Source organism: Paenibacillus sp. HGH0039, assembly GCF_000411255.1.
Lineage (GTDB): Bacteria > Bacillota > Bacilli > Paenibacillales > NBRC-103111 > Paenibacillus_F.
The window spans coordinates 824,852-882,522 of sequence record NZ_KE150413.1 but is presented as its reverse complement, the minus strand read 5'-3'; the positions used below and the strand labels follow the sequence as shown (position 1 = coordinate 882,522).

Annotated in this window: 50 protein-coding genes and 1 riboswitch (2 of these 51 running past the window's edge); of the genes, 15 read left to right on the top strand and 35 right to left on the bottom strand. The window is 54.5% G+C overall.

Annotated features, from left to right (window positions below; all coding sequences use genetic code 11):
• The 8 genes from HMPREF1207_RS18295 to HMPREF1207_RS18260 all read left to right on the top strand — a co-directional run.
• Positions 1 to 1,296 carry the 3' portion of a spore germination protein gene (locus HMPREF1207_RS18295; RefSeq protein ID WP_009676081.1) on the top strand. Its footprint begins 369 nt before the window's first position, so only the last 1,296 of its 1,665 coding nucleotides appear in the window; the start codon falls outside the window, past its left edge; its stop codon occupies positions 1,294 to 1,296.
• Positions 1,289 to 2,395, top strand: coding sequence for a GerAB/ArcD/ProY family transporter (locus HMPREF1207_RS18290; RefSeq protein WP_009676159.1), 1,107 nt, complete (start codon positions 1,289 to 1,291; stop codon positions 2,393 to 2,395). Before HMPREF1207_RS18295 ends, HMPREF1207_RS18290 begins: the two co-directional genes overlap by 8 nt.
• Positions 2,376 to 3,608: a Ger(x)C family spore germination protein gene (locus HMPREF1207_RS18285; protein WP_009676130.1), complete on the top strand. Its 1,233-nt coding sequence runs from the start codon at positions 2,376 to 2,378 to the stop codon at positions 3,606 to 3,608. The genes HMPREF1207_RS18290 and HMPREF1207_RS18285 overlap by 20 nt, the downstream gene beginning before the upstream one ends.
• 30 nt (positions 3,609 to 3,638) lie before the next feature.
• The gene (locus HMPREF1207_RS18280) at positions 3,639 to 3,824 is read left to right on the top strand and encodes a CLC_0170 family protein (protein WP_009676224.1); all 186 of its coding nucleotides are present in this window, start codon (positions 3,639 to 3,641) and stop codon (positions 3,822 to 3,824) included.
• Between the two features lie 83 nt (positions 3,825 to 3,907).
• Positions 3,908 to 5,254 carry a YheC/YheD family endospore coat-associated protein gene (locus HMPREF1207_RS18275; RefSeq protein ID WP_009676108.1) on the top strand — a complete coding sequence of 449 codons (1,347 nt, stop codon included), beginning with the start codon at positions 3,908 to 3,910 and terminating at the stop codon, positions 5,252 to 5,254.
• Between the two features lie 219 nt (positions 5,255 to 5,473).
• Positions 5,474 to 5,998, top strand: coding sequence for a C40 family peptidase (locus HMPREF1207_RS18270; RefSeq protein WP_009676065.1), 525 nt, complete (start codon positions 5,474 to 5,476; stop codon positions 5,996 to 5,998).
• 36 nt (positions 5,999 to 6,034) lie between these two features.
• The gene (locus HMPREF1207_RS18265; protein ID WP_009676196.1) at positions 6,035 to 6,802 is read left to right on the top strand and encodes a C40 family peptidase; all 768 of its coding nucleotides are present in this window, start codon (positions 6,035 to 6,037) and stop codon (positions 6,800 to 6,802) included.
• Between the two features lie 215 nt (positions 6,803 to 7,017).
• A complete protein-coding gene (locus tag HMPREF1207_RS18260; protein WP_009676091.1) occupies positions 7,018 to 8,154 on the top strand; it encodes a YheC/YheD family endospore coat-associated protein in 1,137 nt (378 codons plus the stop codon).
• Between the two features lie 144 nt (positions 8,155 to 8,298).
• On the opposite strand, the gene HMPREF1207_RS18255 is transcribed toward HMPREF1207_RS18260, so the two are convergent.
• Positions 8,299 to 9,105, bottom strand: coding sequence for a YheC/YheD family protein (locus HMPREF1207_RS18255; protein WP_009676197.1), 807 nt, complete (start codon positions 9,103 to 9,105; stop codon positions 8,299 to 8,301).
• A 224-nt stretch (positions 9,106 to 9,329) separates the two neighbouring features.
• Between HMPREF1207_RS18255 and HMPREF1207_RS29880 the strand changes: the two genes are divergently transcribed.
• The gene (locus HMPREF1207_RS29880; protein WP_016423864.1) at positions 9,330 to 9,431 is read left to right on the top strand and encodes a hypothetical protein; all 102 of its coding nucleotides are present in this window, start codon (positions 9,330 to 9,332) and stop codon (positions 9,429 to 9,431) included.
• Between the two features lie 108 nt (positions 9,432 to 9,539).
• Here HMPREF1207_RS29880 and HMPREF1207_RS18250 read toward each other — a convergent pair whose 3' ends face one another.
• The 14 genes from HMPREF1207_RS18250 to HMPREF1207_RS18185 form a co-directional block, all read right to left on the bottom strand.
• Positions 9,540 to 10,769 carry a DUF1501 domain-containing protein gene (locus HMPREF1207_RS18250; protein WP_009676117.1) on the bottom strand — a complete coding sequence of 410 codons (1,230 nt, stop codon included), beginning with the start codon at positions 10,767 to 10,769 and terminating at the stop codon, positions 9,540 to 9,542.
• A 16-nt stretch (positions 10,770 to 10,785) separates the two neighbouring features.
• The gene (locus tag HMPREF1207_RS18245; protein ID WP_009676227.1) at positions 10,786 to 12,096 is read right to left on the bottom strand and encodes a DUF1800 domain-containing protein; all 1,311 of its coding nucleotides are present in this window, start codon (positions 12,094 to 12,096) and stop codon (positions 10,786 to 10,788) included.
• Between the two features lie 165 nt (positions 12,097 to 12,261).
• On the bottom strand, positions 12,262 to 13,686 hold the full coding sequence (glnA, locus tag HMPREF1207_RS18240) for a type I glutamate--ammonia ligase (RefSeq protein ID WP_009676164.1): 1,425 nt from the start codon (positions 13,684 to 13,686) through the stop codon (positions 12,262 to 12,264).
• Positions 13,687 to 13,920: 234 nt separating this feature from the next.
• On the bottom strand, positions 13,921 to 14,964 hold the full coding sequence (aroF, locus tag HMPREF1207_RS18235) for a 3-deoxy-7-phosphoheptulonate synthase (RefSeq protein WP_009676080.1): 1,044 nt from the start codon (positions 14,962 to 14,964) through the stop codon (positions 13,921 to 13,923).
• Positions 14,965 to 15,161: 197 nt separating this feature from the next.
• Positions 15,162 to 15,716, bottom strand: coding sequence for a DUF2062 domain-containing protein (locus tag HMPREF1207_RS18230; RefSeq protein WP_009676104.1), 555 nt, complete (start codon positions 15,714 to 15,716; stop codon positions 15,162 to 15,164).
• A 32-nt stretch (positions 15,717 to 15,748) separates the two neighbouring features.
• On the bottom strand, positions 15,749 to 16,702 hold the full coding sequence (locus HMPREF1207_RS18225) for a 4-hydroxy-3-methylbut-2-enyl diphosphate reductase (protein ID WP_009676147.1): 954 nt from the start codon (positions 16,700 to 16,702) through the stop codon (positions 15,749 to 15,751).
• A gap of 45 nt (positions 16,703 to 16,747) precedes the next feature.
• Entirely contained in the window at positions 16,748 to 18,268 is a 1,521-nt protein-coding gene (locus HMPREF1207_RS18220) for a sensor histidine kinase (protein ID WP_009676209.1), read from the bottom strand.
• Entirely contained in the window at positions 18,269 to 18,958 is a 690-nt protein-coding gene (locus tag HMPREF1207_RS18215) for a response regulator transcription factor (protein ID WP_009676185.1), read from the bottom strand. It lies immediately after the preceding gene.
• Positions 18,959 to 19,157: 199 nt separating this feature from the next.
• Positions 19,158 to 20,768: a S1C family serine protease gene (locus HMPREF1207_RS18210; protein WP_009676085.1), complete on the bottom strand. Its 1,611-nt coding sequence runs from the start codon at positions 20,766 to 20,768 to the stop codon at positions 19,158 to 19,160.
• Between the two features lie 229 nt (positions 20,769 to 20,997).
• A complete protein-coding gene (locus tag HMPREF1207_RS18205; protein WP_009676161.1) occupies positions 20,998 to 21,411 on the bottom strand; it encodes a YugN family protein in 414 nt (137 codons plus the stop codon).
• 352 nt (positions 21,412 to 21,763) lie between these two features.
• Positions 21,764 to 22,426: a response regulator gene (locus HMPREF1207_RS18200; protein ID WP_009676170.1), complete on the bottom strand. Its 663-nt coding sequence runs from the start codon at positions 22,424 to 22,426 to the stop codon at positions 21,764 to 21,766.
• Positions 22,423 to 23,460: a HAMP domain-containing sensor histidine kinase gene (locus HMPREF1207_RS18195; RefSeq protein ID WP_009676084.1), complete on the bottom strand. Its 1,038-nt coding sequence runs from the start codon at positions 23,458 to 23,460 to the stop codon at positions 22,423 to 22,425. Before HMPREF1207_RS18195 ends, HMPREF1207_RS18200 begins: the two co-directional genes overlap by 4 nt.
• A gap of 12 nt (positions 23,461 to 23,472) precedes the next feature.
• Positions 23,473 to 24,498, bottom strand: coding sequence for a cell wall-active antibiotics response protein LiaF (gene liaF, locus HMPREF1207_RS18190; RefSeq protein ID WP_009676188.1), 1,026 nt, complete (start codon positions 24,496 to 24,498; stop codon positions 23,473 to 23,475).
• 176 nt (positions 24,499 to 24,674) lie between these two features.
• Positions 24,675 to 25,376: a 3D domain-containing protein gene (locus HMPREF1207_RS18185; protein WP_009676150.1), complete on the bottom strand. Its 702-nt coding sequence runs from the start codon at positions 25,374 to 25,376 to the stop codon at positions 24,675 to 24,677.
• A 214-nt stretch (positions 25,377 to 25,590) separates the two neighbouring features.
• On the opposite strand from HMPREF1207_RS18185, the gene HMPREF1207_RS18180 reads away from it, so the two are divergent.
• Entirely contained in the window at positions 25,591 to 27,087 is a 1,497-nt protein-coding gene (locus HMPREF1207_RS18180; protein ID WP_009676071.1) for a mechanosensitive ion channel, read from the top strand.
• Between the two features lie 106 nt (positions 27,088 to 27,193).
• Here HMPREF1207_RS18180 and HMPREF1207_RS18175 read toward each other — a convergent pair whose 3' ends face one another.
• From HMPREF1207_RS18175 to ytxC, 3 genes are all read right to left on the bottom strand, one after another.
• Positions 27,194 to 28,054 (bottom strand): VOC family protein, encoded by an 861-nt coding sequence (locus HMPREF1207_RS18175; protein ID WP_009676146.1) that lies wholly within the window; start codon positions 28,052 to 28,054, stop codon positions 27,194 to 27,196.
• 229 nt (positions 28,055 to 28,283) lie between these two features.
• On the bottom strand, positions 28,284 to 30,218 hold the full coding sequence (gene thrS, locus HMPREF1207_RS18170) for a threonine--tRNA ligase (RefSeq protein ID WP_009676236.1): 1,935 nt from the start codon (positions 30,216 to 30,218) through the stop codon (positions 28,284 to 28,286).
• A 363-nt stretch (positions 30,219 to 30,581) separates the two neighbouring features.
• On the bottom strand, positions 30,582 to 31,556 hold the full coding sequence (ytxC, locus tag HMPREF1207_RS18165; RefSeq protein WP_009676157.1) for a putative sporulation protein YtxC: 975 nt from the start codon (positions 31,554 to 31,556) through the stop codon (positions 30,582 to 30,584).
• Positions 31,557 to 31,904: 348 nt separating this feature from the next.
• Between ytxC and HMPREF1207_RS18160 the strand changes: the two genes are divergently transcribed.
• Entirely contained in the window at positions 31,905 to 32,606 is a 702-nt protein-coding gene (locus HMPREF1207_RS18160) for a response regulator transcription factor (protein WP_009676132.1), read from the top strand.
• On the top strand, positions 32,596 to 34,434 hold the full coding sequence (locus HMPREF1207_RS18155) for a sensor histidine kinase (protein ID WP_016423863.1): 1,839 nt from the start codon (positions 32,596 to 32,598) through the stop codon (positions 34,432 to 34,434). Before HMPREF1207_RS18160 ends, HMPREF1207_RS18155 begins: the two co-directional genes overlap by 11 nt.
• A 132-nt stretch (positions 34,435 to 34,566) precedes the next feature.
• Here the strand turns inward: HMPREF1207_RS18155 and mqnC are convergent, their stop codons facing one another.
• The 4 genes from mqnC to metA form a co-directional block, all read right to left on the bottom strand.
• Positions 34,567 to 35,700 (bottom strand): cyclic dehypoxanthinyl futalosine synthase, encoded by a 1,134-nt coding sequence (gene mqnC / locus HMPREF1207_RS18150; protein WP_009676122.1) that lies wholly within the window; start codon positions 35,698 to 35,700, stop codon positions 34,567 to 34,569.
• Positions 35,701 to 35,967: 267 nt separating this feature from the next.
• Positions 35,968 to 37,125: a trans-sulfuration enzyme family protein gene (locus tag HMPREF1207_RS18145; RefSeq protein WP_009676217.1), complete on the bottom strand. Its 1,158-nt coding sequence runs from the start codon at positions 37,123 to 37,125 to the stop codon at positions 35,968 to 35,970.
• On the bottom strand, positions 37,122 to 38,291 hold the full coding sequence (locus HMPREF1207_RS18140) for an aminotransferase class I/II-fold pyridoxal phosphate-dependent enzyme (protein WP_009676092.1): 1,170 nt from the start codon (positions 38,289 to 38,291) through the stop codon (positions 37,122 to 37,124). The genes HMPREF1207_RS18145 and HMPREF1207_RS18140 overlap by 4 nt, the downstream gene beginning before the upstream one ends.
• 38 nt (positions 38,292 to 38,329) lie before the next feature.
• Positions 38,330 to 39,274, bottom strand: coding sequence for a homoserine O-acetyltransferase MetA (gene metA / locus HMPREF1207_RS18135; RefSeq protein WP_009676235.1), 945 nt, complete (start codon positions 39,272 to 39,274; stop codon positions 38,330 to 38,332).
• Positions 39,275 to 39,359: 85 nt separating this feature from the next.
• A riboswitch (SAM riboswitch) is annotated at positions 39,360 to 39,489 on the bottom strand.
• A 516-nt stretch (positions 39,490 to 40,005) separates the two neighbouring features.
• Here metA and corA point away from each other — a divergent pair.
• Entirely contained in the window at positions 40,006 to 40,944 is a 939-nt protein-coding gene (corA, locus tag HMPREF1207_RS18130) for a magnesium/cobalt transporter CorA (protein ID WP_016423862.1), read from the top strand.
• A gap of 95 nt (positions 40,945 to 41,039) precedes the next feature.
• Here corA and HMPREF1207_RS18125 read toward each other — a convergent pair whose 3' ends face one another.
• The 3 genes from HMPREF1207_RS18125 to HMPREF1207_RS18115 form a co-directional block, all read right to left on the bottom strand.
• Entirely contained in the window at positions 41,040 to 43,040 is a 2,001-nt protein-coding gene (locus tag HMPREF1207_RS18125; protein WP_009676153.1) for a peptidoglycan D,D-transpeptidase FtsI family protein, read from the bottom strand.
• Positions 43,041 to 43,260: 220 nt separating this feature from the next.
• Positions 43,261 to 44,289 carry an HRDC domain-containing protein gene (locus HMPREF1207_RS18120; protein WP_009676058.1) on the bottom strand — a complete coding sequence of 343 codons (1,029 nt, stop codon included), beginning with the start codon at positions 44,287 to 44,289 and terminating at the stop codon, positions 43,261 to 43,263.
• Positions 44,290 to 44,448: 159 nt separating this feature from the next.
• The gene (locus tag HMPREF1207_RS18115; RefSeq protein ID WP_009676069.1) at positions 44,449 to 45,327 is read right to left on the bottom strand and encodes a protein phosphatase 2C domain-containing protein; all 879 of its coding nucleotides are present in this window, start codon (positions 45,325 to 45,327) and stop codon (positions 44,449 to 44,451) included.
• A 610-nt stretch (positions 45,328 to 45,937) separates the two neighbouring features.
• Between HMPREF1207_RS18115 and HMPREF1207_RS18110 the strand changes: the two genes are divergently transcribed.
• Positions 45,938 to 46,231, top strand: coding sequence for a DUF3055 domain-containing protein (locus tag HMPREF1207_RS18110; RefSeq protein WP_009676133.1), 294 nt, complete (start codon positions 45,938 to 45,940; stop codon positions 46,229 to 46,231).
• Positions 46,232 to 46,304: 73 nt separating this feature from the next.
• A complete protein-coding gene (locus tag HMPREF1207_RS18105) occupies positions 46,305 to 46,568 on the top strand; it encodes a hypothetical protein (protein WP_009676221.1) in 264 nt (87 codons plus the stop codon).
• Positions 46,569 to 46,710: 142 nt separating this feature from the next.
• Here the strand turns inward: HMPREF1207_RS18105 and HMPREF1207_RS18100 are convergent, their stop codons facing one another.
• From HMPREF1207_RS18100 to HMPREF1207_RS18055, 10 genes are all read right to left on the bottom strand, one after another.
• Positions 46,711 to 47,100, bottom strand: a complete 390-nt coding sequence (locus tag HMPREF1207_RS18100) for a DUF350 domain-containing protein (protein ID WP_009676075.1) — start codon at positions 47,098 to 47,100, stop codon at positions 46,711 to 46,713.
• On the bottom strand, positions 47,097 to 47,771 hold the full coding sequence (locus tag HMPREF1207_RS18095) for a hypothetical protein (RefSeq protein WP_009676207.1): 675 nt from the start codon (positions 47,769 to 47,771) through the stop codon (positions 47,097 to 47,099). Before HMPREF1207_RS18095 ends, HMPREF1207_RS18100 begins: the two co-directional genes overlap by 4 nt.
• Positions 47,768 to 48,973: a glutathionylspermidine synthase family protein gene (locus tag HMPREF1207_RS18090; protein WP_009676151.1), complete on the bottom strand. Its 1,206-nt coding sequence runs from the start codon at positions 48,971 to 48,973 to the stop codon at positions 47,768 to 47,770. Before HMPREF1207_RS18090 ends, HMPREF1207_RS18095 begins: the two co-directional genes overlap by 4 nt.
• Complete coding sequence (locus tag HMPREF1207_RS18085) at positions 48,973 to 49,941, bottom strand: hypothetical protein (protein ID WP_009676054.1); 969 nt, start codon at positions 49,939 to 49,941, stop codon at positions 48,973 to 48,975. Before HMPREF1207_RS18085 ends, HMPREF1207_RS18090 begins: the two co-directional genes overlap by 1 nt.
• A 25-nt stretch (positions 49,942 to 49,966) precedes the next feature.
• Entirely contained in the window at positions 49,967 to 50,182 is a 216-nt protein-coding gene (locus tag HMPREF1207_RS18080; RefSeq protein ID WP_009676090.1) for a hypothetical protein, read from the bottom strand.
• Positions 50,183 to 50,548: 366 nt separating this feature from the next.
• Complete coding sequence (locus HMPREF1207_RS18075; protein WP_016423859.1) at positions 50,549 to 51,454, bottom strand: 5'-3' exonuclease; 906 nt, start codon at positions 51,452 to 51,454, stop codon at positions 50,549 to 50,551.
• Between the two features lie 97 nt (positions 51,455 to 51,551).
• The gene (locus HMPREF1207_RS18070) at positions 51,552 to 54,824 is read right to left on the bottom strand and encodes a glycosyltransferase family 39 protein (protein ID WP_009676102.1); all 3,273 of its coding nucleotides are present in this window, start codon (positions 54,822 to 54,824) and stop codon (positions 51,552 to 51,554) included.
• Positions 54,825 to 55,047: 223 nt separating this feature from the next.
• Complete coding sequence (locus HMPREF1207_RS18065) at positions 55,048 to 56,220, bottom strand: DNA sulfur modification protein DndB (RefSeq protein ID WP_009676214.1); 1,173 nt, start codon at positions 56,218 to 56,220, stop codon at positions 55,048 to 55,050.
• Positions 56,220 to 57,356: a DNA sulfur modification protein DndB gene (locus HMPREF1207_RS18060; RefSeq protein ID WP_009676067.1), complete on the bottom strand. Its 1,137-nt coding sequence runs from the start codon at positions 57,354 to 57,356 to the stop codon at positions 56,220 to 56,222. Before HMPREF1207_RS18060 ends, HMPREF1207_RS18065 begins: the two co-directional genes overlap by 1 nt.
• A gap of 97 nt (positions 57,357 to 57,453) precedes the next feature.
• A protein-coding gene (locus HMPREF1207_RS18055; protein WP_009676184.1) for an aminotransferase class I/II-fold pyridoxal phosphate-dependent enzyme crosses the window boundary here: on the bottom strand, positions 57,454 to 57,671 show its final stretch. 976 nt of this gene lie beyond the right edge of the window; only the last 218 of its 1,194 coding nucleotides appear in the window; its start codon lies beyond the right edge, outside the window — the gene reads right to left on this strand; it ends in the stop codon at positions 57,454 to 57,456.

Sequence of the window (57,671 nt, the reverse complement as noted above, 5' to 3'; positions counted from 1 at the left end):
GTGAGCCGGATCACGGAGGAAAAGGCCCCTGACCGGATCATCGACGAATTGACCATGGGGGAAACCGTGCTGCTGGTGGACGGAATCGCGACGGCCTTCCTGGCGGATACACGGAAGATCGAAAAACGCTCGATCGAGCAGCCGCAGACCGAGCAGGTGATCCGCGGTCCCCGGGAAGGTTTCATCGAGCATTTACAGACTAATCTCGCCCTGATCCGGTACCGGCTGCAAACCGCCGATTTCCGTGTACATACGATGCACATCGGGCGCGTGACCAAATCGAAGGTGGCGCTCTGTTACATTCAGGGAATTACCCATCCGGCACTGGTCCATGAAGCCAAGAAGCGCCTGTCCTCCATCGATACGGATTCCATCCTGGATGCCGGGTATATCGAGCAGTTCATCGAGGATCATCCGCTCTCGCCCTTTCCGCAGATTCAGAATACGGAGCGCCCCGACAAGACCGTCGCCGCGCTTGTGGAAGGCAAGTTCGTCATTATGGTCGACGGTTCCCCCTTTGCGCTTATCGCGCCGACTGTGTTCAGCCAATTTTACCAGACCGTAGACGATTACACGGAGCGGTTCCTGATCGGCAGTATGACCCGGTTCATCCGGCTGATTGCGCTGCTTTTTTCCCTGGTGTTCCCCTCGCTTTACGTGGCCGTGATCTCCTTCAATCCGGAAGTGATCCCGACGGACTTTGCCGTGGCGGTAGCCGGCTCCAGAGCGGGGGTTCCTTACCCGGCCATGGTCGAAGTCCTCCTGATGGAAATCTCTATGGAAGTGCTGCGCGAGGCCACCATCCGCCTTCCCCAGCTTATCGGCGGGGCGCTTTCCATCGTGGGCGTCCTGGTCATCGGCCAGGCGGCCGTATCGGCCGGTTTCTCCAGCCCTATTACGGTCGTCATCATCGCCATGACCACCGTCGGCTCTTTCGCTACGCCGGCTTACAACGCCGCCATCGCTCTGCGGATGCTCCGGTTTCCGCTTATCGTGCTTGCCGGCTGCTTCGGGCTGTACGGCATCATGTTCGGGATGATTCTCATTACCAATCATCTGCTCAGCATCCGCTCGTTCGGCGTCCCCTATATGACCCCGGTCACTCCTTTTAACGCGCAGGAATGGAAAGATACGCTGCTGCGCGGACCGATTTGGTGGATGAGCGACAGGCCGGGGCATTTAAAATCGCTTCAGACCAAAAGACGCAAGCATATCGACCGGTATTACCGGTCGCCGTCCAGCTCCTGGGACAAGATTTCCGAAGCCCCGGACCAAGGGGGTGTGCCGGATGAATGACCAGCGCTTAACGAACTGGCAGGCCATGTGCATTCTCATCAGCACGATAGCCGGAGTAGGCGTGCTCCCCCTGCCGAGACTCGCCGTTACCGCAGGCGAAACGGCCGCGCCGCTCGTAACGGCCGGCGGCATCCTGCTGGGCGCCCTGCTTATCATGCTCTGGTCCTTGCTCGGGATGCGGTTTCCGGACCTGTCCCCCGTGGCTTACAGCAAGCTGATACTCGGCAAATGGGCATCCGGCGCGCTGTTAGTTGTCATCGCGCTGTTCTATCTCGTCGCGACGGCCTTTTCTTTCCGGGAATTCAGCGAAGTAACCGGAACTTTCGTTCTGCGGCGCACACCGCTTGAAGTCATCCTGTTTATGATGCTGCTGCTCGTTGTGCTATCCGCACGCAAAGATATTTACTCGTTTACGCTGATCCACGCGTTTTATACTCCCTTCGTGGTAGGTCCTGTCGTGGTTATCATGATGCTCTCGTTTAAGGAAGTGGAACTGCTGAATTTGCAGCCCTTCACGACAAATCCGGACTTCACGTTCTGGATCGGCTCTCTGGGCATCACCACCTTGTTCCGGAACGTGGTGATCTACACGTTTATCGTACCGCGCATGAGAAACCCGCAGAAAGCGCTCAAGGTCGGGTTAACCGGAACGGCGATTTCCGGAGGACTTTATTTGGTGATCGTAATCACCACGGTCGGCGTTTTCGGGGCGGAGGAAATCAAACGGCTCGTCTGGCCCACTTTGGAGCTTGGACGAGCGACGATCGTTCCCGGGGAATTTCTGGAGAGAATGGATGCCATTTTCCTCGTCACATGGATTATTTCGGTCTTTAATTCCCTCCTGAGCGGATACTACCTGATTCTCCTTATTATAAAAGAAGAATTAGGGCTCAAAGATCACCGGATGCTGGCGACCTTCCTGATGCCGTTCATGTTTCTGGCGGCCATGATGCCGCAGAACGTGATCCAGTTGTACAGGCTCAGTACCCACATTCTCCCATGGGGATTGATCGCCATGATCGTGATTCCGTCTGCTCTGCTGCTTATAGCGGGCATACGCGGCAAAGGAGGCGTCGCCCATGCGCCCGACAAGGACTAGGCTGCCGTTTCTGCTTCTGACTGTGCCGCTGCTGTCTTTGCTGCTGGCCGGCTGCTGGGATCAGCAGGAGGTCGAGGACCGGGCTCTCATTCTCGGCATGGCCATAGACCGGGCGGAAAATCCGCCCAATATTCAGAGCAAAGACCGGGTTAATCATCTGGAGCCCAATCCGATTCCGGCCGACAAAATGATCCGCGTGACCGCTTCTATTGCCGTGCCCGGCCGCATTCCGCTCGGCCCCGGCGAAGGCGGAGGAGGCAGCGGCGGACAAGACACGACCAAGCCGGTCTGGATCGTTTCCGTGTTCGGTCATACAGTCAACGACGCCCTGAACAATCTGCAGCAGCAGATTGCCGATCCCAAATTTCTGATCCATCTGCGGGTGGTAGTCGTCAGCGAAGAGGTTGCCTACGATACCCTCGAACACATCAACGATTATTTCCGCCGCGATTCCGAGGTGCGCAGAAGAACATGGCTGCTTATTTCCAAAGGAGAGGCCGCCCGCTTCCTTAACGTGGCCCCTCCCCTGGAAAGAGTCCCGACGCTCTATGTCTTGGCCATGCTCGATAAATCGGTCAAACTCGGCAAGTTCCCCCGCGATTATATCGGGACGTTCTGGAGCACCCAGTCCAAGCAGGGGCAGGAAGGTTATCTTCCTTATGTCGATATTCGCCGGAACGAGAACATCCTGATCGGGGGCATGGCTCTTTTCCGCAACAATAAAATGGTAGGAACTTCCGAACCTCTTGAAATCGGGGCCTTTATGTCCGTAAAAGAGATGAATCCGGGCGGCTATTCCCCACTTGTGGATGTGCCCGGGATAGGCCCGGTCATGGCAACGACTACACTAAGAAAATCGAGAATTCATCTGGAGATGAAGAACGGTTCTCCCCGCTTCAAAGTGATGATCTATCTGGAGCAGGATTTGGAAGAGAAGTACTTGGAAGACACCGTAATCGACGAAAAGGCCATCTCCAAAATCGAAGAAGCGATAAGCAAAGAAGTGAACAAAATCATCCTAAACTTTATCCGTAAAACACAGCGGATGAAATCGGATATCTTCGGCTTCGGGGAGTACATCCGGGCGAAAGAGCACGCATACTGGTCCGCCCGCATCGGTTCGAAAGAAAAATGGGAAACCCGTTATGCCGATCTCCCCGTCGAGGTTCAGACCACGGTCCGCATCAACCGGACCGGCATGCAGTTCAGATAGGAGGCGGTTTTCATCCTAAAAATCGGCTTTTTGCATTATCTCGGAGGTTATTTTGCGGTATCGGGGCTGATGCTCCTCTGGATCGACAAGCGGATTTATGCCATAAGCGGCTGGCGCAAGGAAAAGACGTTTACGCTATGGCTGGGGATCGTGCAGTTGGCGCTTGGCCTCTTGGCGCTGGCCGCTCATTATTTCCTCCGGTATTCCGTCTGGTAAATCCGCGGCATCGTACAGGCACACCAACCCTCCCCTTCTAATAAAATGCTTGCAGGAGATTCGTTTGGAGAAGGGGATTATATATGGCCAAACAGGTTCCGTCCCGCAAAAAGCGGCAAGCATCACCACTTCCGGCGGGACTGCTCCGGGTGGATCCGCATTCCCCCGGGAGCAAAACCCCGCCCCCCGGCGGCTCAACGGGACCGGAGGAAGCAATCTCCGCCTTGGATACCGCCGAAAGCCAGCAGCACCGTTCCGCGGAGACCGGCTGTCTCAACGGGTTGACCGAAGATGAACTTCTTGAGGCACAAATCACTGCGAAAACGGGCCCCTCCAACCCGCTGATCGGCGTACTTGTCAAAACGCTTCAGCCCTCCTCACCGAACCTGTTCGGAGGAATCACGGCTTTTTGCAAAGAGCTGGATGAAGCGAGCAAGGAGCAGGGAGCCCGCGTGTTTTTCTTCTCCGTTGACGGCATAAAGCCGGGAAGCCCGCGAATAAACGGCTGGCACTATGCCTCCGGGAGCTGGAAAAAAGAAACTTTCCCGATGCCTTCCGTTATTTATAACCGGCTCACCTCGCGCATTCTGGAAAACCGGCCGAAGGTCCAGCAATTTTTCCGGGATGCCAAAGCAAACTACGGCGCCAAAGTGTTTAACGAGAAATATTTGAACAAAACGGAAGTGTTTCAAGCTTTAAAAGACGAAGCGGCGTGCAAAAGCTTTCTTCCCGAGTCGTATCTCTTCAAAAACTATGTCATGCTGCAGTCTATGTGCAAAAAGCACGCCACGGTCTTCCTCAAGCCCGTGTTGGGAAGCCTCGGCAAAGGCATTCTGCGTATCTCCGCGCTGGGAGGGGGATCGTACAGCTGTGATATCCCTACGCTGAACGGCACGAGCCGCAAAGTGTACCCGAGTCTGCTGAAGCTGTTCAACGCCCAGGCCGGGAAGCTGAAAACGAGCCGTTACCAGATCCAGCAGGGTCTCCAGCTCGTGCAGGTCGGCGGCCGTCCCGTCGATTTCCGCGCCCTCGTCCAGAAGGACCAGCAGGGAGAATGGGCGATTACCTCCATTGTCGCCCGGATTGCGGGGGCCAATCACTTCGTCTCCAACCTGGCCCGCGGCGGATCGCTCAGCACGGTCAAGGAGGCGCTCGCCCAAACCTCTCTGCCGGCAGCGGATCACAAGAAGATCTCGGCGCAGATCCGTAAAGCGGCCCTTGCCGTAGCGGAAGGCATCCAGACGCATATCCCCGCCCTGTTCGGCGAGCTCGGGGTCGATCTGGCTGTCGATACCGGCGGGCGGGTGTGGCTGCTGGAGATCAATTCGAAGCCGTCGAAGAACGACAATACCGCCCTGGACGGGGGCAGTAAAATCAGGCCGTCCGTCCGCAGGGTCATCCACTACTCCAAGTATTTGGCGAATCATTAATGTAAGCGCAAGAAAACCCGAGATAAACAGAGGATAGCGGAGAGAAAACAGAATGAAAGGCTTCTCATCCGCTCAGTAGTTCCTTTCGGGCTATTTCTAATAGTTTTCTAATTAAACGGCGCAAACCCAGACGAGGTCTGGGTTTGCGCTTTTTTATCCAATTAACCCCATCTTTGTGTGTGCTATACTGAGACACATCACGAGATGGAGGTACAAGACATGAAAAAACAACTAGGAAAGAAACTCATCATCGCAAGTCTGAGCGCCGCAATCGCCCTCTCGGGAGGACTTACTGCTCTTCCTCAGCAATCGCACGCCGCCGTTTCTTCTTCCGCTTTCAAAGCGAAAGCCGATAAGATCATCACACTGGGTAACAAATACCTCGGCAGACCTTACAAATTCGGAGCCAAGACAGGTAACACAAGCTCCTTCGACTGCTCTTCTTTCGTTCAATATGTATATCAGCAGAATGGAATCAAACTTGCCCGCGGCGCACGCGATCAGTCCAAAAACGGAGTCAAGATCAAACGCAGCGAGCTTAAACCGGGAGATCTCGTTTTCTTCTCCACGACCAAAACAATGAAATATTCCGCAAGCTCCGTTAACCGCATCGGTCACGTCGGGATTTATGCCGGCAATAATAAAGTCCTTCACACCTTTGGAAAAGGGGGCGTCACATACAGCAACATGGGTTCCGGCTGGTGGGACAACCATTACGTGACCGCAGTAAGAGTCATCAAGTAACTCACACAATCTTTTTACTAGCGGAGGATTCTTTCTATGAAAAAAATAGCCAAGCTTGTGCTGGGACTAAGTCTTCTTGCAGGAAGCAGTCTTAGCGCCGGGGCCGCCTTTGCAGCGACGGCACCAGCAATAACAACATCATCTACTATTATTACCACAGGCAATCCATATCTGAAACAACTTCCTTATTCCAGCCAAGGAAAAATTTATGGAACCGTGCCTAAAGGCACCAAATTGACTGTGCTCGAAAATACAAACCAGTATTACGTCAAGGTGAACTATAACGGTCAAACCGGCTATATTTCCACCTTGTACTTAAAGGCGGTCGGCGGCGGAACTTTTACGGCTCCGGCTCCTTCTAAACCCGGAACTTCCGGTTCCAGCAGCGCAACCTGGAGCAAACAGGCGGACAGCATTCTCTCGTTCGCCAAGTCTCTTCAAGGTAAGGTGCAATACGCTTACGCCAAGAACGATACGAATAAGCTCATTTTCGACTGCTCTTCGTTCACGAAGTATGTCTTCAATAAGGAAGGTATCCACCTGCCTTGGGGCGCACGTGCCCAATACAAGCTGGGAACGCCTGTCAGCAAGAGCGAGCTGCGCAAAGGCGATCTCGTCTTCTTCTCCACTACGGCTACAGCTAAGAACAAGGATACCGTCAACAAAATCGGCCATGTGGGTATCTACATCGGGAATAACAAATTCATCCATAACGTAAACCCAAAGGATGATGTCGTAATCGGTGATCTCAACAACACTTGGCAGAAAAATCACTATGTCGCATCGGCCCGCATTCTCAAATAATGCGTCACGGCCTTCTAAACCGGGAGCTTGGCTCCCGGTTTTTTTTGCGTATGCGGACTTCCAATCCCTACTCGTACATTCATTGTATGTCAAAAGGTTCCGGACCGTTCCCCCGCCGGGGAAGGATAGGCGCCGCGCCCCCCGTTTCAAACTCACAAACCGCTCCCGCCGACCATATGATAATACAGTTTAACAAGAAGGGACTGGGAATCGTAATGGCAAAGCCCGTAATCGGCATCCTCACCTGGCGGGAGGGGCACTCCTTCAAGGAACCCGGCTATTTTCGCTCGCTGGTGAGGGAAGGCCAGAAGTTAGACGCCACCGTATTTATCTTCTCTCACAAAGATGCGTTCCCGGATAAAAAACAGGTCCGCGGCTATGTACCGGTCGGAAACGGAAGCTGGTCCAGCCGTATCTTCCCCTGGCCGGACGTCGTCATCGACCGGTGCCGAACGGCACAGGAAGGCTACAGCGAATTCCGCAAACAAAAGCATTTTGTGTACGCCAATCATACGTTTACGAACAAAATGAGCGCGACCCGGCTTTTTTCGAACGAGGAAGCACTCAAGAAATGGATTCCGGCTACCGTCGATTATAACGCCGAAAACCTCGTGCGCATGTTCAAAAATCACCAGATTGTTTACATCAAACCCGGAAACGGAACCGGCGGCAAAAGCATCGTGAAGATTTCACGGGTGAAGGGCGGCTACAAACTGCTCGGGCGGACGAAAGGGTACGCGAAACGCAACGTCCTCTTCCGCAACATCACCTCGCTCACGAACTGGCTCAACCAGTGGGTCCGCCAGGAGAGGATACGCAAGGGCAGCTTTATGATCCAGCAGGGACTGGATCTGGATCTTCTGCCTGGCCACGTCTCCGACATGCGGCTGCTCATCCAGAAAAACGACAAGGGCAAGTGGGAAGTTACCGGCGAAGGCATGCGCATAGGCGCCATCAACAATCCCACTTCGAACCTGCACGGAGGCGGCCGCGCGTCCTCCACGGAAGCCGTGCTTCACAAACGTTTCACGCCCGAGAAGACACGCGAGATCATCGCCGAGTGCCACGATCTGGCCCATGGGGTCGTCACCGTCATCGAGAAGCATTTCGGCAGAATGCTGGAATACGGGCTCGATATCGGAATCGATAAGCAGGGCAGCGTGTGGCTGATCGAAGTAAATCCGAAGCCGGGGCGCGAACTGTTCAAGAAGATGGGCCGCAAAGATCTGTACCAGCAATCCATTCGCCGGCCGCTGCAGTACGCGATCCATTTGTACGAACAAGCGCAGAAGCATGAACAGAAACAAGAGCAGAAGCAGGAACAGAAGCAGGAGCAGGAGCAGGAAAAATAACAGGCGGCCGCCTCGTCACCGGATCGCAAATCCGACGGGGCGTTCCTTCATAAGCGGTCTTGCGGCTAAAGCGTAAAAAAGGGTGCAGGAGATTCTCCTGCACCCTTTTTATGCGTTTTTTCCGAACGGCTCCGGTCCTGGTGTCTATACCCTGGTAAGAGGCTGGGATTTAAGACTATTGTCGACGCTCCTTCTGCGGAGGGTGATCCGGTTTGCTTTTTTGTACTTCCATATTTTCCGGTAGATGCTCTTGTCGTCCAGTTTTTTGAAAATAGACGCGTCCGGCTTGGTGTTCACTTCGAGTATCCAGGGCTTCAGCTCGCTGTCCAGCGCGATATCCACGCCGATCGCCGTTACTTTGGGATAGCCGGTCTCCATATATTCGGCGATTTCATGGCCAAGCCGGTTCAGCTTTGCCACGTAATCCGGCACTTGTTCCTTTTTCAGATACTCTTTCAAAAGCTTCGAAATTTCCGTCGGGGTTCCGCCGCGGTGATAATTGGTCACAATCTTATCCGGGTGCGCTACACGGCCGATAATACCGGTGTTTTCCCAATCGCCCCGCAAATTTTTCTGTACCATGATCCGGATGTCGAAAGGCCGGCCCTTGCTCGTCAGAAGATGAATGCCCCGCTGAACGAGATGCTTCGTGTCCCCGAAATGCTTGGACATGGTGCGGTACAGCTCATCGTACGTTTCGAATTTCTTTTTCGTCTCATTGATCTGATACCGGTACCGGCCCTTAGAGCTGTATTCGACCTTGAAAATGCCCCGCCCGCCCGTCCCGTTGTTAGGCTTGACGTACACCATCCGGTACCGTTTAAGAAAGTCGTACAGATGATCTTTCGTTGCCTGCGCCGTATCCGGCTGAAACTTTTTCAGCTCCGAGTGCCGATTCAGAAATTGGGTTTTACCCAGTTTGGTATTGGGCAGAACGTTTTGTGAATCCATGGCCAGCCTCCCGTTTTCTCCATATGCAAGTTGACGTAAGCGAAATCCGGCAAGTAAACCGGCGATTTTGTTAGATCTATTCATCTGATTTCTATCATACGGCCGCAGAAGCCAAAACGTGCGAATTCCGGGCCGCCCGCATACTTGGGCACTGCCCACCCAGACCCTGCGGTTTCGCGGTGCATACGATATCACGTACTCCATTAAGAAGGAGGTCATGCGAAATGTCAGGAGTTGGCGGATACGGCGGCGGTTTTACAAGCACAGGTGCCATTCTGGTTCTGTTCATTCTGCTGGTTATCATCAGCAGATCGTTCCTGTACTAATTCAGCTCAAACCGGCTGAAGCTTGAACGACAAGAAAGACCGTTCCCCCTTGGGGGAACGGTCTTTCTTTCATTGCGTTGTGCCGGGCAGGCACATGCAGAAAGCAGTCTAAACGAACGAGAGCTTCTCGTACAAGCGCCCGACCGCACTGCGGGCGTCTCCGTTCAGCCAGTTCTCCACGACGGTATAATACACCGATCTGAAGTCGAGCTCCGCCTTCAAGTCTCCCTTATCCAGCTTCGTGAGGCTCGGATAGGCCCCGTAAAGCCCGCCGCTCACTCCGCCTCCCAGCAGAAAAACCGGTCCCGCGGTACCGTGATCCGTCCCGCCGCTGCCGTTCTCCTTCATTCTCCGGCCGAATTCGGAGAACGCCATGACCATGACCTGATCCTGAAGGCCGTGAGCTTCCAGGTCGCGGTAGAACGCGCCGAGCCCCCCGTCCAGAGTGGACAGCATAGCCGCATGGTGCGCCTTCTCGTTGGCATGGTCGTCGAACGGACCCAACTGCGTGTAGAAGACCCGGGTGCCGGAGCCGGATGCCATGAGCTGCGCGGCAAGCTGCAAATCCTTGGCGAACGAGGTGTCCGGATAAGGCGCGCCTGCCGCATATCCCGGCCGCAGAGAGCCGATCGCTTCCACGCTGCGGTAAGCTTCAATCCCGCTGGAGCAGGCAACCCGCAAGGGAGCCGCCTGCTTGTTCAGGTTGTACATATCCAGGAAAGCCTTGTTCAGACGGCCGCGGTCCGGATCGGGGGGCTTGCTGGTAAAGATCTTATAGGAATCCAGCGCGGACACAACGGGAAGCGAAATGGAGTCGTGACGGAGAGCACGCGTCTCCGTCTTCCCGAGCTGGACGGCCCGGAGCGGATTCGCCGTATCCAGGGACGAAAAAGCGTAGCGCCCCAGCCAGCCGTCGCTGATCCGCTTCTCCGGCTCCCCGGTATGCCAGATTTCCATGGAACGGAAATGGGAATGGTCGGGCTTCGGGTAGCCCACACCTTGGACAATCGCGACCTTTCCGCGCTGGTACAGCCCGTGAAGCTGCGTGAGACTCGGGTGCAGGCCAAGCTGGCCGTTGATATCCAGCACCTCATGCTGCTGGAGACGAAGACGCGGCCTGGCGTCGTGATACGCTCCGATTCCGTACGGAATCAACGTATTGAGGCCGTCGTTGCCGCCGGAAAGCTGGACCACGACAAGAACCCGGTCTTTCGCCCCCGCAGGTGGTCCGGGTTTGAGCATATTTTTACTGTCCGCATAAAGCAGGGGACCGCCAAAGCCGATGGCCGCGATGAGAGCCGTCCCCTTGATCAGAAAATCTCTTCTCGTTAAATTCATATCCGTAATCCTCCGCTCACTTCATCTGCGCTTCCGGGCTGATGAGCAGAAGCTGCAACAGGCTCCGTTTGCCGACGGCCGGTTTTTTCGAGCTCACGATTGTTTCCGCCGCATACTGCGTCAGCACATTCATCGTGTTCTTGCCGAGCGGAGCCAGCCCTACGCCGCGTCTGCACCCCTCCACATAAGCTTCCGGGCCGGCCTGCACCCCCTGCGGAGCCAAAGACTGGAGCTGGTCTTCCGTGACGCGTTTGGCCACCTTCTCGGCGAACTGGTAGCGTGCGATCAGGCGGCTTGTCGCCAGCCAGGAAGCCCCGCCCTTCCAGCCGGAGACATCCGGCGGCGCGTACAGCTCCATACCCATGAGCCCCATACTCGCACGGAACACCGCCGTTAGGGGGAGTCCCAGGGTCCGCATCGTGCCCGCCACGTACTCCGCCGGATTTTTAACAAGAGACAGCCGGTAGGCTTCCTCGTAAAATTCGTCGGAAGCAAACAAATCGTACAGCACGTCCCCGATCGTCGGCATCTTCGCGATATTGCGGGCGACCCGGTCTATCCAGGCGTCGGGAGGGTTTTCCGCGGCAAAATATTGGAGCAGTTTCGTCGCCAGAAACTTCGGGAGCGCCGCCTGCTTGAAAACGACGCGCACCACATCGGCGGAATCGAAATATCCGGCTTCGCCCAGAAAAACCTTATGTCCGGCATCGTGCCTCGCTTCCTGATACTGGACGATATCGGTTTTCCGGTTATAGCTCCATCCCGTCAAGGATCTTGCCGCTTCCTTCACATCCTGTTCGGTATAGTTGCCGATGCCGAGTGTGAACAGCTCCATCATCTCGCGGGCGTAATTCTCGTTGGGACTCCCCTTCTGATTCGTATAAGAATCAAGATACAGCATCATGGCCGGGTCTTGGCCGATTTCTTCGGTCAGCTTGCGGAAGCTGCCCAGAGCGTGCTGCCGGAACAGGTCGTTCTGCCGCACCATGAGCTTGATATCGCTCACTTTATATTGGGACGAAGCAAAATGACCGTGCCAGAATAACGTCATTTTCTCCACCAGCGGAGTCGGCGAAGCAACCATCCGGTACAGCCAGTACGTTTGCTGATCGCCCACTCCCGTGACAATCAGCGGCTTGTCGTCGGCCTTTACCTCCGAGAACGCAAGGGCGGAAGCGGCTCCGTCGGCCAGAGGCTGGCCCGAGGTAAGCCTGCGGACCGTCTCTTCCCGGCCTAACTTCAGACATCTATCCACTTCTCCCGGCGTAGCGGAAAAAGAAGCTCTCCCCAGCAGATGGAGGACTTCCTTTTCGGTCCAGGGTTTCATGTTGTACACCACCTAATTCTTTTACTTCCTACTTACTATACAACCAAAATATGACATCGGATTTAGGAACATGCTAAGAGAATGTTAGGAAAACAAAAACTCCCGAAACATTTGGGAAATGTCCGGGAGTTTTGCCTGCTTTGAGGGAGGAGAAAAGAGGGTTGATTAGCAGCCGAAGTACAGGGAGTACTCGTGCGGGTGGATGCGGATCGCAACATCTTTCGCTTCGCCGCGTTTGATGTCGACATAGTTGTTGATGAAATCTTGCGTGAACACGTCGCCTTCCAGCAGGAAGTCGTGATCGGCTTGCAGAGCGTCGAGAGCTTCGTCCAGTGTACCCGGCACGCTGCGGATTTCGGACTTGTCTTCGTCGGACAGTTCGTAGATATTTTTATCCAGCGGGCCGTAGCCGAGCGCACGCGGATCGATTTTCTTCTTGATGCCGTCCAGACCGGCCATCAGCATAGCCGCGAAAGCCAGGTAAGGGTTAGCCGTGGAATCCGGCGTACGGAATTCGATGCGGCAGCCTTTCGGCGTTACGGCCGCAACCGGAATACGGACCGCCGCGGAACGGTTTCCTTTGGAGAACACCAGGTTAACCGGTGCTTCGTAACCCGGAACGAGACGTTTGAACGAGTTCGTGGACGGGTTCGTCAGAGCGATCAGAGCCGGTGCGTGGTACAGGATACCGCCGATGTAGTGCAAAGCCATTTCGCTCAGGCTGGCGTAGCCGTTTTTGTCGTAGAACAGAGGCGTGTCGCCGTCGAAAATACTTTGGTGAACGTGCATACCCGATCCGTTATCGCCAAAGAGCGGCTTCGGCATGAAGGTTGCGACTTTTCCGTACTGTCTCGCCGTGTTGTGAACGATATATTTGTATTTCATGAGATTGTCGGCCGTTTTGGTCAGCGTATCGAAACGGAAGTTGATTTCCGCTTGACCGGCTGTCGCCACTTCGTGGTGATGACGCTCGATGCGAAGACCCGCTTCTTGAAGCAGACGGCACATTTCACTGCGGATGTCCTGCTGGGTATCGACCGGCTGAACCGGCACGTAGCCGCCTTTAACGCCGATTTTGAAGCCCAGGTTGCCGCCTTCTTCTTTGCGTCCGGTGTTCCATGCGCCTTCTTCGGAATCAACGGTGTAGTAAGAGGTATTCATGCCGCTTTCGTAACGGACATCGTCGAAAATGAAAAACTCGGACTCGGGAGCAAAGTTCGCCGTCGTGCCTACGCCGGCTGTTTGCAGGAATTCTTCCGCCTTCTGTGCGATGCTGCGCGGATCGCGCTCGTAACGCTCGCCGTCCGGCGTGTGGATGTTACACATCACAATCAGTGTCGGGTGAGCCGTGAAAGGATCGACATAAACCGACTCCGTATCAGGCATCATGACCATATCCGACTCTTCAATGCCGCGGAAACCATGAATGGAGGAACCGTCAAAGGCAACTCCGTTCTCGAAAGTTTCTTCCTCGACTTCGCAAGCCGGGAGAGAAATGTGGTGCGCCTTACCTAAAAGATCCACAAAACGAAAATCGATCCACTCAATGTTTTTTTCCTTGATGATGTTCAAAACGTCCTGTACTGACATGTGTAAACCCTCCTAATTCCGTACATTCACAATGCTTTCCCTGTGTAATGTTCCAGTTTTCATTCGATCTTTTTTCATATTATATAGCGGCCGAAGAAATGTCGTCAATACTCATGTCAGGTATTTTTTTAAAGAATGTTAGGTAATGTTACATGAAAAACAAAAAAACCGGATTTCTCCGGTTTTTAAGCTGTTTCTGAGGAAATATCGGGGATTTTCGGACAACCTGTCGGATTAGACAAGTACGGGGGTTTTGGCGGTATCGAATCTTTTGCCGCAAAGCGGAGCCAGCTTCTCCAGATCTTGAAGCAGCTTGGCGAACTGGTCCGGGAACAGGGACTGGACCCCGTCTCCGGTCATCGAATTGTCCGGATCCGTATGCATTTCGATGATCAGGCCGTTCGCTCCGGCGGCCACGGAAGCCTTCGTCATCGGCTCGACCAGCTCGCGGCGTCCCGTTCCGTGACTCGGATCGGAGATGACCGGCAGATGGCTCAAGCTCTGAAGCACCGGAATCGCCGACAGATCGAGCGTGTTGCGGGTATAAGTCTCGAATGTTCGGATTCCGCGTTCGCAGAGCATCACATTCGGGTTGCCTCCCGCAAGGATGTATTCCGCCGCATTAAGGAATTCGTCGTACGTCGAGCTGAAGCCGCGCTTGAGCAGCACCGGCGTCTGGATCGAGCCCAGCTTGCGCAGCAGATCGAAGTTCTGCATGTTGCGGGTGCCCACCTGCAGAATGTCGGCGTATTCCGCGCAGACATCCACGTACTCCGGCGTCATAACCTCCGTAATCGTCAGAAGACCGTGCTTGCGTCCGGCTTCCGCCATCATGACGAGTCCTTCCACGCCGACGCCCTGGAAGCTGTAAGGGCCCGTACGCGGTTTGAAGGCGCCGCCCCGGAGCACTTGACCGCCCGCCGCCTTGACCAGGCGGGCGATTTCGTCGATCTGCTCGGGAGTCTCGACGGCGCAGGGGCCGCCCATGACCACGAGCTGATCGCCGCCGATCTCCACATCCTTGATGCGGATAACCGTATCCGCCGGATGGAAGTCACGGCTTGCCAGCTTGTAGGACTTCGAGATTTTGACCACCTGCTCGACTCCCTTCAGCTGGCGCAGCTGCTCGGCCAGTACCGGATCGGCCTGACCGATGATGCCGATAACCGTACGGTCTTCTCCGTGCGATACGTGTGCTTTTACTTCATGCTTCTCGATGATGTGTACGATTTCCTGAATACGCGCTTCTTCAACCTTATTTGAAAGAATGACGATCATTCCGCTCACGCTCCTGAATGTAGAGTAATGGGTTACCTTCTCGCTTCAACGCTTGTTTGCTTTTAAGCTTTTAAGCTTTTTAGCTTCTACGCTTTTATCCATTAAAGTAACTCGCTAAAATAATAATAACAGGCTTGACGATTATCCGTCAAGCCTGCATCTGTCTGTTTATCTTGTTAAGCCGCGAGACCTGTGCGTCAATCCGCATCACCCGGAAGTCCGGAAGCCATAGCGTGCTGATGTTCCTTGCGCAGTCTGCGCCTGTCCTTGCGCCGGCTGGCATGGAGCCTCAGCAGAAGCATGATTGGGAAGTACATGATCAGGCCGAGAACGCCCCCGACGATCATTCCGCCTACGATCAGCTCCAGGCTTCCTTTCAGGACATTCGCAAGAAAAGCAGGAACGTGGTGAATCAGGTACTCCTTGAAGCCCGGAGGAACGACAAGGGAACCTACCGGTTTGTTAAACAGGATCGCCATCGGCACGTAAATGATTTTACCGAACACGAACCCGATCAGCGCACCCGCAAAATTGCCCCGCAGCAGCCACACGAGGGGAAAAATAAGAAAAAAAGCCAGCCCGACCGTCGGAAGAGTGAACATCTCGACGGCCAGTCCGATGGAAAATCCGGTGGCGACCATCGAAGGCCCGCCCTTGGCGCGAAGCAGCAGAAGATATTTGTATTTAAACCAGCGACCCGTCTGTTTAAGATCAAACTTTTTCTTTCGGAGTGCCCCTTCACTATACTGCATGGTGCCTCATCCTATCCTGTAAATTAGGCCGGTTATTCGGCGGCAGCCTTTGTTTTGGCCATCGGGATCAATTTCTTCATATTCACGGTCCGTGTAACGCCCCATGTAGCCGGATCAGCTGGATCGAACTGCTCCAGATAAGCGATCGCTTCCTTCGTAATCGGAGTCGGCGTGGAAGCGCCGGAAGTGACGCCGACCGTACGGACGCCCATCAGCCAACTCTTGTCGATTTCGGAAACGTCCGAAACCCGATATGCTTTGACGCCGGAGATTTCTTCCGACACCTGGGCCAGCCGGTTCGAATTGTTGCTTTTGGGATCGCCGACCACGATGACCAGATCCGTCTCCTTGGCCTGCTCCGCAACCGCTTCCTGGCGGACCTGCGTCGCCAGACAAATCTCGTTATGAATTTCAGCCGTCGGGAAACTCTCCAGCAGCTTCTTCATAATATGCTTGATGTCCCACTGGCTCATCGTCGTCTGATTCGTGATCAGAATTTTGGCCGAAGCGATATGGAGCTCCTCCGCGTCCGCCAGCGTCTCGATCAGATGAACGTGCTCGGGAGCGATACCGACGGCGCCTTCCGGCTCGGGATGGCCTTTCTTACCGATATAAATAATCTCGTATCCTTCCGCCGTTTTCTCGCGGATCAGATCGTGTGTTTTCGTTACATCCGGACAAGTTGCGTCAACAACCGTCAAGCCTTTCTCGCGTGCCTTGCGGCGGACTTCCGGCGAAACGCCGTGTGCCGTAAAAATAACGGTACCGCCCGTCACCTGCTCCAGAATTTCGAGCCGGTTGGGACCGTCCAGCGTGATAACCCCCTCGTCTTCGAAGAAACGGGTTACGTGCGAGTTATGAACAATCATACCGAGTATATAAATCGGCCGCGGCAGATCCAGATTCTTGGCGGTTTGCATTGCAAGCGCCATTGCATCCACCACGCCGTAACAATAGCCCCTTGGGGAAATTTTGACGACTTTCAACGAAAGCACCACCTTTTTTGTCGTTCGTACCTTCATTATAGCCGATCAGGAGACGGGAAGAAAGACAACGGGCAGCCAAATGATAAAGGTCGAGCCCTCTCCCTCGCGGGTTTTTACCTCAATGGAGCCCTTATGTTCGTCGATAATCCATTTCGCGATCGACAAGCCGAGTCCCGTGCCCGCCGTCCTTCCCCTGGAAACGTCCGCCCGGTAAAACCTGTCGAAAATATGCGGAACCTCTTCCTTGTCCATCCCGATCCCCGTATCCGCAATACGCAGACCGATCTGATCCCCCGAGCGGAGCGCATCCAGCCGGACGCTGCCCTGCTCGGTGTATTTGAAGGCATTTTCGATAAAAATGAACAAAAGCTGCTGGACATAGTCTTTGTTGCCGACCACGACCACATCCGTCAGCGGGTCCAGATCTCCCACTTCCCACTGCACCTGGCGTGGCAGAAACTGAGCGCGCCGGGCGACTTCCTCGACCAGCGGCCTCAGCTCAAGAGGCTGACGCTGCATCTCGAAGCCGGCATCCGCCCGCGCCAGCGACAGCATGTCGTTAACGAGCCGGCTCATCCGGTGAGCTTCTCCGGCGATATCCTGCATCGCCTCGATAGACATCTCCATCTGCTCTTTGTCCTGGCCGCCGGCCTGCCCGCTTGTCAGCGTGCGGCTCCACATCTTCTCGAGCAGCTCCACGTTGCCGCGAATCGTCGTCAGCGGCGTCCTCAGCTCGTGGGAAGCATCCGAGACGAACCGGCGCTGGGCGCGGTAAGCTTCCTCCAGCTCGCTGTACACGAGCTGGAGCCGGCCGAGCATGCCGTTGATCGTGACGGTGAGCCGCCCGATCTCGTCTTCGGGCCCGTCGTACAGAATCCGCTTGTCGAGGTCCGTGCCCTTCTCGATCTGCTGCGTAGCCACGATGACCTGCTCAATCGGCCGCAGGGCCTTCCTCGCCAGAAACCAGCCGAGCGTTCCGGCGATCAGCACCGTCAGCATGGCGAGAATCGCCAGCGTATACTGGAGCAGGTTGAAGAAGTTCTCGTAGTAGTTGATGGTCGCTCCGACCTGAAGCACGCCCCGGGTCAGCTTATTCCCGGTTACCGGATCGGTGATGTCGAACCCCCGGCTGACCAGAATAATCGGATAGGACTTGTCCATCACCTTCAAGTTCAGCCGCTCGACCACAAGCGAATCTTTGCCCCGCAGCTTCTGCGCCGCATTGTTTGTAATGGGCAGCGTCAGCTCCAGATTTTTAAGAACGGAAGACCGGTCGTGAATAACGGGGCCTTCCTTATCGTTCAAACTGGCAAGCTGAAGGAGCGTGTTTTCCGAAAACATATCCACGTTGTCCAGCTCCAGCTTGATCGGAACCCTTCCCCGGATCGAGGGGGCGGCAAGCGGCTTGATCCGCTCGTACGTCTCCGTCCAAGTGCGGCCCAGTTGTTTTTCCAGATCGTTATAGATGTAAAAGGAAAGAAATAAATAGAGGCCGAAGCCGAACAGCAGCAGCGTAACCGACAAAATGCCGGAATACCACAGCGTCAGCCGGAGGCGGATAGACATCTAGTTCTCTCCTCTCAGCACATAACCGGCCCCGCGCACGGTTTGAATAATGCGCTTATGGCCGTACTCCTCCGTTTTTTGCCGGAGCAGGGCAATGTACACTTCCAGCACATTCGATTCCCCGCTGTAATCGTAGCCCCATATTTTTTCCATGATGATGTCCCGGGAGAGAACCCGCTTCGGATTCTGCATAAACAGGTGCAGCAGGTCGAATTCCTTCGTCGTAAGCTCGATAAGCTGGCTCTCGCGGAACACCTCGCGCGTATCCATATCCAGCGTGACGTTGTCGTAGTGCAGCCGGTTCGTCGGCTGCTCGGCGCGTTCGTTCCGTCTGCGCAGCAGCACCCGCACGCGGGCCAGCAGCTCTTCCAGCGCGAATGGCTTGATGAGATAGTCGTCCGCTCCGAGATCAAGCCCCTTCACCCGGTCGGTGACTTCGTCTTTGGCTGTCAGCATGAGAATCGGCACGCCGCTTCCGCTTTCGCGGATTCGCCGGCAGACCTCCCACCCGTCCACGACCGGCATCATCACGTCCAGGATGACCAGATGGGGCTCCTGCTCGAGCATTTTTTTCAAGCCGTCGTTGCCGTTGTTGGCCGTTACGATCGTATAGCCCTCGAAGGCGAGGCTGCGCCGCAGCATGGACGTAATTTTCTCGTCGTCATCTATTACCAATATCGTTTCACGCATGAATGTTTTCACCCTTCTGTAGATGGATTCGGGCTGCAGGCAGCCTCGCGGGACGCTTTTACCCTCTATTGTATCAAATTCGGCGTTGGAGCAAAATCTCGGACGCTTTCTGCCCTTGAAGCACGACTAGCTGCCGAAAAAAAAGCAGAGAACGGCATCGCTGCCGTTCTCTGCTCCGCATGGCGCGGCAGTCCGACCGTTACTTCTTCTCGGTCGTATCCGCTGCGTTTTTGTCTCCGACGGTGACGTTGATTTCGACACGTTTGCCGTCACGCATCACGCCGATTTTGGCTTTGTCCCCCACTTTCAGGGCCTGGATCTTGGTCGTCACGTCCTGTGAATTCGTCACTTTCTGATCGTTCACGTCGACGATGACGTCATAGGGGCGCATGCCTGCCTGGAAGGCCGGGCTCTTGCGCGTAACCTCGGCTACAATTGCGCCTTCGGCGTTCGGCAGCTTCAGCTCGCTGACCCATTCTTTATCCACGTTCTGAAGGCTCACGCCGATGTACGGAGCTTTTTCCTTCGGAATCGTCACGTTGTTCTTCAGGTTATCCAGAACAGTCGAGAAGGTGCTTTCCGAAATAGCGAACCCGATCCCCTGCGCCTGCGAGCTTACGGCCGTGTTGATCCCGATCACTTCGCCGTTCATATTGAGCAGCGGGCCGCCGGAGTTCCCGGGGTTAATGGACGCGTCCGTCTGCAGCAGATGCTTGTAGTTGCGCGTGCCCTGCTCATCCTGAATCGTGATCGGACGCTCCTTGGCGCTGAGCACCCCGACCGTTACCGTATGGTCGAATCCGTACGGGTTGCCGATCGCGACCACCCAGTCTCCTACGTTCAGGCTGTCCGCTTTACCGATCGGCAGAATCGGGAAGTCCTTGTCGCCTTCGATTTTCATCGCGGCCAGGTCAAGGTCGTAACTGTTGCCCAGAAGCTTGGCGACGAACGGCTTGTCGTAGCCCTGAACGGTGACGCGGATTTCATCGGCTCCGTCGATTACATGCTCATTCGTCAGAATGTAGCCGCTTTTCTCGAAGATAAAGCCGGTTCCGCTGCCTGCCAGTTGAAGGGCGCCGTCGCTTTTGCCCGAACCGCTGTCCTGCTTCCCGGAGTCTCCCTGGTCGCCGAAGAAGAACCGGTAAAAAGGATCGTTCATCTGGTTCTTCTGGGAGCTGCTTTTCGTCTTGACGTAAGATTCGATCTTAACGGTTGCCGGACTTGCCTGGGCGAAAATCTGGGCGATGTTGTCCGGACGGGCCGAGTCCAGCGAAACTTTGCTTGCGCTGCCCGCCGCTACCGTCTGAGAAGAATTAGGCTGCGCGCCCGGCAGGGTCATCGGCTGTTTGCCGGTGAACAGGTTCGTTTTGTCCGCCGCAAACATGAGCGTGCTCACGACGACCGCACCGGCCAGGAAAGCGGCAAATCCGCTGCGGAGGGACGAGCGCTTCTTGGCGGGTCCGCTGCCGTTCCAGCCTCCGCCCGGCTTAGAGGCGCCGTCTCTGCTGAAGGAGAAGGACCTTACCGGCTTCGGAGGCGTCACTTCCACAGGCGCCGAACCTTCGCGGTTCGAGTAGGCGGTCGTGTCCGATTCGGTGTGGTGCGTTTCCTCGGTCATGCCCGTCTTGTGGGGACCGTAAGAGTAGTAGTAGGAAGGTTTCTCCTGCGCCGCCGCTTCTTCGCGCCCGGAGTCGTATCCGGATTCGTAGCTGGCCTCCCGTCTTTCCAGTTCACGCTCGCGATCACGGTCGCGGTTCAAATCCGAATCGTTGCTGCGGTCAGGGCCGAATTCTTTTTTATAATCATCCATGGCAATTCCTCCATTTATAAAAGTTAGGAAAAAGAGTATAAAAAACGAAGGACGGTTGACATGAAGGCTTTTTTGTAATTCGTGTTGTTCACCGTCTCTGTACTTTTATAATGGACTTCCTTCCTTAAGCAAACCTTAAAATTCAATAAAATGGAGGTAAAAAAGCCGGCTCACCGGCCGGCATCGTGTCGATCTGGGTCCTTTTAACTAAAAACATGGAGGGGAACGCTCAGTGCAGCCATTTCCGTTCGACATCCCGCAGAAGTTTCTCCGCTTTACCGATCCACTCGGTTTCGATCTCGGCGTCCGGATCGAGCGGGGTCTGAAACTGGTTCACCAACGCGGAAACCGTCATCATATGGGCTTCGGGATCGTTGCCTTCATTATAAACGTGCTTCAGCACGTAAGGCGCCCCGATTTTCACCATCGCGTCGGTTTCGTCCGTATCGCCGTCCAGAGTCCCTTCCGTCACTTCAAAAGGGATACGCAGCCACACTTTGTGCGCCTCATCCAGATAACGGTCGAACGAACCGTGATCGTACTCCCAGTTCCCGCCTAATGTAAACTCGAACGTGTGCAAATAGTCCCGGACATTGTCGAACGCTTCTACCGTTTCCTGGAGTGAGGAATTCAAAGCTTTCACAAGGCAACCTCCTCTTCATCGCGCCGTTTAAAATGAACCCGCGCAGCAATAGGTTGCGTATTTCTGCCTTCTTTTATGAGCGGCTGGAAAAAGCGGAGGGGTGCAGGCATCGCAGTCCGGCCCGGACAGGAGAGCGGGGCCGCTGCCCGGGGGACGGGCAAGACGGCTGGCCTCGCATTACGATCGAGACAGGTATGGAGGCTGACCTTGCAGTACGGCCGGGACAGACAAGGAGGCTGGGCCGCAGCCCGGCGGGCCGGCGGCCGCATAGTCCCCTCGGCCCGCCGGAAATCCTGCCGGGACAAGGCAAAACACCGGAACCGTCTCCGGTCCGGCTGTGCAGAAGTCCGCGTTAAGCCCCGGTACCGGCCCAGCCCTTGCGGTGAGCATAAATAGCCAGCTGGGTGCGGTCGTCCAGTTCACACTTCATGAGCAGGTTGCTCACGTGTGTCTTCATGGTCTTGATGCTGATATGCAGCGCCTCGGCGATTTCCTTGTTCGATTTGCCGTCCGAAATGAGGGAAAGTACCTCGCGCTCACGCGCCGTCAGCCCCTCGTCTTCCGTCTGCGCCGACCGCTGCCTAAGCCCGCGGGTCAGCGCCAGAGAGACCTCGGGGTTAAGAACTGGCATGCCGGCGGCGGCTCCCTTGACCGCATGGGCGAGCTGCTCCGAGGAGATGGTTTTGAGCACATAAGAGATTGCGCCCGCTTCAACCGCTTGGACGACCTTGTCTTCTTCCAGGAAACTGGTCAGCATAATGATTTTAATAGAAGGAAAACGCTGCGTAATTTCCCGGGTCGCCTCAATTCCGTTCATAACCGGCATGGTCAGATCCATGAGAATCACATCGGGAATACGTTCAGCGTCCAGCGCTTCGAGTTTGCGCAGCGCTTCTTCCCCGTTCGACGCTTCCTCCACGACGCTGAGCTCCTCATCGAGCATAATATACGTGCGCAGACCGACCCTCACCATATCGTGGTCGTCCACAACCATCACTTTTATTTGTTCTTTCACAACGAAGCTTCCCCTTTCGGCTCTTTCACAAATTTCGGTATCCGTACACGGACTGTCGTCCCGCTGCCCGATCCGCTGAGGACCTCGGCATCTCCGCCCAGCTTCTGCGCGCGTTCGCGCATCGTGGACAAGCCGTGGGAGGCGGACGATATCGCGCTCCGCTCGAAGCCTTTTCCGTTGTCCGCCAGTTGGAGCACATATTGGCGCCCGGAGTCATGCAGCTGCAGCTCGATTTCCGTAGCGGAAGCATGCTTGACGACGTTGGCCATCCCCTCCTGGATGATCAGGAACAGCTGATGCTCGATCGCCTCGGAAATCGGCTGTTCCGTCTCTACATCCAGGCGGCCTTGAAGCTCATGAGCCCGGCAGTATTCCGGGAACCATTTCTCCAGCGCCTGCTCCAGCGTGCTGCCGTCCAGCTCGATCGGCCGCAGCTGGGAAATGAGCCCCCGCATCTGCTTCTGGGCATGGTGCGACATCTGGATCAGCTGCTCCATCAGCTGGCTGGCGACGTCGGGATTGTGTCCGATCACCTTCGGCAGAGAGGATGCCGACATGTGAATCGCGAAGAGCTCCTGGCTGACGGTATCGTGCAGATCCCGGGCCAGCCTCCGGCGCTCCTCGACTACCGCAGTCTCGACGGAGCCGCGCTCCATCACGGAGCGTTCCTCGCCCATTTCCTGCAGCAGCCGCGTCCGCTCTTCAAGCGCCCCCGCCATCTCGTTGAACGATTTGTAGACGGGATGGAAAGAATCGATGGGATCGATCTGTATCCGATCCTTCAAGTTGCCTTTCGCCAGCTGAAGCATGGCGATGTGCAGCACATCCACCTTGCGCTGGAAGGAGCGGGAGGCCACGAAACCGACCGCCTGCCCCAACAGCACGGCAAAAACGGCCAGGCCGAACTTCCACCCGCCGCCTGCCGTTTCCCAAGGCATATAGAGCTGCGAAAAGCCCAGGATGCCGAGGGTCAGAAGGCTGGAGGCCAGGAAATACAGCATGAGCTGCCATTTCATGCTCCACAGCTTTACCATGCGTCCGGCCTCCTAACCCATCTTCTTCACGACGATATCTCCGATGAACATCGATACGTGAAGATTGATTTTTTTGGCGCCTTCCTGGTAATAAGGCGTCCGGTAGTTCATCGAGCGCATGATTCCATCCTCGCGCCGCTCCAGCACATTCATATCGCCGATAAAAGATGAGGTGGTGACGCTGATCTCCACGTCGAGATCGTTCGGGATGAATACCTTCACATCTCCGATAAATGCCGAGATGTTGATCCGCGTCTCTCCCATCGGGATACTCGCTTTTGTCAGATCCAGCGAGGTGTCGCCGATAAAGTGTGAGATGTTAAGAGGCGTCAATTCCCAGTAATCCTGTCCCAAGTACACATCCCCGATAAAACCCGACTTATTCTGGGGAGGGGCGTAGGAGTTCACATAGTGGTAATCCGGCCCGGGTCGATAAGAACCTCCCCCCGGAGGCGGAGGCGGTGCATAACCCGATTCCCCGCTTCCCTCACCGGCTTCCGGATAAACGCCGTCGTTCTTCCAGTCGGATCTCCTGGCGCGTCTTGCCTCGCGTCTGGAGATTTTCTCCTGCCATTTACGCGCTTTTTCTTCCCATTTGTCCTCCAGTTTACGTTCCCACTCGCTTCCCCAATGCCCGTGTCCGTCCCCGTGCCGATGCCCTTCCGGGCTTCCGCCGTATTCCGAATCGTGACGGTGGGAGCTTTTCCGGCCGAAAATCATTTTGATTCCGAAAATGATCAGCACGACCGGGATGAGAAACTGAAACATTTCTCCAAGCGAGTAAGGAGCCCATCCGAGATTACGGAGCTGGAAGATGCCTCCGATCAGAACCAGGATAAGCCCCCAGGCCCCGTCCTGCCTTCTCCTGTTAAAGAGCACGCTCATTAGTCCCGCGTATATCAGAAACAGCGGCCAAAAGGTCGAAATGAGCTCTCCGATGCTCAAGGTGATAAAACCGAGCTGTTTCAGAAAAAAAAGCAGGCCGAGCGCAATCAGGATAAAGCCTCCCGCCAATCTTCCCCATATAGAACCGTTCATGACTTATTCCCCCGTTGAATTTCGTTTTCCTGAATTAAGTGTACCTCTGTCCATCTTTTCTGAAAAGAGACAAAGGGTTGATTCCTTACTCGGTCCCGAGACCGAGAAAAAGCGCCTGCGGAAATCGCAGACGCTTCTTGTGCGGTACTTACTTCTTGCGCGGTATATGTGAATGTTTAGGCTTCAGGTGTATCGACAGGATTGTTTTTGAAAATTTCCTGTACGAGCTGGTTCCAGATCATCTGGGTCACTTTGCCTGTACCTTCTTTGACGACAAAGACATTGACTGTTTTCTTGCCCCATTCTTTGTAGATCTGGTCTTTCGTTTCATAATAAAGGTCAATTTTTTTGCCTTTAATGGCCCCGCCCGTATCGGCTACGATTCCGTATCCGTAACCCGGTATATAAAGGACCGTTCCGATCGGGAACACTCTCGGGTCCGCCGCGATCGTCGACAGGGAATGCTCGTCCCGTTTGACCTTAATGCCGGATTTGGTGATGCCGTAATCCGGATGCCCCGGATTTTTGCCGGTCGATTCGATACCCGAGTAATAGCCGGTCGCTACCACTTCTACCGCCTTGTACCGGGATAGATCCTGACTGGAATCGGGCATCAGCTTGTAGCTGACTTTGCGTGACTGACCGGAAGCCGCTTGAGCATCGGCGGTTCCGTTCTGTGACTGGGCCGGCTTCTCGGGTGCTTCGGATGTTTGGCGGGATGTCAATCCCGAAATCGCGGGAGCGATTTTTTTCTCGAGTGCCGCTGTATCTGTTAATCCTGTCAGACTTGTTTGATCTTGACCGCACAAGACAAGAGCGATGTTCAACATCATAACCATACTGAACCATTTGGTCGGATTGCTTGAATCAGGCAACATTTGTTCGATACCTCCCCCTACTATAAGAGTTTGTCCAATTTTAAAAGAGTTTAAACATTCTCCAATCTTTGCAAAGTAAGGTTTTCCCTGGAAGACGAATTTTATGCACGCCATAATTCCTAGTTTTTTACAGGGTTTAACTTGCGGGGGGCCGGGTAAATAGGGTGGGAAATAAACTCCCATCACAACCTAATAAAGAAAGGCGGATGATCGAATGGACGTAAGGAATTGGGGCGAATGGAACTTTCTCATGATGAATGGAAATTCCATTTGGAGGCTCATTGGGGCCGTTCTTGTTCTGATCATTGGTTTATGGATAGCAGGCGCTGCTTCGAAAGCCGTCTATAAAGGACTTCTAAAGGCGAACGTGGATGCCCGCGGAAGAAAATTTTTCCCGCCGGACAGCTCCGTCAGCCGGATTGTGTCCAAGGTAGTCAAGTATTTCATCATTCTCGTAACACTTCTCGTCGTGCTTGAACTTCTGAATTTCACGAATGTGCTGAATCCGTTCGTCGGTTTCATCGCCATCATCACTTCTTACATACCTCACCTGCTGGCTGCGGCGCTGCTTGCGGCAGTCGCTCATATTCTCGGCTCAATGCTGAAAAGTGTGGTTTCCGGATTCTTCGGTTCTCATACGATTAAAAGCAAAATGCCGAATCTGGTGCATTACCGCGAAGTGGCCGGCAACATCGCCTATGCCATCGTGATCCTGCTCTTCGCGCCGAGCATTCTGTCCTCGCTTCAGATTCCGGCCATTTCCGTGCCGATCAGCGCGGTCATCAATATGGTCATCGGCTATCTGCCTTTGCTCGCAGGTGCGATTCTGCTTATCGTGTTGGGTCATTATGTGGCCAAGTTCGTGGCCAAGCTGGCTTCCACCCTCACGTCCTCGCTGAATCTTCAGCGCTGGATCGGAGCAGGCATGAACGTATCCCAATTCGTTTACAGCATCGTGTACTTCCTGATTCTGTTCCCGATCGCGGTACAAGCGCTTAACCTGCTGCAAATCGAATCCATCCAGGTTCCGGCTCAAGGCATTCTGAATCTCGTTATGGCCTGGATTCCGAAAATTCTCATTGCGGCGTTCCTGCTCTACATCGGCTACATTCTGGCCAAAATCGTCCGCAATCTCATCATTACGCTGCTTTCGCCGATGGATATCGACAGCAAGCTGAACAGCCTGATGCCGATGTTCCGCCGCAAAGCCGCCGATGCCGGTGCCGAAATGGGCGTGCCGGGCGGCGTAAATCCGGCCGCATCCGTTTCCGCTCTGCCTATCACGAAATGGATCGCGACTCTGATCGCCGTCTTCGTATTCGGCTTCTTCCTCGTCGAATCCACGAACGTGCTGGATCTGGAATTCATCTCCGCCACATTCGCCGCTCTGATGGTGATGCTGCCGAAATTTATTCTGATCGTCATCATCGTTCTGATCGGCATTATCCTGGCCGGCTTCGCAGAGCGCATGATTCGTCCGGGCAACCCGCTCAAAGGGTTCGTCCAGCCGGTTATCATCGTTCTGGCCGTCGTCATCGGTCTGACGGAAATCGGACTGGGTTCGGTCATTATCACGTCCGGTTACATGGTCGTCATGGTCGCTCTAGGCGCCGCCTTTATTATCTCCGTCGGTATCGGCAGCATTCCGGCCGTCAAACGCTTCTGGGATAAGAAACAGAACAGCAAGGACCACGATAACATCTCGATGTAAGACGCAAAAAAAGCAAAAATCACCCTTCCGGATCGTTCCGGCAGGGTGATTTTTTTGTTGCCTGTTCATAGGTCGGCGGGCCGGATGCCCGCAGATTCAGCTCCCGCTAATCCCGTACCGTCAGCAGCACGCCGATTCCCGAAGGATCGGTCACGAGCCATCCGTCTTCCCGGGATATGGCGTCCACGCTTCCTTCCCGGAGGCGTGCCAGAACCCGCTCCAGCTCGCCGTTATCGGGAAGCACGACGGTAAACCAGCGGATTCCGGCGGCATTGGCGGGTGCGGGCAGCGCCCCTGCGCCTGCCCACGTGTTCAGCCCGATGTGGTGGTGATAGCCTCCGGCCGCCACGAAGAGAGCCGCCGGTCCGAAGCGGAGCGTGATCTCAAAGCCGAGCAGGCCGCAGTAGAACGCCTCCGCCGCCCGCAAATCGCTCACATGGAAATGAACGTGACCGATTTGAGTTCCCGCAGGCATTCCGCCCCACGGCTCCTCACCGGCAAGCTCCAGCAGGCTTTCCCAGTCCACCGGATCGGTCGCCATCACGTAATGGCCGTTCGCGTCCTTCCGCCACGTCTCCCGGGGGCGATCGGCATAAATTTCAATGCCGTTGCCGTCCGGATCGTCCAGATAGAGCGCTTCGCTCACGAGATGATCCCCCTGGCCGACCTCAATCCCGCTGCGGATCAGGCTGCGCAGCGCAAACCCCAGCTCTTTGCGGCCGGGCAGCAGAATGGCGAAGTGATACAGACCCGCATAGCCTCGTTTCGGTGCTTTAGCGGCGCCGGGTATCTCTTCCAGAATAACGAGAGGCTTCTTGCCGTCCGCCGTCAGTTCGGCGAAAGTTCCGTCCCGTTTCAGCAGTTTAAGTCCGATCACGTCCTGGTAAAACGGAAGAGACCGGGCCAGACTGCCGACTTTAAGATGCACATATCCGATTTCAGTTCGGGGGTCGATAACAGGCGTCATAACAGTCACCCTTCTTTCAATAGTAGTTAGAAAACACAGCGAACGAGACAAAATATATTTAGTTACTTTTTGTAAGTAATTATAGTTTAATTACTCGACAATGTCCAATGACAAAAAAACAGGGAGCGCCTCTATTGAGGTTCCCCCTGTTTTTGCGGTTTTATAGACGCTGTTTTCAGAAAACCGGCCTGCGGCCGTATGGCTCCATAGCGCTATAGCAGCCGCCTGCTTATCTGGACTTGTTCGCGACATCCTCTTGAATGAGGCCGACCACATGCGCCAGGCTGTGAACGCCCAGGTCACCTTCGCCGCGTTTGCGGACGGACAAAGTGCCGGAGTTCATTTCGTTCTCACCTACAACGAGCATGTACGGCGTCTTCTCCAGCTGCGCTTCGCGGATCTTGTAGCCGAGCTTCTCGTTGCGGTTGTCCGCTTCCGCGCGGATTCCGGCCGCAAGCAGCTTCTCCGTCACGTCATTGGCATACGCCTCGTATGACGGCGATACCGGAATGACTTTGGCCTGTACCGGCATCAGCCAGGTCGGCAGGGCTCCGGCGTAGTTTTCCAGCAGGAAAGCCGTCATCCGTTCCATCGTGGAAATAATGCCGCGGTGAATAACGACCGGACGGTGCTTCTGGCCGTCTTCGCCGATGTATTCAAGCTCGAAACGCTCCGGCAGCAGGAAGTCCAGCTGAACGGTGGAGAGCGTTTCTTCTTTCTTCAACGCCGTGCGGATTTGAACGTCGAGCTTCGGACCGTAGAAGGCCGCTTCCCCTTCCGCTTCGTAGAACGGCAGGTTCATTTCTTCTACAACCTCGCGGAGCATGCGCTGGGACATTTCCCACATCTCGTCGTTCGGGAAATATTTCTCCGTATCCTTCGGATCCCGGTAAGACAGACGGAAACGGTAATCCTTGATGCCGAAATCCTCGTACACATGACGGATCAGGTTGATGACGCGGGCGAATTCTTCCTTGATCTGATCGGGACGGCAGAAAATATGCGCGTCGTTCAGCGTCATCGCGCGTACGCGGTGCAGCCCAGTCAGAGCGCCGGACATCTCGTAGCGGTGCATCGTGCCGAGCTCCGCAATGCGGACCGGCAGCTCGCGGTAGCTGCGCATGTCGCTCTTGTACACCATCATGTGATGCGGGCAGTTCATCGGACGGAGAACGAGCTCCTCGTTATCCATAACCATTTTCGGGAACATGTCCTCGTGGTAGTGATCCCAGTGGCCGCTTGTTTTGTACAGCTCCACGTTAGCCAGGACCGGCGTGTAGACGTGCTGATAGCCCAGGCGCTCTTCCAGATCGACAATGTAGCGCTCCATAATGCGGCGTACTTTGGCTCCGGCAGGAAGCCAGATCGGCAGTCCTTGGCCGACTTCCTTGGAGAACGTGAACATTTTCAGCTCACGTCCCAGCTTGCGGTGGTCGCGCTTCTTCGCTTCTTCAAGCAGATGGAGATGCTCGTCCAATTCCGCTTTCTTAGGGAATGCCGTGCCGTAGATACGCTGAAGCATTTTGTTTTTGGAATCCCCGCGCCAGTAAGCGCCGGCAACGCTCAGCAGCTTGAAGGCCTTGATTTTGCCGGTGGAAGGCAGATGCGGTCCGCGGCAGAGGTCGAAAAACTCGCCCTGATCGTAAATGGTCAGCACGGAGTCTTCCGGCAGGTCGCGGATCAGCTCCAGCTTAAGCGGATCGCCGAGCTCTTCGAAAATCGCGATCGCTTCTTCGCGGCTGACCACACGGCGGACGATCGGCAGGTTTTCCTGAACGATCTTGGCCATTTCTTTCTCGATCTTCGTCAGATCTTCCGGCGTCAGCGGATTTTCGATATCGATATCGTAGTAGAATCCGTCTTCGATGACAGGTCCGATGCCGAGCTTCACGGCCCGCTCCCCATACAAGCGTTTGATTGCCTGGGCCATCAAGTGGGCGGTGCTGTGGCGCAGCACTTCGACTCCTTCTTCGGAATCAAGCGTGACGATTTTAAGTTCCGCATCCTCTTCGATTGGAGCGTTCAAATCGACCTGGCGGCCGTTCACTACGCCGATCACCGCATTTTTTCTGAGGCCCGTGGAAATGGATTCCGCTACCTGCTCAACCGTTGTACCCGGGGCGTATTCTTTCACGGAACCGTCCGGAAAAGTTAGTTTAATCATGATTCGTCAGCTCCTTAGCTCTATAAATTTCAAAAAAAGAGCGCAAAAAAGCACACACATCCCGAAAGGGACGAGTGCGCTCGACTCGTGGTTCCACCCTCATTCGATTCATCGCTTAGATTTAAGCGGACGAATCCTCATTCAGCATCCGGTAACGGGAATGAATCGGCCAAGCTTACTTCCGGACCGGACGTCCTGCGTCCGCTCTTGTTCGGTTTCCGCTTTGCGGCTCTCGAAGGGGTAAACATGCCGTACATCTGCAGGGGATTTCAGCCGGGGCCCCATTCTCTGGCAGCAGTGTTACAAGCTGTTCGTATCTTCGGTCAAAGCCTTTGATTCCCTCATTATAAGCCTGCCGCGGAATCAGGTCAAGGGGGACGGAGACCCGCTGTCCGAGTTTCCCGCCAGCTTCGTGCGGCATATTCCGCAGTAGGAGCAGATAGTGGCGCGGGACTCGAAAATCTGCATAATCGTGCGGATAACGGGCAGATCCGGTTCCCGCGTGTGAATATAAATCGTCGCCGGCGATACCGAAATCAGCGTCGAGACGATCATATCTTCGAAGCTGATATCCTTCTCGATCATTTCCAGTGTAAAGGACGCTTCCATCTTACTGGTGTCGATCGGCTGCATATGTTCATCCAGAATCGTAAATTCGGCGCCTTCCTTATGTATCAAATGAGCTGCTGCCGTCTTCGTTTCCTGGATATAGACGAAATACTGGAGCAGAGAAATAAATTCCTGATACTGCTGGTCCATTACATATTCGTCGATGGCGTACTCGACGACCTCTTTCAGCTCGTCCATGTATTCCTGCAGCCGGAACGTAATGAAACCGGGCAAGTTTACGCGCTGCCCTTCCTGCAGCAGGGCTTTCAAAGGCTCGCTGATCTTGCCCGCCCGGAGCTTCATGCCGTCGATTGGCCCCCAGTCCAGGTAATCGTCCAGGCCGTATTCGCCCGCGGCGCTTTCTCCCTCTTCCTCTCCGTTCAGGAATTGGCGGCAGTAACGGCCGATTTTAGCCGCTTCTTCAGGATCTTTATAATGAAAGGTATTCACCAGCAGCTTCCGGATCAGCCTCTCTTCTTCGCCCTCCACGATTTGTTCGGCGGCGGCCGCAGCCGCGGCTTCGATAACGGATTCGGGCTTCGGCTGATGCTTTTTACCGCCTATCGTTCCCTCTATCCGCAGCATCGTGCACTGTTCCAACGTGTCACGGACGACCCGGACCGGGTTTCCTTCCTGATTCAGAAGCGCTAGGCGGCTTTCTATCCGGCTTTGCAGCGCAGAAATATCAAATACGGCGGAATTGTTGAATACAAACTGTACGAAAGACATGGGCTCACTCCTTCCTGACGCTGAATTCCTTCTAAAAGTATATGGTCGGCCGGAGGCGGATATACAACCAACTCTTGACATGTCCAATGGCCGTTCAATTCGGGAAAATAAGGCCGATCTTAAACATTCCTTAAGAAATTCAGCGCGGTTTTGTTAAGAACAATCTCTTATAATCATCCCTATGAAAGCTTGTTGATGGAGGTGCCGCTCCCCGAATAACGGAATTGCCAACCCCTTCTTCCTGTGCTAACGTCACAATAGCTTGTTTTATACGAATGGAATAAAGGGAAAGCAGGGTCCGGTTACGCGGCGGCATCCGTTTTCCGGCATATAAAGGAGCGCAAGGTTATGGGAAAAGAGACGATTCTGGTCGTGGACAATGAAAAAGAGATCGTGGAACTCATCCGTATTTATTTAACCAACGAGGGGTATGAAACGGTTTCCGCCGGGGACGGCCTGGAAGCCTTGGATGTGCTGAAAAGCCGGGAGGTCGATCTGATTATCCTCGACATTATGATGCCTCGTATGGATGGTGTCCAGGCGTGTCTGGAAATCCGGAAGGAGAAAAACATGCCCATCCTGATGCTCTCCGCAAAAAGCGAGGATATGGACAAAATTCTCGGATTAACCGCCGGGGCGGACGATTATTTAACGAAACCGTTTAATCCGCTCGAGCTGATGGCACGGGTGAAATCCCAACTGCGTCGGTATAAAAGATTAAACGCCCCCATGCCATCCGAAACGCTTTCAAACCGTATCGAACTGGACGATCTGATCATTGATACGGCTACGCACGAAGTGCATGTGGAGGGGCGGCCGGTCAAACTGACTCCCCGGGAATTTTCAATCCTGGAGCTGCTGGGGCGCAACCGGGGAATCGTGTTCAGTACGGAGCGCATTTATGAAACGGTCTGGAACACCCCGTACTTCGAATCGGATAACACCGTGATGGTGCATATCCGCAAAATCCGGGAAAAAGTGGAGACCAACCCGAGGCAGCCGAAATACATCAAAACCGTTTGGGGGGTGGGGTACAAAATTGAAACCTAATCGAAGCCGGATGTTCGGGAAGATATGGGGACTGCTGGTGCGCGGCATCGTTCGTCCCGTTATTTTGTGCAAGCAGAATGTAATGCGCAGTATACGAATGCAGCTTATTCTGGCGTTCGCTCTATGTATTGGGGTCGCGGCCGCGGCCGGGGGCCTGGTGTCCGAGCTTACTAAATCTTGGCGGACGGCAAGCAGCATCTCGTATATTCAGGACAAAGAGATTACGGAGAACCAGGTTCACCGCCTTGTGGAACGCCTCGAACAGATTCAAAAGTACGGCGGAGATGCCGACAAGTATCCTGCCGCTAAAAAGGAGTCGGTCCTGAAGGAGCCGCCGGTCTCCGATCCGGAAGTTCAAGACCCGAAGGAGACCGGAGGTACCGGTACGGGTATCGGCTCCGGACCGGATCATCAGGCGGACTCCGGAAGTTCTGCCGCTTCCGCCGTGCCGAAATCGGCTGCCCCGTCTCCTATGCCGGAACCCGCCGTCCCGGATGGAACGGGTACGAACGGCAAAACGGCTCCGGAGCCTGCCGGTCCAGGCGCAGCGGGAGCGGACAAAAAAACGTCGACACCGGGCAAGGCCGACGAGCAGCCGGCGCCCTCCTTTTTTTCGGTAAATCCGGCGGATATTCAGTCTCTTCTGGACGATGAAGCCGACAGGCCCGGAAGAAAATCGCTCTATCTTATCGACGCGGCCGGCAAGGTACTGTACCGAACAAAAGGAAGCGGAGAAAGCCGGTTCGATATCCCGCAGCTGATCGGCAGCGCCATGGATTCGGGAGGAACATTCCGGGAGAGTCGCGAAAACCGCGAGTTCACGTTCATGTACCCGATTACCCTGAACGGGACCCAGTCGTATCTCGTAGCCAAGGCGATTCCGGAAGCTCAGATCTCTTATTACGAGCAGGATACCTCTCTTCCCCTGATCGCCGGGCTCGCTACCTTTCTGGGACTCTTCTATTGGATCACCCGGCGAAAAATGCAGATTATCGAAGAAATGGCGCAGGGTCTTGTTCAAATGTCCCAAGGTAATCTCGCCCACCGGGTTCCCGAAAGAAGCCGTGACGAGCTCGGCGTGCTCGCCGGACATATGAACTCCATGGCTTTCGATCTTCAGCATTCTCTGGAAGAAGAGCGCAAATCCCAGCGGCTGAAAAACGAATTGATCACCAATGTTTCCCACGATCTCCGCACGCCGCTTACGCTCATCATCGGTTACCTCCGGCTTTTGAAGGACAAGGATTATAGAGACGAGGAGCAAGCGGCGAATTATATGCAAATCGCTTACGGGCGTGCGGAAAAACTTAAAATTCTTATTGACGAGCTGTTCGAATTCAGCCGGATGACGAACGAGGGCGTGCCGCTCGCCAAAAAATCGGTCTGCGTAAACGACCTGATCTACCAGCTTTCGGAGGAATATATCACGATCGCGGAACAGAACGGCCTCACCCTCCGCCTCGTTCTCCCGCCTTTGCGGCTGTTCGTCTCCATGGACCCGGATCAGATGATCCGCGTCTTCGAAAACCTGCTTACGAATGCGGTCAAATACAGCCCCAAACCGAGCACCATCGAGGTGATCGTCCAGGAAGAAGGCCACGACGTCAAAGTGACGGTGATCAACGAAAGTGATCTTTCGGAAACAGCGGAGCTTGATCGCCTGTTTGACCGGTTTTACCGGATGGATGCCGCACGATCCTCGGATACAGGCGGCTCCGGGCTAGGCCTTGCCATCGCCCGCAGCATCGTCGAAGCTCATGACGGCCGCATTTGGGCGGAGAGCCGCGGCAAATCGATCATGTTCCATGTGAAACTTCGCCGGTATTAAGTACCGCCTATTTCTAAAGGATCGACTGCATGGCCAGACTCCACTGACACAAAAAGAAACCCGGAAGACCGTTGTAGACGGCTTCCGGGTTTCTTTCCTTTTTTGAAAAAGGGAGATCTATGTTAGATCCAATTAGTTCTGCATAATGAAATCTTTTTCAACAACCGAGTTCTCGTCGTACACACGGAGAATCTCATACTTCGTATTGCGCTGGGCAGGAATCTTGCCTGCGGCACGGATCATTTCCAGCGTGGAGGAAATGTTCACTTTATGGGTAGTCCCCGCAGCCGAAACGACATTCTCTTCGATCATGGTGCTTCCGAAGTCATTGCAGCCGTAATGCAGCGACTGGCGGCCGATTTCGGGGCCCATCGTTACCCAGGAAGACTGGAAGTTCGGAATATTGTCGAGCATAATGCGGGATATGGCCAGCATTTTCAGATATTCTTCCGGCTTCGTTTTCTCTACGCGCAAATTCGTGTTGTCCGGCTGTACCGGCCACAGGATGAAGGCCAGGAAGCCCAGCGAATCGTAGCCGTTCTGGATGCACTTATCCTGCGCTTCTCTCACGCGGAGCAGGTGCATGGCGCGCTCTTCCATCGTCTCGCCGAAACCGTAAACCATCGTCGCCGATGTATTCATGCCCAGACGGTGAGCCGTTTCCATGGCATCCATCCAGTCGCGCCAGGAGCCTTTTTTCTTGGAAATTTTCATACGGATGCGGTCGTCCAAAATTTCCGCGCCTCCGCCAGGCAGAGAGTCCAGTCCTGCGTCGCGCAGCTGACGGATCACTTCTTCCAGCGACAGGCCGTCCGACACATCTTTCATCTTCCAGATTTCCGCCGGAGAGAAAGAATGCATCGTAATATCGAAGCGCTGCTTGATTTCGCGCAGCAGATCCGTATAGTAGCTGAACGGCAAATCCGGATTCGTGCCGCCCTGCATCAGAATCTCGGTTCCGCCTACATCCAGCGTCTCCTGGATTTTGCGGAAAATATCTTCATTGGTAAGTACGTATCCTTCCGTAGAACCGGGAGCTCTATAGAATGCACAAAATCTGCAATAAACGTCACAAACGTTCGTGTAGTTGATGTTGCGGCCTACTACAAACGTGGTGATCGGTTCAGGATGGTGCTTCAGCATAATTTGGTTAGCGACATGACCCATTTTCTCGATCTGGTCGGATTCGAGCAGTGTGACACACTCCTCCAGATCAATTCGTCCGCCTGCAAGGGATTTATCCAGAATGCGGTCGATCGGATTCATGGCATTCACTCCTTTCTGACTTCCGCACACGAATTTAGGTATGAATTCGCGGCTCACGATATACTATGTGAAAAAAGTTACATGTATAAAAAAACATTATCACCATTGTAACATAACGCCCCAAATCCGGCTACGGGAAAAATAGGCCTTTCGGTTATCTTTCATACTTGATTTCGGTAAAAAAGAAGAAGCAAGCGAAGCGGCATCCGTTCATCCGAACGGAATATACCACTTGCGCTTGCTTCCTTCGAGCCCTCAGACAGCCGCTTATCCCTGCAGATGAGATAAAGCCGCGTCCAGGTCCGCAATGATATCGTCGATGTCTTCCAGACCGACGGAATAACGCACGAGCCCGTCCGTAATTCCCCGCTCCAGCCGCACCTCGCGCGACATCGCGGCATGGGACATCATCGCCGGATAGGACAAGATGCTCTCGACCGCGCCCAGAGAGACGGCGACCAGCGGGATCTTGACCTCGCTTAGAAGCTTCCTGGCGCGCTCCCCCCCGTTCACGTCGAACGAGACGACGGCGCCGTAGCCGCTCGACTGCTTCTCGTGAATCTCGCGGCCCGGATGGTCCGGCAGCCCCGGATAGTACACGGCCCCGACCGCCGGATGACTGTCCAGCCATTCGGCCAGGCGGCGGGCGTTCTGCTCGGAGCCTTCCATGCGCACCTTGAGCGTCTTCATGCCGCGCATAAGCAGCCAGCTGTCCTGCGGGCCGAGCACGTTGCCTAGGCCGTTCTGGATCTGCTTCATGCGGCGGCCGAGACTCTCGTTAGCCACCACGGCCAGGCCGGCCAGCACGTCGCTGTGACCGCTCAGGAACTTCGTGGCGCTGTGCAGCACAATGTCGACACCTTGCTCGATGGGACGCTGATAGTACGGCGTCATAAAAGAGTTGTCGAGCATCGTGAGCAGCCCGTTTTCTTTCGCCCACGCGCAGATGACCGCGATATCCGTAATCTTCAGCGTCGGATTGGACGGCGTCTCCAGGAAGACCGCCTTCGTGTTCGGCTTCAGCGCCGCCTTGACCTTCTCCGGATCCGTCATATCGACGAACGTCGTCTCGATATTCATCCGGGTCAGAATCGCGGTAAGCAGCCTATACGTTCCGCCGTACACATCCTCCGTACAAATTACATGGTCGCCGCTCGACAGCAGGAAGAAGGCCGATGAAATGGCCGCCATTCCGGAAGCGAACGCGAATCCCCGCGCTCCCCCTTCCAGCAGAGCGATATAGTCTTCCAGCGCCTGACGGGTCGGATTGCCCGAGCGGGAATAATCGAACTCCGGCGGATTATCCAGCGAGAAATGGTGAAAGGTAGATGCCTGATAGATCGGTACGCTGGAAGCGCCCGTCGTTTTATCGATTTCTCCACCGAAGTGGATGATTTTCGTTCCTAGTTTTTTGTCGGTACTCACGCCTGATTGTCCCCTTCCACCTCAGCCTGTGCCTGTTCCAGAGCCTGCGCCAGGTCGGTAATAAGATCGTCCACATGTTCGATGCCGACCGAAAAACGCAGCAGCCGGTCGTCGACGCCTACTTTTTCCCGGATTTCCAGCGGAATATCGGCGTGCGTCTGAACGGCCGGGTACGTCATAAGCGACTCCACTCCGCCCAGGCTTTCCGCGAACGCAATAAGCTTAACGTGCCTCAGAATCGGCTCCACTAAACGCGCATCCGTTACTTTAAAGGAGAAAATTCCCGTGTTGCCGGACGACTGCCTGTTCTGGATCGCATATCCCGGATGGGATTCGAGCGCCGGATAGTATACATCCGTTACAAGCGGATGCCACTGCAGATAGCGGGCGATCGTCGTTGCGTTATGTTCATGCCGCTCCATGCGCAGAGCGAGCGTTTTCATCCCTCTCATGAGCAGCCAGCTGTCCTGCGGGCCGAGCACGGCGCCGATGGAATTGTGCAGGAACGCCATTTGTTCCGAAAGCTCCTGCCCCTTGGTCACGATCAGTCCGGCCAGCACATCATTGTGGCCGCCCAAATATTTGCTCGCGCTGTGGATGACGATATCCGCGCCAAGCTCGATGGGACGCTGCAGATAAGGAGTGAGCAGCGTATTGTCCACGATGGAGAGAAGCTGTTTACTCTTGGCCCAGCCGCAGACGAGCTTCAAGTCCGTGACCATCATGAGCGGATTTGTCGGCGTTTCGATCAGAATCCCTTTCGTGTTCGGACGATAGGCTTCTTCCAGCGCTTCGACGTCATTGGTATCCACATAGGAAGCGCTCACGCCGAAGCGGGACATGATCTGCTCCAGCAGGCGGTATGTACCGCCGTAAAGGTCCAGAGATACAATCAGATGGTCCCCCTGGCTGAACAGCGTGAAAATGGTCTGCAGCGCCGCCATGCCGGAGGAACAGGCAAAACCGGCGTCTCCGGATTCCAGATCGGCAATCGCGTCCTCCAGCACACTGCGGGTCGGGCTTTTCGTACGGGCATAATCGAATCCGGTACTTTCTCCAAGACGCGGATGGCGGAATGCCGTTGACTGGTATACGGGGAAGCTCACCGCTCCGGTCACAGGTTCGGAAACCGAACCGATTTGGGCCAATCGACTTTCGATGTTCATGCGTGGAATCTCTCCTTTAAGGTATCATTCGTTCTATACTATAGACAGGCACTAAGCGCGCTGAGTTCACGACCCGCATTAAGATCATACGGCGTTTCCTGGTAAACGTAATAGTTCAGCCAGTTGGAGAACAGGAGATTCGCATGCGCTCTCCACGTGATCATCGGCTTCTTGCTCGGATCATCGTTCGGATAATAATTTTTCGGGATCTCCACGTCCATGCCTTTATTGACGTCACGGTCGTACTCCCATTTCAGTGTCAGCGGATCATACTCGGAATGTCCCGTTACGAAAATTTGCTTGCCGTCCTTCGTCGCCACGATATAGATGCCGGCTTCTTCCGATTCCGATAAAATCACGAGCCGTTCATCCTTCTCGATGTCTTCACGGCGCACTTCCGTATGTCTCGACTGGGGAACGAAGAAAAACTCGTCGAACCCGCGGAGCAGCTTCACGTTCTCTTCCGCAATCATGTGCGGGAAAACACCGAACACTTTTTTGTCCACCGTGTATTTCGGCACGTCGAAATGATGATAAAGTCCGGCCTGGGAAGCCCAGCATATATGAAGCGTCGAGGTTACGTTGTCTACGCTCCAGTCCATGATGTTCTTCAGCTCATCCCAGTAATGAACATCCTCGAAATCCATTTGCTCAACGGGCGCGCCGGTAATGATCATTCCGTCGAACCTTTCGTCCTTGATATCTTCAAACGTTTTATAAAACATCTCCAGGTGCTCGGGAGAAGTGTTTTTGGAGGTGTGGGTTTTAGGATGCAGCAGGACAAATTCGACCTGAAGAGCCGTATTGGACAGGAGGCGCAGCAGTTGGGTTTCCGTCGTTTCCTTTGTCGGCATCAGATTCAGAATCGCAATCCGCAGAGGGCGGATATCTTGATGGTAGGCAACCGTCTCATCCATCGCAAAAATATTTTCTTGGTTCAGCACTTCTTTAGCCGGAAGATTATCAGGTATTTTAATCGGCATCGGTCATTCCTCCTCGAAAGAAATTAAAACAGGCCTCTCTCAAAAAGTTGAGAAAGGCCTGTTCATCCCTATGCAACATGCTCCTCTCTCATCTCCCAGAAGCCGCTATTCATACGGCTCCCGCAAGAATTAGCACCGTGCATTGCCCCTCGGGGGTTACAATGTCGGTTGCCGGGTATCATCGGGCCAGTCCCTCCACCTACTCTTGATAAGAAAGTTTATTCAGTTATCTCCTATCTTAATGGTTACCGGGCAAATGTCAAGTGCTTTTTGAAAAGTTGCACATAATAAACTTGCTAAGAAAAAAACCGATGTCTTTCACAACGTTCGCAGCTATTGGCGTATGTATGGCGCCGCATGACGGCTGCCTCTTTGGCGCAGGCCGCATTCCGTATGAACCCTCCGAGCTGTTTGTCCGACCGTTTGCCCGCACCTCAAACCCTTCTCCCGCATAGGATAAAAAATCCCCAGACTACGGGAATTGGCAGGAGAAAAGTACCAGAGTTTGATGCTTGAATCGTGGAAAATGTAGGTATATACTAGACAAGTATATTCGACACGGAATGATAAAGGGGGGAACATACGGATGGACGGGGACCGACCGAGAAGTAGACGCTTTACCCGGTACGATCAAAATCGAATAGCAGCGAACCGGGGCCGGCACTCCAGCGTCCGTAGTTTCCCTACGGACCGGAGTGCTGTGCGCCGTTTCGCATAAAGAGGTGAAACGGATGAAAACACGCCTGGTACACAAGGGCGCTTTTACGCTGGTTGAAGACATTCACGAAGCGCTGACACCACCCGAATCCGGTTTTTACTGGATCGATGCGGATGTGGACGATCTGGAGCAGTTGCAGCCGCTCTTCCATCTTCACGATCTGGCCGTAGAGGATTGTCTCAGCGAAGAAGAACAGCGGCCCAAAATCGAAATTTACGACACGCACTATTTTATTGTAATCAACAGCATCCGGTTTGATGATGAAGAAATCTTTCTTCGCGCACTCAATATTTTTCTGGGCAGGCATTTCATCATTACCGTTACGAGACAGAAAATCCAGGAGCTCCGTGCCATCAAACCCTTTCTTTGGGATGAAGAAGTTAACAGCCCGGACCGCTTCCTGTATCATCTGGTTGACCTTGTCGTTGACAACTACGTTATTGTCGGAGACCGGATCGAAGATAAGATCGAGAAGCTTGAAGAAGATATCCTGATGCACACGAAAAAATCCCATTTGAACGAGATCGTCGGTCTCCGCGGGGAAATTTTGTGGCTGAAAAAAATGCTTGTGCCGCAGCGCGACGTTGTGGCGACATTAAACCGCAAAGAACTGAAGCTGATCGATAATCAGCTGCAAAAATATTTCGGCGACATTCACGAAAATGCCGTCAAAATCGTCGACACCTTCGATACGCTCCGCGATCTCATGGGCAACTTACGAGAAGCTTATCAGTCCAGCGTAGCGAACCGCGCGAACGAAATCATGCGTATTTTTACCGCACTGACCACGATCTTTATGCCACTGACCTTTATCACCGGTATTTTCGGAATGAACTTCACCGATATTCTCGGGCTGCTGACTGTTCCTTATGCGGATTTATTCATTTTCGGATTTATGGGTGTACTCGGGCTGTGCATGTTCCTACTCTTCCGTAAAAAAGGGTGGATTTGACTATGCAGAATGACGACGTCGACCTAACAAAGCATCGGCTTCCATTGTTCTTGACCAAGAACGAAATGGAAGCCGATGCTATTTTTGTGCCGTTATTATTTTTTGGGTGTGCTGAGGCCGCCGACATACTGGTCGTAGGCTTCGTAAATCTTGGCCGCGATCGGTGACGCCCCGTAACGGCCGTAACCGCCTTCCGGCACGACAACGGCAATGGCCAGCTTAGGATTTTGAGCGGGCGCGAAAGAAATGAACACCGCGTTATCGACAGTTCCGCCAGAAACCTGCTGCGTCGAAGTACCGGTTTTGCGGGCTACCGGATATGGCAGTTTGTCGATGCCTTCCGCTCCGCTTTTCATCCCGTTAATGACCGTATCCCAGTAGGTTTTGGGAAGATCGACTTGATTCAGAATCTCCGGTTCGTAGCCTTTGACGACTTTGCCGTCGGAATCGAGAATTTCTTCCACGAACTGCGGTTTCACCCGCTTACCTCGGCTACCAAGAGTAGCAGCAAACTGGGTAAGTTGAAGTGTGGTATACTTGCCGTTCTGACCCCAGGATGCAAAAACCATCGCCGATTGATAACTGCTCGTTTTGGCGGCCGCATCGATTTCCGACATACCATCATACTCCCATGGGAGGCCGCTTCCTGTTGTTACTCCAAGTCCAAATTCAGCCAATTGTTTTTCCCAAGCTTCGCCCGATTTGCGCTGGTATTTGTTATAAAACGGAATTCCGATTTTTGCAGACATATATGTGTTAGATGAAACTTCTATCGCTCTTGTGGGGGAAATCATACCTGTATAATGATTATCCGAGTTACGCACCGTACTGTTATCCTTCCCGTAAACAAAAGGAGCGTTATCATTGTAATAACTTCCAGGGGTGATTAACCCTTCTTTTAAACCTATCAAAATACTGAGCGGCTTAATGGTCGATCCCAAATATAGAATTGAAGAAGGGTGACGCTTCTGCTGGTCATCCGGAAAGTTCGGCGGTGAGTTGCGAATAGTACCGTTGTTGACGAAGTATTTAACTTGCGGATAAATTTTCGGATCCATTCCACCCGTCCACAAATTCGTATCGTAGTCCGGCATGGAGGCCATAGCGACCACTTTGCCCGTATCGACTTCCATCGCTACCGCGTAACCGGAACGGGCGTACGGTGCGGCATACCTAGCATAAGCGGAAGGAGGGTTATGCAGCCATTTCAGCTGATCCATGATCGCCTGCTGAGCGGCGAGCTGCACGTTGGTATCGATCGTCAGCCGGAGATTCTTTCCTTTCTCCGGTTTTTCCAAAGTCCCGTTGCCGACAATTTTACCGGCCGCGTTGACCGGATAACTCTTCTTGCCCGGCATTCCGCGAAGTTCGTCCTGATACATCATTTCAAGCCCGTCAAAGCCAACCGTTTCTCGCAGCAAATAGCCTTGATCCTGCCTGCTCTTATAAAAATTAAGATTCGCGGTATCATCGTATTTTTTCAAGTAGCCTACGAGCTGGGCAGCTATTTTCCGCTGATCATACATGCGGATGCTTTCCTCGACAACCTCCACGCCGTGAAGCTCATCCCGGTGGGAGAGAAGGTAAGCAACCTCTTCCTTGTTTAAATTGGCTTTTATTCTTCTCGGCTCCGAATAAGGCGTTTTAGGTTTGATCTTCTGCTTGTTGATGTCAAAATCCAGATCCATCGCCTTCATGATATTTTCCATAGTCATCTTCGGCAGATTCTTGTCACCGAGATCACCCAGAATTTTCTCGAGTTTCTTGGCTGTCTCAATAATCGGATCTTGATTCTTGGTGCCGCCTTCGACACGGAAATACAGCGATTCCGTGGAATTGGAAGTGGCAATAGGCACGCCGTCTTTGCTCAGTATATTGCCGCGTATGGGGGGAATGGCGGTATCCGTATTCATCCCATTCGTTTTTGCTATCTGAAGTTCAGGGCCTTTAACGAATTGAAGGTAGGAAAGTTTAACGATAAGCACACAAAACAGGGCGAAAGTAGCGAAGAAAAAAATATTGATCCGAAGTGTAAAATGAATGCGTTTGTCCGCTTCTCTTTTGGCGGGGTCCTGCTCGGTATAAGGCGATTTCATAAGCCAGCCCTCTCTCACAATCTATACGTTCAAGTGTAGCAAAACCACCCTTTATTTACAATTGAACGGAGCCTCCAGACTGGTTACAAAAAGGTTAAGATTTAAGGAGAGGACCCCCGGACCTCGAGCCGGCATCCGCTGTTCTTTCTCTAATACAATGGACTTTCCGAAAAACAGGTCAGAGCGGCCTGTTTTTCGTTGTCTGTTTGCCGTATCACCGCTACCCGGCTTTTTGCCCGCTGTCCCGTTCCTTCGCCGCTTCCTCTTTCCGCTTCCGTGTTTTGAATCTCAGCAGCCGCAGCCATTCATAGACGCCGTCGGCCGTCTGGGCATCAGGCAGCTGCTCCCCGTACAAGCCCTGGAGGATGGGCTTCAGATAGCGGTCGCCCATCTCGGCGAACAGGCGCTCCGCCTCGGCCAGCTGCTCGGAAGGCACTTTGGCAAGCTCGCTCTCGATGCCCGCGAGTACATCGTAGCCATCTCGCTCCAGCTCTTCGAGCAAGGCAACCAGCTCTCGGGAAGTAAACGAGAGCTCGGTCCGGAGCTGCGCCAGACTCCCGCCGCTTGCCATCGCTTCCAGAAGTCTGCGCTTGCCCGACTGTCTCGCAGCCTCCTTCTGTACCCGGCGTTCCATCTGTCCGTTCATCCAGGCTTCAAACTGCGAACGGTCTGTCGCGGCCGCGACCCAATCCAGCGGAAAATCCGTCTGGCGCTGCTTGTCTCTCGTGATCCGCAGGACATCGCCTCCGTATTTGGAAGCCCGGTTTTGTCCGAAGCCTGGAATGTGAAGCAATTCTTCCAACGATTGCGGGCAAAAAGCGGCGATCATCTGCAGCATCCGGTTGGACGCCAGAATAAACGGCGAGCGGCCTTCTTTGAAAGATTGTTCGCGTCTCCACGCTCTCAGCTCTTCATAGAGGGTCTCATCGGCATGAACCTCACCGTAGTATTGAAGAAGCTGCGTCATCTCCGCTTTGGCGGACATACCCGCCTGCTCTTCCCCGATTCCCCGGAGCAGAGGCTTAAAACCTTCCGCCAGCTTTAGTTGAAGCCCTTTCTTAATGGCACTGACAAGTTCCTCCCAAGAAATGCCTTCATACCAGATATCCTGGATCGGCTTGCCGTTGTCGTTCACTTCATTCCACATGGCCTGCCAGACTCCCGTCTTTTCCCCCGCAAAAAATTGAGCCTGCTTAACCTTCCCTTCTTCCACTTGTTTCTCCAAAGTCGTTAAATAAATGACGTTCATACCTTTCCTCCTCTATTTTGATTGTGAATAAGGCCCGGAAGCGCAAAAAGCACCTCTCCTTATGCGTAATAAAACGCAAGTGGAGAGGTGCTTCCTCTGTGCACTGAGCTATATCCCATATCCTACCATAGATGAACTGATTTTACAAGAATCTCTCTTTCAACGAACAGTCTTGCTATCCGATCGGCTTTCTTTGGAAAAGGAAAGTAAAATCCCGGTCTTATCGTCCGAACGTTTAAAACGCTGCACGCTGCGGCATTCCGGATCGTCCTCCTCAAATGCCTCCAGCCCGTCCACATAAGCTTCCAGCCCGGCCCTGATTACCGCACGGACCCACTCCTCCGCGCTGCGCCGATGCTCATCCCGCCACGGATAAATCCCGTCCGTGACGAGCAGCAGATGCGCCAGCCCCGAGCGGGCGATATTCCCGCTCTCCAGGTGCCGGGCCAGCGCGTCATCGCCGTTGATGACGCTGTAGCCGCCGGGGCGGTTGGCGCGCCTGCGGTTCGCCCGCAGCGCTTCCGTCACTTCCGGCGGCTGGACCCTGCGCTCCCACTCGCCGGGATATTCCCGGCGCCAGAGCGCCAGTGCGCGTTCGTCGTGGGGCTCCACGGAGTCCCGCGTCACCGCGCGCACCACGCCGTCTTCGTAGACGGCGTAAACCATGCAGTTGCCTGATTGCACCCAGGCGACGCGGTCCTCGTCCACGCGCACAACGGCGTGGACGGCGCCCCACCGGCTGCCGGTGTCTTCGGAGCGCCCCTGCAGGCGCTCCATTTCCCCGTGCAGCCGTGCGTTGGCCTCGAGCGTGGTGCGCTCGAGATCGGCCCCGCCGGCGTCCGCAAAGCAGGACGCCACGAGCGCGGACGCGATACGGCCGGCGGTCCGGCCCAGCGCGTCCCGATACGGCGTCAGGCCCGAGACGCCGTCGATCACGCCGAACAAGCCTTCTTCGGGCGCCAGAAGCAGCGCATCCTCGTTGCACACGCCTTGTCCCTGCCGGATAACACTCTCCACTTTGAATAAATGCGGCGACATACTGTTCCCTCTTTTCCAAACAACAAACTTTAGGATCGGTCCAATCCTCGAAGCCTGGACCTTTGTCGGGGTCTCGCCTCGTACCGGAGTCCGTTACGCCAAACCGTTGTCCGGTATAGAATTGGTTTATAAACAAGATCGCTTTAGTGACTCATCCCCTTACACAAAAAAAGGAGGCAGCCCGCCATGACCAAAGCCGCACAAGACCGCCGCGTTCAGAAAAGCGTACGTATCGTTCTTTCCATCCTTCTTCTGGGCTCCAAATCCGCCCATTTTCCCGAGAAACGATAGAGATACACCTGAGTTTTAGTTTTAAAACACTCTGCCATTCATATCTAACAACGAAACTTCCCGGTACGGGTATATAGTGCGCCCCCGCCGTCCGATTTTGCGGCCAGCTCGAATCTGTCCCGCTTGTTCCATTCCGCTTTTCGAAAATATACCGCTCGCCCTTATCATACCGCAAACGCTTGAACCCGGCAAAATTCTTTCCTTCAGACAACATTGAAAAACGAAATTATCTTTTTTCCCGTTTTCGTAACCCCTCTTGGACGCCGCGCCCCACTTCCGATATAATCGGGAGTATTAACCGGTAAATGGAGTGAACGTGATGTCCGAATTAGATTTTTTATATGACCATACCGAAGATACCTCAACCCGCTTTGTCTGCTTTGTTGGCTCGTCCCTGCACCGCTTCGATCTGGCGGTCACGAATACGAACCGTTTTTACGGCAAAAAAATGATCACCGACCTGCAATCCGGCAAAACCGCCATCATCGGTCCGGACGATTTGAATGAAGAAGGCTATCTCGAACACGTATATAAAATCTCCGAGGAAGAGGCCGAAGAGCTTCGCTCTTTCCTTTTCCAGATCGTGGGCACTGTCAATTTCACGGATATTTGAAGCCTCCGGGGGAGAAAATGGGAAAAGACCACCGGCAGCGCTTAATCAGGCCGCCTGATCAGGAGGATTTCCCATGGGTGATGAATTTTTAAAAGAAGAAAGCCGGGGCGCCGATCTGTCTACCGTCGAGTCCCAGCGAAACGATACGATCCCCGAAGAATTTCCGGAGGGTCCGTACGGCTCGTCCGTTCTAAGCGAATCGCTCGGCAAAAGCACTCCGTGGCGGGATGACCAGCGTCCAACGAACCGGTTCCGCTACGAAAACCGTGAGCTTCATTACGATATCGAGCGGGATTATCCCGGCGACGATCAGTCGGAAGAAACGCCCGGACCTTAAGACGCTCGCACCTTACGAGCTCCCAGCGCGCGGTGCGGCTTGGCATGACGGTTGTCAATCGCGCTCCGATCAAAGCAAAAATCCCCGCACCGGGCCTCCAAGGCTTCCGGTTGCGGGGATTGTTTTTTTCGAGCGAATCATCTTAAATAATCAGGCTGCTCATGGAAAACGCGACGCCGACATAGATCGCGAACAGCATGATGCCTACCGCCACATTGCCGTCCTTAAGCTGCTCGGACAGTTTAATCCCTGGCGTCAGCAAGTCGAAAACGAAGTAGGTGAGAAGCAGGCAGACGTAACCGATCGCAAACCACATGGCCATATGAAAGATCGAGGAGTTCGTGTAAGCCGCAACGCCCAGAATAATGGCCGTTCCGAAAAATTTCCCGCCCAGGGCCAAGGCCACCGCCTTATTGCCTTTGCGGAGTTCCTCCATGTCGTTAAACGGCGTAATCCAGTTAAAAATGACCATGCCGATAATCTGTAAAGCCACGATAACGATAAAGCTGACTAAAATATTCAAGGCGATCATTCCGCCCACCCCCTGAACTTGGACATGGCTAAATCATAATTCGAGAAATCGTGCACTTCTTCGAGGACGATTTTCACGCGTTTCTTGTCTTTAATCGCCGTATAGCGCTCATCGGAAATCGGCTGTTTCACCTTATGTCCCGATGGCATGGAAACGACGGCGAAGTCCCGGTGTTTATCCCCGTACTGCGTCTTGTAGACGCCGATGAGATCGACCTCGGTCTGAATTTCCGTTTTGAGCTGGCTCATGTCGGCCTTTGCTTCGCTTTCGGTTTTAAATGTTTTCAGAGGGGTCCATCCCGAAAGCTTGACATCGTTCTTCCCGTCGGCTCCGGTTTTCATTTCGGCGGTCATAAAGCTCATGACCCAAACCGAGTCTCCCGTAGCGAAATTACCGTCGTTCGGAAGCATGTCGTTGTTCGGCAGCAGCGTCATGTCGCCCCCGATCAGATCTCCTACTTTGGCCTGCTCGACTTTATAATCCCACGGAACTACGCTCGATTCGGTTGTAGCCCCGCCGGATGCGGTGGCACCGCCCGCGCTTTTCTTGTCGGAGCATGCGCCGATTAATCCGAAAACGAGGAGAAGGACAAGCGCCGAGAAAATCCCGATCGCGAGACGGCTCCGTTTTTTTCCCGTCCCGTATCTCCTGTTCATCGCAGGTCTGCTCATTTCTGTTCAACTCCTATCGCCACAAAATGACTCGCATTGCCGGTAATCAAACCTCCGGCACGGCCCAGCAGGCCGCACGGCTGTCCGTTGATGACAAACATTCCGGTAAGCAGCCGGTATTCTCCACGGGTGAGTGAGATTTGAGGCAAATCCGCCCGGGCCTGATACACGTTCGTGAAAAGAGTGCTTGTATCGAAGCCGTCCTCATCCTGGATATCGATTTCGCCCGAAGCGCCGTACATCCGCACGGAGCCTCCTTCACGGCCGAACATCGACTTGGACACGTAACTGCTTTCCAAAACCGGCTGATTGTAAGTCGGCAGCATATAACGCTCAATGGTCCGGTGCTCTTCCGGCGTAAACAGAGGGGCCATCATCTCATGCAGGCCCCAAATGACGGCCTGCAGCCCCTTGGATTGCAAAATTATCGCGTGTAGAGGATTAAACAGCCGTAAATGGCCGTTCTCAATGGAGTACGCGAGAGCTTCCCCTCCGTCGTCCACACCCATCCACTCTTTCGGATAGAGGGCGAACATGCTCCGGATTTCCCGGTTCTCCCCGTCTTTGAGAATGCCTTCGTCCACCCACAGTTCCAGACAATCCACCGGACGAACTTCAAGTCCGCTGTGACGGATCAGCATATCTATGGTGCCCGAATCTTCCAGATGTTTGCCGTAATCTATGCATGCGGCAGCCTCCGGCATCTCTTCCGACCAGGCGTGGCGGACGAGATCCGGCATTGCCGTATTGGGGCTGTGACCACCGTACCGGCTGCACATCCACGGAGTGACAACGGATGCCTCCACGTAACCGGTCGGGGTATCGGCATTCAGCTCCAGAAGCTTGATATCCCCTTCCTGGGATATGCTGAAATCAAAGCGCGCATAGCGGCTGAGAAGTCCTTTCGGTCCAGGTTCCAGTCCATCCAGGCCGTCCCAAAGCACCTCCGGGATGCTCAGCATATCGTACAAATCCCGCCGGCCGATAACAAACCGGGCCCCTTTATCGAAAATGTCCCACAAGAGCCTCGACGCTTGGTTCAGCTCCTCGTAAACATCGCGGTCCATAAGCACAAGCTGGTCGATCCAGTATTGCTCCTGTTCCAGATCGGCCCATGTAAAACCCATCCGGCCCAGCTCGGCTACATAAGCCTTGCGGTCCTTATGCGGCTGCCCGAGTACCCTGAATGTACGGCTGCCCATCAGCTTCCGCTGGAAGAGCTGCCCGACGAGCTGAATCCGCCCGACTTGCCGCCGATGCTGCCGGACGACGAGGACGAGGATTTGCTCGATGAACCGGAGGATACGGAGCCGGAAGAGCTAGAAGATCCCGATTTCGTGCTTGTAGAGCCGCTGCCGGAAGATCCCGTGCTCGACGAGCTTTTGGTCGAAGAAGATCCTGTAGTGGACGAGCTCTTGCTTGAGTTGTTCCGGGAATTGATCGTCGATTTGCTGTTAAAAGCACCTGTTGTATTCGAAGTCTTCGGCTTAACCGTCGAATTCGCCGTTTGTTTGTTCTGAAACTTCGTCGAATCGTACGTCGGCACCGAGTATGGCTTCTTCGTGCGGTAATCGTAAGACGGACGTGAGCTGGACCAGCCGCTCGACGAGTAAGAGCCGCCGCTGTTAAAGATCAGATGATACAGCATCAGGTCGGTCCAGTCCAGGCCGTGGTTGTACACGACCGGAGCGGCTGTGCCGACTCCCGCCCCCGTTCCGCCCGTACCTACGCCCGCGGAAGGGGTAGGAGTCGGGGTCGCTCCCGGTTTATCCAGCTGCTCCGGGAGCGGAATGCTCCAGTCCGCGCTCGGATCGAAATAGGTTTTGACATCCTCGTTGGACCATTCGATGATTTGCGGCTCGGCCGCTTTGCTCTCGGCGTAAACCGCCGGAACCAGCAGCAGGTTGGCCGCCAGCACGACGCCGAGCGACGTGTTCAGCACGCGAAGCGGCTTCGGGGTGCGCGTTCTGCGGGAGGCACGAGCTTCCGCCGCTTTAGCCTCCTCAGCCGCACGTGCGGCAAGCACCGCTTCGGGAGAGTCCGGTTCGGGCGCTCCGGCCGTATCCGCTGCAACCGCTTCCGCTGCGCATTCCCCCGCCACCGCTTCAAGAGTTTCAGCCGCTTCCGTATCGTTAAGCCCACCTGCGTTGTTGTTCAGATTGTCGTTCATTGCAAGTCCCTCCAATTCTGACTTCTTACTCGATTGCTTTATTAATGGGCAGTACCAGTACTTCCAGCTTCTGATTTTCTACGTCGAGCCTTCCTTCGATCATTTCATACTCTTTTCCGCCCACTAACAGAAAATTGGCATGTTCCATCATTGCCAGCATCGTCGTATTCCATGTGCGTTCGTCAATCGTCTTCAATTCGCCGTTTTCCAATTTTTCGATGATCAGTACGTTAGCTTCCATCGTTTTCATCCTTTCAAAATGCGGTTAGGAAATTATCATGCTATTTCTAACGTTTGAACGGCAATTTTGTTTCATTTTTTTCCGAAATGCTGTAAACAGTTCATTCCCTAACATACCAAAAACATGAAATGGTGGGAACCCTTTTGTGACATTTTAATGAGAAGAAAGGCGTAATTAACAATCAAAAAGCGATCCGCCGGCCGGAGCCGAACGAATCGCCTTTGAATTCCATAAGGGCCGGCAAGCCGGACTGCGTCCTATACCGGTCCGTATTAAATGTTATCCGATAAAAAAGGGCGTATCGGTCGGACCAAGAACCTGCCGGACTGCAGGCTCTATAGCGTTACACTTTCCCTTTCATTTCCCCTACAAAAAAGCCGGCTGGCCGACCAGCTTGGCCAATCCCTTGAACTCCAGTTCCTCGAACTTCGTGAGCACCCGCTCGTGATCGATGGCCCAGCAGCACTCCTCCAGCGCGCAGGCGACCGGAACCTTGAGGAAAATCGTCGCCAGCTCCCTGGATAAATGAAGCATATCGAGCTGCGCCTCGATCTTCGCCCGCACGCCTTTCGGAAGCTCGGACAGATTCTCGAGAATCCCTTCGATGGTGCCGTACTGCTGAATAAGCTTCAGCGCCGTTTTCTCTCCGATGCCTTTTACGCCCGGATAGTTGTCGCTGGTGTCGCCCATCAGCCCTTTCAGATCAATGATCTGGGCCGCTGACAGATTCCGCTCCTCCAGCAGCAGGTCCGGCGTGTAAACGGCGTAGTTGCCGTGGCCTTTTTTCATAATAACGACGCTTACGCTGTCGTCCACGAGCTGAAGCAGATCATGGTCCCCGGTCAGGATGAACACATCCGCCGAATCTTTGTACGCATGTGCCAGCGTTCCGATGCAGTCGTCCGCTTCATAGCCGCTCATCCCCACATTCGGCACTCCGAAGCTGTCCACCACTTCTTTGACGAGGTCAAATTGGGGAATCAGGTCTTCGGGCGCTGCGGCCCGGTTAGCCTTGTAATCCGTGAACTGCTCGGAACGGAACGTTTTGGCGCCCATGTCCCAGCATACGATGACGTGCGTCGGCGAAAAGGTCTGGACGGCGTCCCAGAAATACCGCACGAAGCCGTACACGGCATTCGTCGGCACTCCCGCGCTCGTCCGTTTAATATATCCGGTCACAGCCGATGCGTAGTAAGCCCGGAACAGCAGGGCCATTCCGTCTACCAGCAGGACTGAAGGTCTGGTCTGTGTCACAAATATCTCTCCCATCATGGGCCGAACCCTGATTCTTCCCCTCTATTATATCACACGGGGGCAAGCCTTCCTTTACAAGAAACGGATGATAGGGTGAACAATTGTTTCCATGTCTTCAGAAAAAGCTCCAGCCCGGCAGCCAGCGCAGCCATCCGGTGTACGAATCATCCACGACAAGACCCGAAAGCAGCGGATAAAAGACGGCGAACAGCACGGCTGCGCCGGCCATATACACGTAAATCCACCGTTTCAGCTTCGGCCTGGTCTCAATAAGATGCCGGAGGAAGAAGGTAATCATCAGAATCATAAACGGAACCATAGCGAAATAATGGTAAATAAATGTCAGCCTCGGCACAAGCATCCAGGGCAGATACTGGGATGCGTACGCAATCAGCAAGAACCGCAGCGGCTTATTTTTCGTTTTAACGGCGGCCCACAGGGCAAGCAGGACGCAGATAAGCCCAGGCCACCAGACGAGCGGATTCCCGAAGGATACGATGCTCGACATGCTGCCCGGCGGAACGAACTCGCCTTTGTAGTACCAGATCGGCCTGAGCATCAGGGGCCATTCCCACCAGCTTGAAGAGAACGGATGGGTCGCGACCAACCCGCTGTGATAACTGTACATATGCTGCTGGTACGTGACCACATCGGCAAGTCCGTGACCGGGACCCGGCACCAGCATAAACGGAATATAGGACGCCGCATAAATGGCGGCCGGAATAAGTACATAGAAGACCACGCAGAAAAGCAGAGTGTACACCGTATTCCGCGGGAATTTACGAACGATATGCCGCCACCGTTCCCGGTCCTCGTCGCTGCTCTCCGCGGTATGGAACCGCTCGAATACGCCCGGAATGCGCGGCTGTCCGGTTTCACCGGAAACGGCGGATACGCCCGACGCATCGGCTGCTCCCGCCGGTCCTCTCCCGCTCCAAACCGTATCCGGCCCCTCCGCCGTGGATGCCTCACGGCTCCACTCGGCAAGACTGCGGCGCGCCTGCCTGTACTCGCCGAACCGCTCCCAGAGCGACAGGGCGAGCAGTACGGCAAGACCGGCCCCGCCGTAGATCACAATCCACTTGGAGGCGGCGCCGATGCCAAACGTGACGCCCGCAAGTCCGAGCGGAAGCAGCGTTTTGCGAAGCGGTACGTCATAGAAGCTCAGCGTCGTATAGCGGTACATGAAGGCAAACATCAGCATGATAAAAAATACGCCGTACACGTCGATGGTCGAAATCCGCGTTTGGGCAAAGTGCATAAAATCGACGGCGAACAGGAACGTCGCCATCGCCGCATACTCCGTCCGGCCGAATAAGCGCTTCGCCATCACATACATGAGCGGCAGCATCGCGACGCCGAACAGCGTGCCGACAATGCGCCAGCCGAACGGGTTCATTCCGAACAGGGCGATACCCGCCGAGATCAGAATTTTGCCCAGAGGCGGATGCGTGCTCTCGTAAGGCTCGATCCGGTGCAGATGCTCGTAAGCCGTCCGGGCGTGATAGATCTCGTCGAAATAAGTGCCGTCTTTATAACCGGGAGCGGGCGGTACAATCGCCTGCTCATCGAATACTTTCCGGTGTTCCCCGGAATTTTGCGTATCGTCTCCCGGCAGAACGCTGACCGGCAGAGGCGTGTCGGACGTTCCGTCGAAGAAGGCCGCCTCATGCAGGGCGAATCCGGTAGCGAGCGGCGTGATCTTCACATACCGGGCATCCCGTTCCGTCTTCACGACATTCCAGGTAAATACCTTGGTATAATCCGATTTCACGTCGATCGGCTCATTCCAAGTGACGCCGTCCAAGGAGAATTCAAACCGGAATTCACCTTCTCCGGCGCCGGCAAAATCTTGGATGCGCGTCAGATGCTTCGTCGCGCCGAGATCGGCGACGACGGCCTCCGTCTGACTCGCAGGCTTCCAGAACGTCTGGGGCGCGTCGAACGACCCCAGGTTGACCAGCGCGATCACCGCGTAGACCACGGTGATTCCGCCCATCAGCCAGCCGTCCTTCTTCGTCAGAAGCGGCTGTCTGGCGGCCACGGCTCCGTCCCGGTCCCACACGACGGAACCACGGTTCATTACGCCGCCGAAGAGGCCTTTCCCGGCGTCGGCGCTGCCTTGGGGCCGGGCGTCCGTTCCGGCGGATTTCTGCGCCCATGTGCGCGCAGCCTGCCACGCCATCACGAATAGAATCACGTTCAGCAGGGACACCAGGAGGAGAACCGGATCGTGTTTGGGGATGTGGAATACCCCCTTCGCGCTTTTCCAGAGCACATAGCCCACATTCGCGAAATGCGTCACGGAAAAACCGGCGAACAGCACAAGCAGCCTGCGGTCCTTCGACCGCAAATATGCGGCCAGCAGCAGGAGCAGCCCGTAGAATAAATACCGTTCGTGCATTTTGGTCATCAGCATAAACGCGCTTGCGGCGAACAGGAACCCCGCGTACAAGCCCGCGCCCTTCCTGCCCATGTTTTTGGCAAAGAAAACCAGAACGAACAGGAGCGACAGCGCAAACAACAGCGTGCCCCAAGCCCCGTAGGTCAAAGAGAAGAGGCGGCCGTCAACAGACTCGAAATTGCCGCCGAGCAGCGCCAGCAGGTTGAAGGCATTCAGCGAAGCGTACGGATAGGAAGCCAGCGTGCCGAAATACAGCTTGGGCAGCCAAAGCGGCTCCATCTTCCAGGCGAAAGGCAGGGCCGGCAGCAGAAAGGCAGCCGCTCCGGCGGCTGCGCTGACCGCAAGCTCCCGCCCGAATCCTTTCTGCCTGACCCGCCAGAGCAGAGCCAGCAGGAAGAACGGACCGAACAGCAGGCCCTGAGGTTTAAGCAGAACCGCCAGTCCCAGATAAACGGCCGCTGCCGGGAACTTTTTGTCCTCCACGCGCAGCAGGGACAGAAGAACGAAAAGCATAAACAGCGAATCCACCTGGCCCCAGGCCGCCGAATTGATCCATACGGCCGGATTCAGCATATACAGCGAAGCCAGCACGGCGGCCTGCCGTACATTTACGGAACGCAGAGCCAGCCGATACAGAAGAACCGAAGCCAGCAGATCCGCCAGCATTGGAGGTGTTTTCAGCAGGACCAGAGACAGACCCGTTCCCCATTCGATCCCGAACAGATGATGGGCGGCGCCGATAAGGTACAGGATATACATATACCCCGGCGGGTAATCCAGAAAATAGCCCGGATCGGTATAAAGATTGCCGAACCCGACCGTAAACGCCCGATCCGCCCACGCCATAAACGTGCGCACATCGGCTTCGTAGCCAAAAACATTCGGAGCCACGAGAAAGCGGATGAGAACGGCTGCCGCCAGCGCCAAAGCGAACATAGCGTGCCGAACATTCGCCTCCTTAGGCATCGTTTCCCCGATTTGCATGCGTTCACTCCTTTACAGCTTTGTAAAATCCAGCGTATTTCTTCCTATTATGGAGGAACGGTCCCTTGGTTGGCAAACACATTTACCTTCGGCGCCTCCGCGCCCCCTGACGACGCCGCACCTCCTGTACCGGCCTCCATCCGCAAGCATACAAAAAAACCGGATCTTGGAACATCGCCCCGTTCGGGCAGACGTCTTCCAATCCGGTTGTTCGTTTGTTCGACTAAGCCAGCGAAGCCGATTTTAATCCATCCGGCTCGATGCCTTCCAGGAAAAAGCTCACGAGCTTGCCGTGCTTGCGCAGAGATTTTTCATGAATGAGATTTAATTTGCCGTTATCGAGCGAGCCGAAAATATAGATCAGCTCCTCATTGCCGTGCGTCCAGTCGAAGCCTTCGAGAATCCGCAGGCACGACGTCCAGTCCGGGTTGTACACTCCGTCACGGAACAGAAACTGGTTGGCATACAGCGCAATGCTTTCCTGCATAACCCGGTTGGCGGAAGTGACCTGGACAAGCCCGGGCTGCTCCGGCATCATCGGCAGAATCGTGTTATAGAACTGGTGCAAAATTTCCACGTACGTGGCCGTTTCCTTGCGGATTTTGCGCTGCAGCTCGTAAGACGACTGCATTTTGCCCGAAAAGAGCATGACCGCCGTCGAATACATCCACGACAGACACGTGAAATTCCGGTTGAAAGCCGTCAAATTGCTGCGCTTCTCCACGCCGGCCTCTTTCAGCAGCATGTTATGGTCGACAACCTGCTGGATCACGAGATTAAGCGGATCGACGGAGTCGAACGAATGCCCGAGCTCTTTGCTCACCAGCTGCACCTTCGAGTTGATGTCCCCGAAAAGCTGCTGCTCTTCCACCTCGTTAAGCCCGATGTAAATTTGTACGGCCAGCTCGCTTTCCATCAGCCCCAGCCGCCGGGCTTCCATCTGCTCCAACAGACCGCTTACCTGAGCGATTTCGTCGGCCAATTCCCGGTTGTCCGTTTCTTTGCGGTGCCGAACTCGCAGTGAAGCCAGCTTGCGCTCGGTGCGCTTCACTTCCTTCTGCATCTGTTCATTGACAAACCCCAGAGCCAGAATCCGGTGCTGCCCGTCGATAATACTGAGCTTGGACCCGTGACGCAGGTACAGCTCCTCGCTCGTGCGGGTAAGCTGGCTCACATCGCGAAGCGACAGCGTTACCGGGCCGAAAAAGACCTGATCTAGCTCGCGCTCCTGGAGATAATTCGAGATTTTACGGCGCTGCATCTTGCTCAGCTTGCGCTGTACAATCGCATCAATCATCGTATAGTTGAGCAGATCCTGCACTTTAAGGGCCACAGTCGCGAGACCGAAGCGCTCGCAGAACGGGTGAATCGTCATTCGCAGGCATAATCCATCCATCAGCCGACATCCTCCTTATCGCTGATCAGGAACAGATGCTGCTCCTGGTAGAACGAGCGGATATATTGATAAGCCTTCATAATCCGCGAACGGCGCGGAAGCCGGTCCTTCTCGTCTCCGCTGAAAATCGCGTTCCAGTCGATGTGAGGCAGGATCTTCGTCGCGTATTCCAGCGCGTAGCGGTTGAACTTCGCGCTTTTGGTCGCTTCCTCGTGAAAGAAGAGCGCAAGCGCGATTTGAATGTTCTCCGACCAGGCGGGCTCGCCCTTTACGGGCTCCGGCAAATATTTCAGCAGCTGCTGGAAGTAGAAGGAACTGATCGACAGATGATCCGTTACCTCCTCTTCCTCATAATGGTAGCCGTTATTGCGGGCGCCGGACTTCATCCGCCCTTCGAACAGAGCCACCAGAATTTCGATCAGAAGGTGATACGTGAACAGGAATTCCGGCGCTTTTCCCCGCTCGGAAAACATATCGACCGGGATGTGCTGCATCACCGGAGCCTTCTCTACGAGCTGCGAGGCGGTCACGTGATAGAAGCGGCGCTGGTCCCGGAGAACGGCCAGATTTCCGCCGATTTTGCGCGGAAGCTTGTTAATGTCCGAGAACAGCTGGCGTTCCTGGCGCGCGTCGATGTCCAGATAGATCATCGTCGAGACCGGGAATGCGTACAGACGGCTCAGTTTTTCCGTGATTACTTCCATCCGGTCGTATTCCCTGCGGTCTTTGGCGCGCGCCATCTGGCTTTGAAGCGTTTCCATCAAACGCTGGAAGGCCGCCAGCCTATGCTGCCCGTCGACGACATACAACTTTTCAATCGGCTGCAGTTGAAACACGCGCTGCTCAGAATCGTAGCTTCCGGCCCCTCTTGCGGAGAAAATAACACCCGGGAAATAAATCGGCTGATGATTATCCAGATAAAGCGAAACATAATCCATCAGTTTGCTGAGATTGCGCGGAATGATAGCACGCTGAACTTCCAGATCCACCTCGTAAATAGAAAAAAGCTTGCTAATAGGCAAAGTTGTCGAAAGCGTCGCTTGTCCAAAAGTTTGGCCGAGCACACCCGGAATTTCCACAAGGGAAGAAGGCTTCTGTTGGGACAGCAGCTCGGACAGCGAAAAGATAGAATCCATAATTAACTCCTTTCAACCCTGTTTCGTAGAGGAACCTCTATGTACATTACTCATTCTTGGCATATTTTCCTTCTTTAAAACGGGTTGTTTGGAAAATTTATGTATTTCTCTCTCTTTCGCTAACCGACTGCCATATTTCGCCGATTCTAGACACGGCTTCCCGAAGACGTTCTTCCGGCTGGACAAGCGCTATGCGGACATAGCCTTCACCCTCCGCCCCGAAAGCGTCTCCGGGAATCATCGCTACTCCCGCACGCTCCAATATTTCCCGAGAAATATGTCGGGAAGTCCATCCTTTCGGAATCCTCGCCCAGA

Coding starts and splice junctions, on each gene's coding strand:
- HMPREF1207_RS18175 (WP_009676146.1), bottom strand. CDS start 28,054: ATGACGCCTGTTATCGACCCCCGAACTGAAATCGGATATGTGCATCTT.
- ytxC (WP_009676157.1), bottom strand. CDS start 31,556: ATGTCTTTCGTACAGTTTGTATTCAACAATTCCGCCGTATTTGATATT.
- HMPREF1207_RS18065 (WP_009676214.1), bottom strand. CDS start 56,220: ATGGATGGATTATGCCTGCGAATGACGATTCACCCGTTCTGCGAGCGC.
- HMPREF1207_RS18230 (WP_009676104.1), bottom strand. CDS start 15,716: ATGCAGTATAGTGAAGGGGCACTCCGAAAGAAAAAGTTTGATCTTAAA.
- HMPREF1207_RS18060 (WP_009676067.1), bottom strand. CDS start 57,356: ATGGATTCTATCTTTTCGCTGTCCGAGCTGCTGTCCCAACAGAAGCCT.
- HMPREF1207_RS18245 (WP_009676227.1), bottom strand. CDS start 12,096: ATGAAACCCTGGACCGAAAAGGAAGTCCTCCATCTGCTGGGGAGAGCT.
- HMPREF1207_RS18275 (WP_009676108.1), top strand. CDS start 3,908: ATGGCCAAACAGGTTCCGTCCCGCAAAAAGCGGCAAGCATCACCACTT.
- mqnC (WP_009676122.1), bottom strand. CDS start 35,700: ATGAATCCGATCGACCGCATTCTGGATAAATCCCTTGCAGGCGGACGA.
- HMPREF1207_RS18195 (WP_009676084.1), bottom strand. CDS start 23,460: ATGGTAAAGCTGTGGAGCATGAAATGGCAGCTCATGCTGTATTTCCTG.
- HMPREF1207_RS18270 (WP_009676065.1), top strand. CDS start 5,474: ATGAAAAAACAACTAGGAAAGAAACTCATCATCGCAAGTCTGAGCGCC.
- HMPREF1207_RS18180 (WP_009676071.1), top strand. CDS start 25,591: ATGGACGTAAGGAATTGGGGCGAATGGAACTTTCTCATGATGAATGGA.
- HMPREF1207_RS18160 (WP_009676132.1), top strand. CDS start 31,905: ATGGGAAAAGAGACGATTCTGGTCGTGGACAATGAAAAAGAGATCGTG.
- HMPREF1207_RS29880 (WP_016423864.1), top strand. CDS start 9,330: ATGTCAGGAGTTGGCGGATACGGCGGCGGTTTTACAAGCACAGGTGCC.
- HMPREF1207_RS18100 (WP_009676075.1), bottom strand. CDS start 47,100: ATGATCGCCTTGAATATTTTAGTCAGCTTTATCGTTATCGTGGCTTTA.
- corA (WP_016423862.1), top strand. CDS start 40,006: ATGAAAACACGCCTGGTACACAAGGGCGCTTTTACGCTGGTTGAAGAC.
- HMPREF1207_RS18290 (WP_009676159.1), top strand. CDS start 1,289: ATGAATGACCAGCGCTTAACGAACTGGCAGGCCATGTGCATTCTCATC.
- HMPREF1207_RS18075 (WP_016423859.1), bottom strand. CDS start 51,454: ATGATGGGAGAGATATTTGTGACACAGACCAGACCTTCAGTCCTGCTG.
- thrS (WP_009676236.1), bottom strand. CDS start 30,218: ATGATTAAACTAACTTTTCCGGACGGTTCCGTGAAAGAATACGCCCCG.
- liaF (WP_009676188.1), bottom strand. CDS start 24,498: ATGAACGGTTCTATATGGGGAAGATTGGCGGGAGGCTTTATCCTGATT.
- HMPREF1207_RS18115 (WP_009676069.1), bottom strand. CDS start 45,327: ATGTCGCCGCATTTATTCAAAGTGGAGAGTGTTATCCGGCAGGGACAA.
- HMPREF1207_RS18185 (WP_009676150.1), bottom strand. CDS start 25,376: ATGTTGCCTGATTCAAGCAATCCGACCAAATGGTTCAGTATGGTTATG.
- metA (WP_009676235.1), bottom strand. CDS start 39,274: ATGCCGATTAAAATACCTGATAATCTTCCGGCTAAAGAAGTGCTGAAC.
- aroF (WP_009676080.1), bottom strand. CDS start 14,964: ATGATCGTCATTCTTTCAAATAAGGTTGAAGAAGCGCGTATTCAGGAA.
- HMPREF1207_RS18140 (WP_009676092.1), bottom strand. CDS start 38,291: ATGAACATCGAAAGTCGATTGGCCCAAATCGGTTCGGTTTCCGAACCT.
- glnA (WP_009676164.1), bottom strand. CDS start 13,686: ATGTCAGTACAGGACGTTTTGAACATCATCAAGGAAAAAAACATTGAG.
- HMPREF1207_RS18125 (WP_009676153.1), bottom strand. CDS start 43,040: ATGAAATCGCCTTATACCGAGCAGGACCCCGCCAAAAGAGAAGCGGAC.
- HMPREF1207_RS18080 (WP_009676090.1), bottom strand. CDS start 50,182: ATGGAAGCTAACGTACTGATCATCGAAAAATTGGAAAACGGCGAATTG.
- HMPREF1207_RS18255 (WP_009676197.1), bottom strand. CDS start 9,105: ATGGATTCACAAAACGTTCTGCCCAATACCAAACTGGGTAAAACCCAA.
- HMPREF1207_RS18210 (WP_009676085.1), bottom strand. CDS start 20,768: ATGGATGATTATAAAAAAGAATTCGGCCCTGACCGCAGCAACGATTCG.
- HMPREF1207_RS18110 (WP_009676133.1), top strand. CDS start 45,938: ATGTCCGAATTAGATTTTTTATATGACCATACCGAAGATACCTCAACC.
- HMPREF1207_RS18085 (WP_009676054.1), bottom strand. CDS start 49,941: ATGAACGACAATCTGAACAACAACGCAGGTGGGCTTAACGATACGGAA.
- HMPREF1207_RS18215 (WP_009676185.1), bottom strand. CDS start 18,958: ATGCGTGAAACGATATTGGTAATAGATGACGACGAGAAAATTACGTCC.
- HMPREF1207_RS18250 (WP_009676117.1), bottom strand. CDS start 10,769: ATGAATTTAACGAGAAGAGATTTTCTGATCAAGGGGACGGCTCTCATC.
- HMPREF1207_RS18120 (WP_009676058.1), bottom strand. CDS start 44,289: ATGAACGTCATTTATTTAACGACTTTGGAGAAACAAGTGGAAGAAGGG.
- HMPREF1207_RS18105 (WP_009676221.1), top strand. CDS start 46,305: ATGGGTGATGAATTTTTAAAAGAAGAAAGCCGGGGCGCCGATCTGTCT.
- HMPREF1207_RS18285 (WP_009676130.1), top strand. CDS start 2,376: ATGCGCCCGACAAGGACTAGGCTGCCGTTTCTGCTTCTGACTGTGCCG.
- HMPREF1207_RS18090 (WP_009676151.1), bottom strand. CDS start 48,973: ATGGGCAGCCGTACATTCAGGGTACTCGGGCAGCCGCATAAGGACCGC.
- HMPREF1207_RS18220 (WP_009676209.1), bottom strand. CDS start 18,268: ATGTCTATCCGCCTCCGGCTGACGCTGTGGTATTCCGGCATTTTGTCG.
- HMPREF1207_RS18260 (WP_009676091.1), top strand. CDS start 7,018: ATGGCAAAGCCCGTAATCGGCATCCTCACCTGGCGGGAGGGGCACTCC.
- HMPREF1207_RS18265 (WP_009676196.1), top strand. CDS start 6,035: ATGAAAAAAATAGCCAAGCTTGTGCTGGGACTAAGTCTTCTTGCAGGA.
- HMPREF1207_RS18070 (WP_009676102.1), bottom strand. CDS start 54,824: ATGCAAATCGGGGAAACGATGCCTAAGGAGGCGAATGTTCGGCACGCT.
- HMPREF1207_RS18095 (WP_009676207.1), bottom strand. CDS start 47,771: ATGAGCAGACCTGCGATGAACAGGAGATACGGGACGGGAAAAAAACGG.